Genomic DNA, 57,671 nt, shown 5'->3' with positions numbered 1-57,671 from the left:
GAACGTCAGGATATCCTTATTAATGGTTTCGGCTTCCGTTGTCGGCATCCCATGTGGAAAACCTGGATACGTGATCAGTTTACCGTTTTTCAACAATTTAGCGGCTTTTAGTGCAGTGATCTCATAAGGCACGATCTGGTCGTCTTCACCATGCAGCACCAATACGGGCACATCAACGGTTTGCAGATCTTCGGTAAAATCAGTTGCAGAAAACGCCTTAATGCATTCATAATGAGCTAGAATGCTTCCCATCATACCCTGGCGCCACCAGTTGTCTCGAATGCCCTGCTTTTCAACAGCACCTGCACGATTATATCCGTAAAATGCCTCCGAGAAATCCTTGAAATACTGCGGTCTCTGTGTAGCAGTCATCTCGCGGATTTCATCAAAAACTTCCATCGGCACACCATCCGGATTTGTTTCTGATTGCACCATAAGCGGGGTTACGGCACTTACCAGCACGGCTTTGGCAACCCTGCCAGCGCCATGTTTATTCACATAGCGTATCACTTCACCCCCACCCGTTGAGTGACCGACATGTATAGCGTCTCTAAGGTCCAGATGTGCAACAAGTTCGGCTACATCCGCAGCGTAAGTATTCATTTCATGGCCTTCAAAAGTTTGGGAAGAACGTCCGTGTCCGCGACGATCGTGCGCAATGACGCGGAAGCCTTTTTGAAGAAAAAACATCATTTGATTATCCCAGTCATCGCTGGAAAGTGGCCATCCGTGGTGAAATACGATAGGTTGTCCAGTGCCCCAGTCCTTGTAAAATAGCGTAGCCCCGTCCCTTAGCTGCAATGTGCTCATGATTATATTTATTGAGAGTGAAAATTGATGCGACAATTACGTAACAATCGGATCACTTTTCAAGCAACGCGCGTGAATGTTGTGTTAATTTGGTTCATTAAACTACTTTCAGCTTCCTTCTCGTATTGATCTTCGTTTTGATCCACTCAGGATAATGCGTTGCATCCTCGGCTGCATATACGTGAAGTTGTTGGGACGGATCTGGTTTCAGCAGCGCCGCCTGGGATGTGCCGAGGATCCTTGCGGCCGTTTGCACACCCGAATAACTTGCTCCCGCAACCCCGTTGGCCAGAATGCTCGCGCCGCACAAATACAGATTTTCAATTTCACTTTGCGCTTTAAATGCAAATGCTCCTATCTGCCAGAAACTTTTTTCGGTGCCATACACACAGCCGTCCGTGGAACCAATGTAATGCTTGTTGGTAAGCGGCGTGCCCATTTCTTTCTGGACAATGGTTTGGCTGATCCCCGGCAGCACCTTTTCGAGGCTTTTGATCATTTTCATGCTCAGCCGTTCTTTAAAATCCAGGTATGCCTGGGAATGTATTCCGGTTTCCCCATCAAACTGACTGAAAGCGTGCTTGTTTATAAGCGTAATCACTTCCAGCGTATGGTGAATGCCGTCAAAACTCGTCGGATCTTTTAATGTACTGGAACTGATAAAAAGGGCTGGAAAGGCGTTTTCTGAGGCAATATCTGCATCTTCATCCTGACCATACGATTCTTCCGCCGCTTCATCTGGCACCAGCCAGACATTTCCTGAGTCCAAACCCGCTTTGCGGAGATCCATATCAACCGTCAAAAACAGGATCAGCGAGGTGCAGGAATATTTGGTATTTTTTAATTGATTCAAAAGCTGCTTGCTGAGGTTTTGCTCACCTATCAGACTTTTATAAGTCGTTCCCGGATCCGCATTGGAAATAACCCTTTTTGCATAAATAAGCGCACCTTTTTCTAGTTCGACACCCACCGCACGCTTCACTTTCTCACCTCGTATCAAAATGCGCTTCACCTTCTGCCCCGTCCTGCATTGACCGCCGTGTTTTTTAATCACATTGGCCATCGCCTTCACGATCGCCGCACCGCCGCCCATCGGATAAAAGCCGCCTTTTGCATAGTGTGCCATCACAGCAGCGTGGTAGGGAAAGCTGGCTTGGGCAGGCGGAAGGCCGTGGTTACCCCACTGGATATTCAATATTTTTTTCAAAAGCGGGTCCTTGATATGCCAGTCAATAACCCGTTTTACGCTGAATAGGCCATATTTTCCAAGATGTCGCGTGCGCCAGGGAATGGTCAGGTGATCACGGAAACCATTCATTTCTGAGATCAGGTCCAGCTGGCTGCTGACATTTTTAACCGCGGTAAGATACTTTTTAATCCCCTTTTTTTCTGCGGGAAATTGTATGGAAAGCGCTTCGCAAAGTGCGTCGAAATGGGCTGGAATATCAACGCGTTTTTCACCGATCCAGCAATGTTCATAGGCAGCCGGGTTCATTTCAAAAAAGGTGAGTTCATTGGCAATTCCCAAACCTTCGTACAACATTCGGGTAGACTGCCCTTCGCCCAGCTGACCTATATAATGCACCCCGGGAGAAAAACGCTGGCTGCCGATCCGGAAGCTGTGGCACCAGCCGCCGAACACGTTATGCTGTTCCAAAATGAGCACCGTTTGCCCCTCACGCAGCAGGCAAATCGCCGCCGAAAGCGCACCCATACCCGAGCCGATAATGACATTATCGAATTCATACATTAAATCCTGCGGTTCAGACGACACAATATGGGCTGGCTATTTAAGAAACTGGGAGTGATTGGAATGAATATAAAAATATTGTTCCTTGGCAAATGCAGAAAAATGAATGTTATTAAATTCTCAATTAATCTATCCTCCCCGCCTGCTTTGCGCCTAACCAGCCGCTATTGCAACACTTCTGACGGAGTCCTGCCGAATTCTTTTTTAAATACAAATGAAAAATGAGACAGGTCTTCAAAGCCAACTTCCAGATAGACTTCACTGGGTCTGTGTTTTTGCTGGCTGATTTGAAAATAGGCTTCGTCGAGCCGTTTCTTTTTAAGCCAATTTCCGGGGTTTGTGCCGAAAACCTTTTGAAAATCCCTTTTAAATGAGGACAAGCTTCTGCCAGTAAGAAAGGCGAAACGTTCCAGGCTAATATTAAAGCGGAAGTTGCGGTTCATATATGCTTCGAGGTCAATCTTGGCAGGAATTGCGAAGTTGAAAAACACATTAGCCATCGCAGGATCAGACTTTAAAATGATCATCAGCAGCTCTTCGCGTTTTATATCCGCAAAAGTTTCGTCAATCTCCAAATCTCCGGAGTAGTAAGGTTCCAGCGACTGGATATAGTTTTTAATCAGTTTGTTATCTTGTATAAAAAGAAAAGAATCATTGTTGCTGTCAGCCTGGGCTTGAACCGGATGCCGCTCCAAAAACTTCCTTAGGAATGGCTCATCCAATGTGATAATGATCTTTTCAAATTCGTCCTTATCCTTATATTTTGTATAGCGCACCAAATGGTTTTTCCTGGCGATGCAGTAATCCCCGGGAACCATCTGATAATGCTTGTGACCGTCAAAAGCCTTTATTGAACCTTTCAGTAAATACAGAAAGAAATGTTCTGATATAAATTGCTCCGGCGAAATTTCCGGCCCCAAATGACAGGATTGCAGGTTATTAACTTTCACTTGTCACATTTGATTTTATGAATCCAAATTTACTCATTTATACAAACTGTCAACACTTTCCAGAATAGCGGATTGTCTGCTTTTCGGATCCCAACCTAATATTTCCACTGCTTTCCTGTTCGACATTTGAATATAAAATGCTTCATCCGTCTGCTGCATATCAGCAATATCCGCGGCCAGTTCAGGCCGTTCGGTTTTGATCAGTTGCGCCACATCGTAGACGCTCATTACGCCCTCAGATGTAGCCAGAAAGCGCTGTCCGTTTGCTTTGGGATGCAGCATTGCTTTTATATGGATGTCGGCAACATCACGTACATCAACAACGCCGAATGTAAATGCCGGGCTTTCGGTTGTAGTGCCGCCGATGATCCCCTTCACGATCGTGTCCAGCGAAGCCGACGAAATATCTCCCAAAACCGGCCCGAAAATCCCAACCGGATTGATAACAGTAAGCTCCATGCTACCACCTTCTGTTTTTATAAAATCCCACGCCGCTTTTTCTGCAATGGTTTTAGATTTAATGTATGCCATGATCGGCGCATGCTCATCCGTCCAGTCTGTTTCGGTGAATACGTGATCCTTTGCATTATTACTGTAACCAATGGCAGCAAACGACGAGGTAAGCACAACGCGCTTAACACCTGCATTGCTCGCTGATTTCAAAACACGCAGCGCACCGTCACGAGCAGGAATAATGAGCTCGTTCTCATCTTTGGGCGCCTGGGCTGGAAATGGCGATGCAATGTGCAGCACATATTCGCAGTCCCTTACCGCTTCCTCCCAGCCTTCATCTGACGTCAGCTCAGCCTGATGGAAGGAAAGATCAGTAAAATCGTCAATTCCGCCATCTTTCAATGCATCAATTATTTTGTCTTTTTTAGACAAAGAACGGAGCGTGGTTTTCACCTGATAGCCTTGTTGTAACAGTTGCAAGATCGTATGGATGGCTACGAATCCGGTTCCGCCTGTAACTAATATGATACGTTTCATTTCGATTGGTTTTAAAAGTGAAATTTGATTTGGGTTGTTGCCTGGCGTGGCCACGCCATACATTTTCGGATTTTCAAGTCCTCATGTTGTCTTTGTTTTTCCAATACAAATTTCAGCAATCGCAGATCAGGCTGCTTTGTTGTGAAGTTCAATTTTTCTTTGTTGTTGGGGTCATCCGAAAACTTCCCGCCGGATTTATATAAATTGTCTTTTTTAACCAAATTACGCCAAGCACGGCACCCACTACGACCGCAGTAGCAGCCGTAGTAATCAGCAAAAATCCGATGCCCTACTTAATTAAATTATATCGATGAAATTGATAATTTATCCCTTTCAATGGCTGACCAGTCTATTTTTAGTTGTCGCTTTTCAGGCACATTCTCAGAATTTACAGGCGTATACACCTACATCAAGTGAGGTGTTGACGATTCACTCCAAGCTTTTAAACGAAGACCGAAAGGTGTATGTGCATTGCCCTAAAGCAGACTCCGCGGATAGAAACAACCATTTTCCAGTCATATACGTAATGGACGGCGACAATCATTTTGAATTGCTTGTTCAGTATGTCGATTATCTGAGTAGGCCCGACGTTTCGGCAATGCCGAAGACAATTGTCATTGGCATCCCAAATACAAAACGAACCAGAGACCTTACCCCAACCAACAGCTTACTTAACTTTGAGGAAAAACCAGACAGTAGTTCGTATACAAGCAGCGGCGGGAACGAAAAATTTTTACAATTCATCGAGAATGAATTGATCCCAATGATTGACAAAAATTATAAAACAACACCCTACAAAATATTTGCAGGGCATTCCTTTGGAGGCCTTTCAGCACTTAATTGTCTGCTGACTCATCCGGATCTGTTTGATGCGTATATTGCCGTAAGCCCATCTCTTTGGTGGGACAGGAAGTACATGTTAAGAATGACTGATGAAAAATTAAAAAGTGGTTCAGCCCTAGACAAAATATTTTTTTACAGTGACGGAAACGAAGGGGGGCCTAATTCGTTTTTCCATAAACATCTGTTGAAGCTGGATGCAACAATTGCTAAGAAAAAGCTAAAAGGATTCAAGTATCTCTACAAACATTACCCCACTGAAACCCACATGACCGAACCCGTTGTGGCTTATTACGATGCCCTGCGTTTCATTTTTGAAGACTGGGAAAAGCGTCGCTAGGGATCATTACTTTAAAAATCTTACAGCTAAATCCATTGCGAGTTTTATTGCAACAAAAAAGACTTAGCAGAATTTGCTAAGTCTTTGATTTTCATGTGGTCACGTAGGGATTCGAACCGCCCAGCGGCCCGGCCCAAACCTCCTAATCCGTAGTAGCGTCCTAAAAGCAACAAAAAAGCGCCAATCTCGCGAAAGGCGCCTTGGGTTGTGGTCACGTAGGGTCTGTGAATCACCTTATTATATATCTTAAAATCAGCCCTTTACATTTTTACAAAATCTAAATGATGCACATTTGATACACGCAATAAATTAGAAATTCTGAATATATAAAGCAATCGACTGATTATTAGAGCATTAGAATGATACTTTTTTTTGAATTTTTGCACAAATTTGCTTCACATATTAAAATTATCCAGTTATTGTATCTATCTAATATGCTTTTCCACGACCTTAGGCAATTAGATAGTAAGCTAAACTTGATATGCCCGAAAAGGAACTCGAAGAGCGTGAAAAAAAAATTGTAAAGACTTTCTTCGGAGTCGGTCTAATAATATTTGTTTTGACATTAGTGAACTTCGCAATTCATGGAAGATTGTCGTTTTTTGGTGACATTGATCATGACTATTTGAGCGCATTTGGCAGCTTTTTAGGAAGTACTGTTGGGCTTTTGGTGAGTACTGCGGCTACATATCTTGTCTGGATGACATTGAAGGCTCAGCGTGAAGATATTGCAGGGGTAAAAGCAATGGCACAGAAGCAGATAGATCTAAGCCTTAAACCAGATCTCTATATTTTAGATGAAGAAGTAGTTGGTCATGTTTCTTTGGCTTCTAATGGAAGGTACTATCCATGGACAATCCTGTCAGTACCATCAAATAGCGACAAAGATCTTCCACAAGTGAGCCTGGTTAATATCGGGATAGGTGCAGCTAAAAAAATTACTTACAAATGGGATTTCGATCTCACTCGAATAGCAGCATACATAAATACGGCTGACGGAGGCATTGCTATCAACTTACGAGCACGTAACGCCCTTCAAATAACTCTTAGTGAAACAGTAGGAGGAGTGTTTATTTCCACGCCTTATCTATCAGAAAATCAGCTTGATATTATTGTTCCTTATCGGATAGGAGATTCTTATAAAAGAATCCCAATCCCCTACCCTTATTTGCTGTCTTTCTATCTAACCGTCTATTTGATGCTCGAAAGTGCTGAGAAAAAAACACTCTCGGAAGATCATCTTTTAGAAAACTTCCCCCAGTGCATTCTTAGTATTTCATATATGGATGCATTAAATAATACACATAAAAAACAATTTACTTTGGTGCTCAAAGAAGCAATTGGATCTATGGTGAAAACTTCCGGCGCAAATCCTGCTTTTTCAGGAAAAATTGGGTTTGTCGAACAACTTGATTCTCCGGAGATTTAGCATTACTTCCCAAAAGCTAATGCTGAAAACTTCTTCAAAACAAATCTGTCTACTTTCTTACATTCGCCTCCCTTTGCCGATAAGGCCATAGAAGAAGCCTTTCCGATTCAGAATATGGCGCTAGGCGCCTATAAAGCTCTCTGTGCCTATCACTAAACCATGGTGGCGTGAACTGGACATAGCCAAGCAAAGCGAAAAATACCATTCTAAACTGTTCGTTGTTAAGCCGCTGAACTATCTCATCAAACCCGACACCTTTGCTAACAAGGGTATCAAATTTTATTGAAAAGCTGACCTCAACCCACTTTTCGAAAACACCATAAAAGTCCTCGGTATGTTCAACGCACAAGTTGTGCATTTCGACAGCTCTTTCTCCAATTGATTTAGTTGCCTGATTTCTGAGCATCCAAAGATCTTCTGCCATGAAATCAGACATATTAACGTCCATAGCGTCTACTATACTAATTAGCTGGTCGAGAGTCATTTTGCTGCCTCGCTTTTCCAGCCTGGCATAATAGGAAGGATCGAGGTTTAATTTATTGGCAATATCTATTTGCCTAAATCCCCGTATCTCTCGGATAGTTTTAATTCGTTGGGTAATGTCCATAGGCCAAAGTTAGCCGACCGATTCATCTAAAAAAAGGACTTATATGTAAAATATAATGGACTTATTGTTTGGTAAAATGAACTATATAGTCCATTTTTGTCGAAACTAATTCTCAAAAGTATGGACACTACTAAGAATTCATTCTCAGCTCTACAAAGAGCAATAGCCCGTTACGAATCAAACGAGGCGTTACAATTTCGACCCACAAAAGTCTTTTACGACAATGTCGGGATTAATCGGATAAGGTTTTGGCAACTAGCTAAGGGGCAAAAAGAGATGCTTGTTTCGGAGGCAAGGCGGCTTTCAACTTATTTCAGAGTTCCGCTTGAAGAATTTCTAAAAAAAGAAAGCCCGGAAACTACTAGTAATAGTCCCGGGCAAAATGCAATGGCTTAATCCTTTCAAAATTAAACTACTACAATCAATGGCAAAGCTAAGAATTTCGAACCTCTCTTATAACATCACCCAGGCAGGAAAACATATACAGAATGGTGGACGGTCTACTCGGTCTACATTCGTTGTTTCGTTTGGGCTAAGGCAAGTGGAAAAGATGCCAATTGACAAGCTTGGCTACGTTTACATGTGGCTTAGGTTTGGCCGCAATAGACTTGCTTTCAGTACAGGTGTCAAAGCATCCCCACGTAATTTCGATCAGAAATCTGCGATTATCAATGGAAATCCAGAAGGGACTATGTCTTTAACTGCATTGAAGCATAAAGCTGAGGCATACGCATCTCAGCTGCAACTTGCTTCTCTCCCTGTCGACTTACAATTGATTAAGGCATCAACGCTAGGTAGTTATATTGAGAACATACCGGGCCTGCTGGAATGCATGAAACAGTTCAATGAAAAGGTAATATTGGAACTATTTCACTCGGGAGATCTGGAAAAAGGCTCTTACGACAAATTGCAGGTATGGCAACGGCATTGTATAAGGTGGATATCAAACAAGTTTGGGACTAATCCGCGTATAGAGGATATCGTTCCCGCTGATGCCATTCAATTTCTATTATGGCTTAAAAATAAATATTCACTTTCTCACAATGTAGCTTGCAGAATTGTTACACACCTTAGAAGAATCCTGAACTATGCAGTTGAAAATGAATGGATTACAAGAAATCCATTCATGAATTATAGAAAAAAACTTGAAAGAAAAAAGAGGGATTTTCTTTCAGAGGACGAAATTGGCTTGCTGCAAAGCGCAACATTTGCTAGTGACGCTTTACACTTGTCCTGTGACTTATTTCTATTTCAAATCTATACTGGCCTGGGTTACAGGGAATTGTTAGACCTTAAACCGAACCACATCTCAACTGTTGATGGAAAATTTTGTATTCTAATTCCGCGTCAGAAAACTAACGTTCTCCAAGTATGTCCGTTGGTCCCGGCAGCACTTGCACTGCTGGCTAAGTACAAGGGTTACTCAGTTTGCAGGGAATATGGCGTCTGTTTTCCTGTCAGAACAAATCAAAAATACAATCAACACTTAAAGCAAGTTGCCTTAGTTCTGGGTATTAGAAAGAGATTGACAACTCACATTGCAAGACATACAGCCGCCACCCATTACTTGAAAGCAGGTGTCCCGGCATTGTCTGTTTCGGCAATGTTGGCACATTCCAATGTCCAAATGACATTGGATCATTACGCGCACATACAGCCCGAAATGGTTGTAAGAGATTTTTCAAGGTTTTTAGGTGATGGTAGTCTAGAAGCTATGACAAAACCGCTTAAAGCCGTATAAACCAGCTATTCAAATAATCGACAATCTGTAAATTTTAACATTTTACTGTAATCACAAAAACCAATATAACCATGGCTAGAATTAAAGACGTTACGAAAGAATGCTTTAAAGCTCTTTACAGCTTCATTGAGACTGAATTTTTTGATAATAGGGAAATGATGGAAGAATTATCACGTAGGGCTTTTAATGCAGAACGAAACGTGATGCTAGAACTAATCAAGCGAGAAGCGGTCGAAAAAGTGCTTACAGAGCGAGTGATTTTATACTCGACTGACGATGTATCAGATGAACTTACAGGTAGTGCTTAACTGATAAACCAAGCGGATTGTACGCAATAAAATAATTAGAAAATTCCCCGGCCTTAAAACGGGGAATTTTCTTAACCAATAGTTTCAAACCTAATTTTAAATGTACGTGGCAAAACGTAACAACAGCGTAAAGATATGAATACCAACAATTTGAACCAAAAGATAAAACAGCCGGAAGAAGGAAAAAGCAATAAAGTAAATGCGATAAGAAAAACTCTGAGATCGCTATATGAATTTCGGTATAACATAGTTACTAAGGAAACGGAATGTCGTGATCTTAAAGGAGATAAGTTCCACACAGTAGATGACAGATTAAAAGCCGATATCCGATTAGATTTACAAGACATAGCAGGCGAGACGGGATTTAAAGGAATACTTGATGATTTACTGAACTCATCGAGATTTGCTATTGACTTTAATCCATTTGAAGATTATTTCGAAAATCTTGATACCTGGCAACCTGGTGATCGAGACTACATTGACGAGCTGTGTAGCTATATTATTGTCAAGGATAAATCAAAGCAACATTGGTTTAACAGAATGCTTCGGAAGCACCTTATTCGTACCGTCGCGTGTGCTCTCAGGAGGATCGAATTTAACAAGCAATGCTTTGTCTTGCTAGGTGGTCAGAATGCCGGTAAAAGTTACTTCATTCGTTTTTTATGTCCACCAGTTTTAGAGAAACAGGGTTACTACAAAGAAAATCCGCCTTTGGATCATAAGGACAGCAATTTAGCTTTAAGCCAAAATTTCATCATAAATATCGATGAGTTACGTGATTTAAATAAAGCTGACGCTAACAAAATCAAGTCACTTTTTTCGCAAGCAGATGCTAAGGTTCGCCCTCATTATGGAACAAAGGATGTTGTCCAGATACGTAGAGCAAGTTTTTTTGGGACAACAAATGACAAAGAATTTCTTTCAGATCCAACAGGGAATGTCCGTTGGATAATCACAGAGATCGACACTATCAATCATGACAACGGTGGTTCGCTTGGATATAAACAGAATGTTGACATTGACAACGTATGGTCACAGGTTTACGCATTGGTCAAAGCAGGAGAAAAAGGCGAGTTAACGAAAGATGAAATGGATCAGGTAGAGCGCCATAACAAAGATTTCCAAAAATCCACCCCGGAGACTGATTTAATCCAAAAGTACTTCGAGCCGTCAGATCCGACAGATAGAGGCGCGCTGGTTGTGACTCCGACCGATATTGAATCCGCTCTCAGCGATATTGTGAGTGGTAAAGTCCGGTTAACTAATGTTAGCATTGGCCGAGCTCTTACCAGTCTTGGTTACAAAAAATACTCTACCAGGCTAAACTCGAATTATCCTGTTTCAAAATATTTCATTCGCCTTAAAAATGATGATCATTTCAAATATTTCGATGTTTCCCATAACAACTTTGATACAACAGAGCTTAAGAGAGCTGTCTTTCAATAGTTTATGTGTAGTAAAGATTAATATTACTCTCATTACTACAAGGTTACTACATACTTAATACAAGTAGGAAATTGGCTGATTGTAGGCAGGTCGTAGTAAGTATTTTGCCGCTAAAAGAAAAGGAATTAAAGCGTTGTAAATGAGGATATTATAATGGTTTGTAGTAATGTATTAAGGTAATCGAGCTAAAAGAATAATTATTCATTTTCAATACCACTGATCGAGGATCACAAATATGAAAAGCCCAAACAAATTTAATGATGAGCAACTAGCGAAAGCACGAAATACACCCATTGCGGACTACTTGAAATCGAGGAATTTTGAACCAGTCGGTCTAGTTGGTGGCGAACTGTTATATCTATCCCCGCTCCGAAATGAAAGTACACCGTCATTCTCTGTAAATGTGAATAAAAATAGTTATACCGATTTTGGAGGAACTGACGATATGAGAGGTGATTCCATCCGGCTAGTTCGCCAAATTGATAAATGCAGCTTCATTGATGCAGTCAAAATATTAACTGGAAGTGATTTTCCAACCTCCAATCCCTTTTCTTTTAGCGGCAAATACAATTCAGACGACCATCAGCGCAAAATAAATATCACCTCTGCTCACGGTCTTCGACATAAGGCCTTGATTAAATATGTTACAAGCCGCGGAATTCTGATAGAGCATGCTTTTCGGTATCTGAGCGAGGTTCATTATGAAATTGAGGGCAAACATTATTTCGCTGTTGGGTTCAAAAATGACAACTCTGGCTTCGATCTAAGGAACGGACTAGGCTTTAAGGGGAAAACGGAAAATGGCATAACCACAATTGACCGGGGGACAAGAGACATTAGCATATTCGAGGGTTTCTTTGATTTTCTGTCTGCACTTCGGTACTTTCAAAAGGTGCAGCCCTCACTCACAACGATCATTCTGAATACGACAAACAACCTAAAACAAGTGTCACCATATATTGGTGAGCACAGTGTCGTGAACTGTTTCCTGGATAATGACAATGCAGGACTTAGGGCTGTTGAAAAACTAAACGAGCAAGGTTTTTCAGTGCGAAACCAATCTGCATTGTTATACCCAAATCACAAAGATTTTAACGAGTTTCTTATTGATACATTCAATAAAAAGCAATAAACGCGTTTTTTGAGCGATTCAATGCAGATTATTGAGCTTTTTTGACCGATAATTCAACCGAAAATAGAGCGATATGGCACCGATAATCAAACCGATAATGGCGCGATTATTATCCGGTTTTTAACGAAATACAGTCACAATGAAGGCAGATAAAACAGATCATAAAACTGACCTTCGGAAAGTAGTCCAATTTATGGGCTACTCTTTTTTGTGCGTGCTTGACCCGGCTTCTACCTGCCCCCGATGATCACACTAATTCCCTGATTGCAAATACTAAAATCCAGTTGAGCATTATCGACATTGTGTAGAAATAGAATGCAAAAAAATATGACACAACATTTTGATAATCAATAGATTATGCCGATATTTACCTTGGTAATTTCAGCTATAATCTATCATTTTCATGGCATACAGCACATTAAAAACGAATTCAATACCATTTACTCCTGCGTTATTTCAAAGACAGGAGGCAGCATACGACCCAAAGGCAACGGATAGAAAGTCATGGCTAAAAAATCAAATTATCAATGTGGAGTTTGGTATATACCAATACAAGGCCACTCTTGATGGACTAGCCTTTGAAGCTGCCCGCCTTGACGGTAAGAGCGATACGGCTGAATGGATGCAAACGGTTGGCATCCTCATTGTAGGCTTAGATATAAAGGGATCAGGTGAAGGTGATGGCGAAAAGATAGCCAAATATTCCAAAGCTGCCGGTGCCGCCATGATTGCAGCAGGCATTGTCATCAATATTTTTGAGAAACGTAAGGATGATAAAAGGTTGAAGCAGATGCGTGATGAAGCCGTTAAGCTAAGTGCCGATTTGCAGCTTTTGGAGGGGTATCGACAACGATACGAGAATGAGGCAATTAAAATGACAATACTGCCAATATTATTGTTTAGTACTGCGGCGTATATATTTTCCGAAAATTACTAATTCAATAAATACACCCACCTTATCTATTGAGATCCATTTCTCGCATAAGTGAAAAGTCAAATTCAAAATAAAGCTCAAAACATAAAAGGGAATAAATCATGATAGTAAATAAGTTAAGGCTATTATATTGTGCTTGCGGAATACAAACCCCTAACTATCACTATTTTCAATTGCCAGTACTACAACCACTTGTTCGGTTCGTCTCCCAAAATTTCAAATAATTTATCATCAATGATGTACTCACTAAATAAATCCCGTAATCTGCTCGTTTTATTCAGACTTTGTATTAGCACCCTCTTAAATCGCTCATCGGCAATGTTCCCATATCTTCTCTCGAAATCTATCTTATTTTGTCTAGGCTTGTGAAATCTCAAGATATAGATGAGAATTAAAACCTGTCCCTCATCCGATACTCCCTTACTTATTAGTTCATTTAATAAGTCTGAATCGAAAACCTTCCGGCCGAAGTAAAAGGATTTGTTAACAACGAAGATTCGACTAACCAGTTCATTAAAGCTAATACCCATTTTCTTAACTTCCTGCAAATTTTGCTCTATACTCGTAAAATTATCACTATCAAATAGGCTGTTAACTATGTAGGTAAAAATAGACACGTACAATGATTGCATAAATACGCTTGGTGACGATTCATAAGCCTGCTTCACACCAAATAATTTAATGTATCTGCCAGCATTTACTATCCAGCTATTTTCTTCTCTGCCACCTAGCAAAAAAATATAATATTTAAAAAGTCGCTCATCCTTTATCATCAGATCTTGAATCGCGACAAGATCTTCCGCTTGGCCAAAATACTTCTTTCTTACTTCCAAGTCCAAGATGTCACTTAATAACTCTATTTTCAATGTAAAAAATAGTATTCTTTCCGACTCGCTAGCCAGAGCCGCAGATATTTTCCTTAAAGAGCCATCTAATATATCCTTATTAATTCCAGCTGTCACCATCTTGTGAAGTTTTTCAAATTCTGGATAAGTTCTATCTTGTGGTATTAAGCCGCGGGCATCAGGATTTGCTTCTGCTATTAAATATGAAATTGTCCTCACAAATATATTATCCTTTAAGGTAGTACTTATATTTTGTAAAGACGGTAGCACGGCGAGCAAGAAATTCAACGATTGATCGCCGTTACCCAATTGTAAAGCGGCTATGTCGTCAACTATCTCATTATCTGCTTGATCTTTGTCAATTAGATTAAGAAGCAATTCTAGAACGATATGCCAAAATGGATTCCCGATATATCGAGTAATCAATTCATCACGTTCTTGTTTTTTATGTTTCTTCTCTATGTTGGTGTAGATGTAATATGCCGTATAATATTCAAGGAAGGTTTTGTGAGTAAAATTGTTGTCAAAATAAATAGATCGTTTAGACGCATAAGTCATAAATTTTTCCGCCGAAACTTCCACAGTATATTCATCAACAAGCCTGAGCTTATTCTGTAAAGAGTTTCCGACTATGTTTTTCGCCCTGTCATAAGTAATCCTGATCTTCGTATCGGTACTTAGTTCGCAGTATTGCCAAAAGGCCAAATCAGCAAACACTGTCTCCTTTCGCTTTAAAATCTCCAAATCTAAATCAATTGTTAACTCTTTGCTTGAATCCCATTTATCTACCAATGTACTAGTACAACTCTTATAAATTTCCAATTTTGACTCTGGCAATTTGAGGTTATTCCTATATAATATTACAATAAGCGAAAGCAAAAGGGGATTACTCAGTAACTCACTATCCAAACCATCCTTCTTGCTTATAAAATCTGAAATTTCTTCATTCCTTGTGATCTCATTATCTTCCTCAACCATGTACCACTTTTCTAGATATGACCTAATTTGGTAGTCGTCAAATTTATCGATAAACACTTCAGAGAATAATTCGTTATCAAACGCAGCCTCTTCGTATCCTTCGATTCTTGACGAGGTAATCGACCTTGTTTCTGGATAATTACGGACAAAGTTTTCAATATCATTTCTAACGCTATTTTTATCAGTCGCATCGAATATCTCATCTAGCCCGTCGAACAAAAACAAGGTCTTCTTATTACGAACAATCTTTTCAATAACACTCTCTAACATACTGCTAACCGCATATTCAGTGTCTAGCACATTTATAAGGTAGCTTAAAATATTTCCCCCATTCTCTTTCTTAAAAGCCAGATACTTGCGCAATTCAATTCGGAATGGCAGGGCATCAAAAATAGATTTAGAATTAAATTCAAGAATATCTTTACTGATAATTGCACAAATTATGTATTTAATTAGGAATGATTTACCACTACCAGGGCTACCCAGCACAACTAAATTTCTATCAACAGAAAATATATCTTCACAACTTAATCTATCATCATTTTCAAGAAGGCTCTCTCGAACTTCTTCACTTATGTTTTTAGTATGATTTTCTGATATTCTAAAATTTGGTTTTACAAATATTTGTTTGAGCTTTTTCCTTCTACCTTTTTTTATTTCCATGTCGACGCCCAAGCCTATGAGAGTAACTTGTGAAAGATTATTTTCGGCATTTTGCAAGTATCTTTCTATGAAGTCATCCTCGTTAAACTTTTCTGTAAAGCGATCTTCCAAAATTTTTCTGATTTCAACCAATTCACCTTTTGATATTGTGGTAATCTCAACCAATGTTTTAATTTCATTTGATATTCCGAGACAGGTCAGATATATCTCCTTGTTGGAAAGTATTAATTGAAAATCCTCCTCCCGAAGCAGATTACTTTTAAGAGTTAGAATGAATTCCGAAACAAAGCCAAGCGGTAGTGTTTGAACATCAAAATGCTCATTGATGACATCTGGATTAGCATTGGCATCAAGAAATAGTAAGTTAACTAATTCCGAAAAAACTTCCTCCTTTTTAAAAAAATGCGCAATACTACCACCTAGTACCTTGGGGTATTTTTTTTGTATTTCTTTGGAAGTTCGCTTAACTACTTTATAAAATTTATCTTTTCGATCAATTTCTATCAATTTGTCCGCAACTATATCAAATCCCTTATCACCTATTTTGATTGCAAGCCATGATCCGAATGCTATGAAGGACGTAGTTATTAATGGCATAATTCCTGATTATTAAAATGATATTGTACCTGCTTTTGATTCAACATAACAGTTGAATATCCACTCCATGCATAAAGTCAGTATTGTACTCAGTTTTCTCCAGTCTTTTCATTTAAGTTCGGAGTACTGCTATTTCTAAGGGAAGCCTTCAAAATATAACTTAGCTGATTCGAATGGAGATATTAGCCGGAGGCTCGTCAATGATTACAACTAAAAGAACTAAAGAATAGAATATACTTTTGTTGTGTAAGCAAGATTTAAACACGACAAAAGCCGCAAAACATGTAGTTATGCGGCTTTTTTTACTTTCCTGTGGTCACGTAGGGATTCGAACCCCAAACCTCCTGATCCGTAGTCAGGTGCTCTATCCAATTGAGCTACGCAACCAATTCCTTAATTGGAGTGCAAAGATAGAAAATGGAGGCGCTTGGAGCAATAGTAGATTGCAAAAAATGCTGAAAAAAAATTTGCAGAATTTTATTTACCCTGAAAATCAGGCTTTTTCTTTTGCAAAAATGAAGAAATTCCTTCCTGGGCGTCGTGGGTTTTGAATAATCTTTCCTGGTTTTCGAGCTCGTGTTGTTGCATTTGAGCCAGATTGGAATGAAAAGATTCGTTCATGACGAGCTTCATGGCGCCGATGGCTTGCGTGGGTGCATCACGGTAGTAAGCAGCGGTCCTCTCGATTTCTGCGTCCAGCTCGTCTGCGGGCACGCATCTGCTGATGAGGCCGATGCTGGCGGCTTCCGGGGCGTAGACTTTTCTGCCGGTGGATGCAATGTCGAAAGCGCGGGCGGCGCCGACCAAGCGAGGCAGGAAGAAGGTAGCGCCGGCGTCGGGCATGAGGCCGATTTGAACAAATAATAAGCTTAAATAAGTGTCTTCACGCGCAATGACGACGTCACAGGCCAGCGCGAGTGAGCACCCCGCTCCTACTGCCAGACCGTTGAGCCTGCAAATCACGGGCTTTGGAATATTCCGGATGGCCTGGATCATAGGGTTATAATATTCCCGCAAAATCTCACCGGCACCCTGCCCTGAGCCTGCGGTTTCTTTCAAATCTGCGCCGGAACAAAATGCCTTGTCGCCCTCGCCGGTGATGATGACGGCGCGAACGGATTCGTCGCTTTCGGCTGCTTTAACGGCAATGGTAATTTCGTTGATCAATGCAGGGCTTAGTGCATGGTAAACCTGCGGCCGGTTCAGCGTGATCCTGACGATGCCACGTGCGTTTTCGAAAATAATGTGCTGGTACATGGCTGTGAAGTGTTTTTTCTCAAAAGAAAAAATAGACGGTGAGGCTACTCACAAAAACACCGCAAATAACGCCGACCAGAATTTGTGCGGGTGTGTGTGCATTCAAATGCAGCCTCGCACTGAGCAGCCAGCCGGCGATCAGGACTGTAAATATCAGTGGAATAAGCAGTTGCGCTTCGTCGTGGCGGATGAGCAGGCCGGTAAGCATGCCTAGGGAACCACCTATGCCGGTTGCGTGGGCGCTGATTTTCCAAAACAGACTAACAACAGTAACAATAAGCAACGAAATCGTGGCCGCACCAAGAATGATCGCAATTTGTGGGGCGAGTTCGGCGATGGGTTGCAATTTCCAGCCAAAAAGATAAGTGGCAATGCCATAGATAATGATACAGGCCAGATAAGGCAGCCTGCGCTCTGCAAGGTCATCGACGTGCATAGTGCTGATAATGCCCATTTTTTGGAAATAATAAACGACCAATGCAGGCGCAATGAATGTGTTCAGAAACAAAAGCAACAACAAGCTGCCCAATGCCGGCAGCTCAAAAGCACTCACGCCGACCAGATCAGGGGTAATGATAAATAAGAGGGCGAACAAATAAGTAGTGAGGATCAGCGGGTGAAATACTACAGATAATATGAGTGCGATTCGATTATTCAAGGCAGAGTGTCTTTAATCCGGATGTAACTGACAAAATTACGCTGAAAACCAGTCTGCACAAGAGTCAGTTCCCGCAGAAAAGTAAGTTAGGCGCGCGGAATAGGTTTTCGTAGGGTAATTTGTAATTTTGCGCCTCATTCGGAAAGCCGGATTCACAAGCATTCAGTAAATATAAGATTGAACCAAAAAGAAAATGGGACCGCTGCAGATTAAAAACATTTTACAGACTTCTCCTGAAAACCAGTCCGTTACAGTAAAAGGATGGGTCAGGACAAAACGTGAGAGCAAAAACGCGATTTTCATTGCGTTGAATGACGGTTCCACCATTCATAATATTCAGGCTGTGGCTGAGCCCGGCCAGTTTTCTGCTGAACTGCTGAGCACGGTTACCACCGGTTCTTGCCTTAAAATCACTGGTCAACTTGTTGAATCACAAGGCTCTGGTCAGGCTGTCGAGGTGAAGATCGACGACATTCTGGTTTACGGAACGGCTGATCCGGAGTCTTTTCCTTTGCAGCCTAAAAAGCATTCACTCGAATTTTTACGCGAAATAGCGCATTTGCGCCCCCGTACCAACACTTTCAGCGCGATCCTGCGCATTCGCCATGCATTGGCTTTTGCGGTGCATCAATATTTCAATGATGGTGGATTTTTCTATCTGCACACGCCCGTTATTACGGCTTCAGATGCGGAAGGAGCGGGTGAAATGTTCCGGGTTACGACATTGGATCTCAATAAGTTGCCAAGAACAGAAGAAGGCGCAATCAATTTTAAAGAGGATTTCTTTGGAAGAGAGGCTAACCTGACGGTTTCGGGCCAGCTTGAAGGCGAGCTGGGAGCGATGGCGCTTTCCAAAATTTATACATTCGGGCCAACATTCCGTGCCGAAAACTCTAATACGACGCGGCATTTGGCGGAATTCTGGATGATTGAGCCTGAAATGGCATTTTTCGAGCTGGAAGATAATATGAACCTGGCAGAGGATTTTGTCAAAAAAGTGATCACTTATGCATTGATCCACTGCAAAGACGATCTGAATTTCTTGCAAAACAGGCTTGCAGAAGAAGATAAGAACAAGCCGCAAAACGAGCGCTCGATCCCGCTCCTTGAAAAACTGAGTTTCGTGGTGGATAATCCTTTCGAGCGCCTTACTTACACGGAGGCCATTGAAATTTTATTAAAATCAAAACCACATAAAGAAAAGAAATTCCAATATCCAGTCGGCTGGGGAATCGACCTTTCCAGCGAGCATGAGCGTTATTTGGTGGAAAAACATTTCAAAAAACCGGTTATTCTTACCAACTATCCGAAGGAGATCAAATCGTTTTATATGAAACTGGACGAGGATGGTAAAACGGTTCGTGCGATGGACGTTTTGTTCCCCGGCATCGGCGAAATCATCGGCGGAAGTCAGCGTGAAGAGGATTATGACAAGCTGCTGGGTCGCGTGAAAGAAGTAGGCATTGATCCCGAAAACCTGTGGTGGTATCTCGAAACACGTAAATTCGGAACCGCACCGCATTCCGGTTTCGGACTTGGATTCGAACGTTTGGTGCTGTTTGTGACAGGTATGAGCAACATTCGGGACGTGATTCCATTCCCACGTTATCCAAAAAGCGCAGAATTTTAATAGAAACTAAAAGATTGGCATACGAGCTATCATACTTCAATGCATATATCATTACCGGCAAATAATTGATATCCACCGAAAAAATAGCAGTGTAGTAACCTTTTTTGAAAGCTACGTCTAAATGGGCAATAGAAATATTTGTTCATTTAAACGTAGCTTTTTTCATGCAGTTACCCGACAGATTTAAGAAATGTGCCTGGAATATTGTGTCCGGGCTTTTTCTCGCCCTCCCCTCTTTTTCTCAAATCCCTGAACCTCCCAAAACTGTCCAAAGCCCTAATAATTCACACTTGGGGATATTCGGTGATTTTGAAGTGTCCCTTTTTACAGGAAAACCAGAAATAACGGTTTCGCTTCAAACCTTGGAAAGCGGTCCCGTTTCACTTCCGCTTGCACTGATCTACGATGCCTCAGGAGTCCGTCCGGATATACACCCAGGCTGGACAGGCATGAACTGGGGCTTATCCACCCATTATGCCGTGATACGTACAGTCAAAGATGCGCCTGACGAAGGTCTTCCGAGCTCTCCTTCCGAGCCTGGCTACTTACACGCGCCGGTAAGAAATGCGTTGAATTTTGGCGCAGCGGATTGGGCCGCAACAGCAAAACTTGAAAACCTGGGATTTAATGCACCCTCATTTGACATGGAACCCGATGAGTTCAGTTTTAACGCGCCCGGGCTCAGCGGAAAATTTGTGATGGGTCATGACGGCCAGTGGAAAGTTTTTTGTGACCAGGCAGTAAAAGTTGAGTTGATTAGTTCCATTTTGACCGACATTCCTTTCAAACCGCCTTACTGGACAGGTAATTTGTGGAATCAGATCAATAATGGCAAATACAATCCCACAATGCAGGGCTTTTACATTACAGATGAAAGTGGGGCAAAGTATGAATTTGGCGGCTCAACGGCCAATATGGAGTTCAGCATTGATTTCTTTAATCAGGGAAAAGCAAACTGGATTTGCAATTCCTGGCACCTTAAATCCATAACCCGACACACAGGCCAATCTATCAATTTCAGTTACGAGCGAGGCAGTTTTGTTGCGCAAATGTACTTTTCTATTTTCAATAAAGCTGCCAGTGTAAATGGTGGCGGTTTTTTTGGCTGTGGTAACTGGTCTTCACTTATAAATGAATACGGTGCCTATAATGGCAAGCTTATCTCTCCTATTTATCTCAAAGAAATTGTTTCTGACAACTTCAAAGTCAAATTTATTTCCAGCGAAAGTACCGAGCTGCGCTACACAGATGACGTTTTTACAACTTATGTCAATAAGCTCGTGAATGCTGGCGGCAGCAAGCTCGATTTTCTCACTTTTTTGCACAATTGCTATTATCCTGTTTATAATCAAAGTCTTTGTAACAATCCGGCAGAGTCCCTGACGCAGCTTTTGGCCAAGTTGAAATGGCGGAAGCTGGACAAAATTCAGATCGCAAACGGCGGTGGAAGCATTGTGAAGGAATTTGAATTGACCTATAATAATGTAGCGACTGAGCGGTTAATGCTTCAAAAAGTTCAGGAAAAATCAGGCTACAATGCAAGCAAGCTCCCCGCTTATGAATTTTTCTACTTTTCTGCGCAAGGGCTTTCCCTACCCGGTTATTGCAAATCGCACACAGATCATTGGGGATTCTATAATGGTAAAGCGATCGACGTCGCCAATGATTTCAATGCAGTTGCTAGCTATGGAAATACGCATCGCACGCCAGCTGTAAACAAGAATATTTACAGGTTGGGCTCGCTTACCCAGATCAAATTCCCGACAAGTGGCATTACGAAGTTCTGGTTCGAACCGCACACCTATGCAAAAGAAGTGAAACTGAAACGCTGGGAAGGTGTGGATGCTTTTGCAACAAATCAAGTGGCTGGTGGTCTGCGTATTAAAGAGATTCACAGCTATGATCCCGCCTCCGCAAATCCTCCTGTGAAAAAGAAGTATTACTATCTGTCAGGTTTCGATCCGGCGAATGCTGATACCACATCGTTGCTTTCCAGTGGAGTGCTAGGCGGGAAAACTCAGTACTATTGGCCAAATTACATGCCCAAACCGGATGCGCCCAATGCAACTGTATCCGAGCAAATTTTTTCAACACAATCTGTACTACCAGCCACAGAAAACAGCCTAGGTGCCCATATTGGCTATACGAACGTCATCGAATGGGCTTCTACGGACGGCTGGAACGTGCATACTTACAGCAATTTCGAGAACGGATATGCGGATTCCGCTCCAACCGGTTTTATCCAACCAGGATCAACACCTTACCAACCTTACAACAGCAACGCATTCAAAAGAGGCAAGCTGCTTGCACTTGAAACTTACACTAAGAATGGCACTCCTGTTGCGAAAACGACCTATCAATATGAGGCTGTGGGCAACATTGCAGACTATTCTGCGAGATCAGTAAAAACCGCACTGACGACGCTATGCAATACCCGGACCTATTGCTACGAGGGAACGGCCTATTTTATCAATATGCAGAAATTTCTGCCTGTTCAGCATGTAAGCGTTACCTACGATCAGGACAGCCCTTTACAGAATGTTGTGTCTGCAACACGGTCCTATCAATACTGGCCGAACGGGCAGTTGCATATCCAGGGCCAGCCAGACAGTAAGGGAAAAGAAATTAAAACAGCGTTTACCTACCCTTCCAACCAGAACGATGCAATCAGCATTGCAATGACTGCGAAAAACCTCATTGGAGCACCAACTTCCGTGTTTAAATACACCGGCCCTGAATTGGCACCCGTGGGATTAACCCTTAGAAATGTCAAATTTGACTTGTTCAATGGATTTTATTTACCCAAAAAAGTAGAAAGCGGTATTGGGACGGCAAAACCAATGTCGATGACAACCGACCTGGAATTTCTTACCTATGACAGCAGGGGCAACTTGCAGACATACAAGGAGCGCAATGGATCGATAACCAAACTTGAATATTATGGCCCGGCTGAATTAGGAAAGGTGGATTTACTAAAAACACGAACTGTTGCAGAAGGCTCCGCATTAGCGCAATCGACAGCATATAATCATAAACCTCTTATTGGAATCGAAAGCAGCACTGACGCAAATGCAAAGTCGCTTTTTTATGAATACGATGATTTTAACCGGCTAAAAAGCGTCCGCACCGGCAACGCGGGCGGCACTGTGCGAAAGTCTTACTGCTACAACTATTCAGGACAGGTCGTTGAATGTGCGGCGCTGGCCCCCAAAGGCAGCATTGCGGCAAGTGGCCTCGTACTTTTGGCCGAGCAAGCCTTGCCAGTGACCCTGGTAGAGTTCCTTGCTTCTAAACAAGAAAAGAAAACCATCCTAAAATGGTCCACTACGAGTGAAACCAATAGTGAACGATTTGACATCCAACGCAGCCAGAATGGAAAAAACTGGTTCACAATCGGATGGCAGCAAGCAATGGGAACGAGCGACTCTTTGAAAACCTATCTCTTCACAGATGCCAGTCCGCTGCAAGGCGAGAATCTATACAGGTTGAAAATGGTGGACAATGACAGCACTTTTTCTTACAGCCGCCTCCAAAGCGTCGTTTTTGACACGGCTATTAACATCGCGCTTTATCCGAACCCTATCACCGTTGGTGAAAATTTAAATGTGCTGACTGACGACCTGGGTAAGATTGCAAACATCCGCATTTTCGACACTTCCGGCACATTAATGCATGAATCGGCACCGGCCAGGGCCATCAACATTTCCAAACTCCCGTCCGGCCTTTACATGGTCCAGATCACCTGCACAGATGGAAGCATTTCCACCCATCGCGTCATGAAACAGTGACCATTCAAAAACAACACTATAAATTCTTAAAACAAGCACATGAATCATTATTTAAAATACATGCTCCTGGCATTTCTCTTGTCAGGACCAGTAAAAGCACAGCAAACAAATAGTCGTAATTATGTCATTTCTCGCATCTACAAGCAATCCGGAGCTGATATAAACGATGTAAGCAAGGTGGCTACAGAAGTGCAATACTTGGATGGTCTTGGTCGCCCGCTTCAAAATATTCTCGTAGGACAGAGCCCGTTAGGTAAAGATTTGGTTTACACCAATGAGTTTGATGCGGCAGGCAGGCAGCCCAGGCAATATCTACCCTATGTTTCTGTTGGAAATGGTGCTTACCAAAGCAATGCCCCAGCAGATGCTGCGGCCTGGTACAATGCCAATTCTGCCGGGTTACAAGCTGCCGATCTGGCCAGACCTTACCAGGAAACACTTTACGAAACCTCACCTGCGAGCCGCATCACCAACCAGCGTGCGCCGGGCAATAAAAGCGTCAGCTCGGTGGTCAGGCTCAAAACCAACGCCACCAACCAGATCAATCGCTATGATTATGACCCTGTTGCCAATACAATCGTACAAGTGGGCCAGTATGCAGCCGGGGCATTGACCTACATCAACAACACGGATGAACAGGGTAATGTAACCAATGAATTCACTGACCTGCTCGGGCAGACGATCTGTCGGCAAGTTATAGCAGCGGCCGGAAACACATTGTCCACCTACTATGTTTACGATGATCTGAAATTGCTAAGGGCAGTACTACAGCCTGGTTTCCAGGATGTAGCATCATTAACCGATTATGCATTTACGTATGACTACGATGAACGCGGAAGAATGGTCGTCAGGAAAGTCCCTGGTTCGGGCATGACCGAATTCGCTTATGACCAGTATGACAGGCTGGTTATGTCAAGGGACGCCAATCAGAAAATCCGCAATGTTTGGGCATTTATTAAATATGATGCGCAGAACAGACCAATCCTCATCGGTGAAATTGCCTCAGCGCTAGCCAGAACCGACTGGTCGGTTGTAGTTGATGCAAACACACAGCATCACGAAGATCGCAACAACGGTATAAATGCAGGTTATACGCTTGATAAAACGGCGCCTAAAAATGCGACGGAAGCCAATTTGCGAAACATTACCTTTTATGATGATTACGCCTTTTCAAAAGCCGCCAACCTATCTTATAACGCTGCTTATTACCCATCTGCCAATCTAAGTGTAAAATCGCAAGTCACCGGAAGCCGGACTAGGATGCTGCCGGGCAGCGGAGCGGCAGGAGGCTGGCTTACAACCGTTACCTATTATGATGCGGAATATCGCCCGATCCAGGCCACGCGTGAACTTTCCGATTTGGGAGCGGGAGGCATCGAAAGGGTTTCGTCTCAATACAAGTATGATCTCGCTCCTATAATTTCCGAGCAGAAAACAGAGCAACTATTGGCAGGCAATGTTACCCACTCGCATCTGGCCACTTACTCCTACGACCATTCAGACCGGCTTCTGAGCGTTAAAGAGAAGATTATCAGCGGCGCAAATACCAAAGAAGCTTACACGCTGGCACAGCGCTACAATACATTGGGCCAGCTGCAAAGTAAATGGCTGCATTCCGAAGATGGCACGAAATTCAGGCTTCGGACAAATTATACCCATAATATCCGCGGCTGGCTGACAGAAGGAAAAACAGCCTACAAAAAGGACGTAAATGGACCGGACCTTCCCTACTACGGCTTCAACCTCGCCTATAATAATGGTGCAAATTACACCAATGGCAACATCAGTCAGATGCAATGGCTGGGCAAAGACGAAGCCAATTTCAGCAAAGGGCTCACATTCAGCTATGACGGTGCCAACAGGTTTTTAGGATCCAGCGGACTTAACGCTTATCCGGATACAGAAAAGAGCATTACCTATGACAAAAACGGCAACATTAAGACGCTTGTAAGGGCAGGAGCCGCCGTCGATAACCTGACTTACACTTACCTCGGCAATCGGCTTTCGTCAGTCACAGACGGCTCCGGCAACAACCTGGGCGTCAAAAACGGCGTCAGTAATTATGCCTATGATGACAATGGCAACATCACCGGCGACGGCAACCGCGGCGCGACGCTTACCTACAATTATCTGAACCTGCCCAAAACCATCAAAATCGCAGCTAACACATTCACATACGATTACGATGCAAACGGAAGCAAACACAAATACGCGGGGGACACATTGATCCTGAAATACGCCGGAAACTTTGAATACAGGCAAGTAGCAGCCGTAAATAAGCTCTACAGAGTAGCCCTATCAGAAGGCCAATCCGTATTCCGGGACAACAAGCTGGCATTTGAATATAGTTTGAAGGATCATTTGGGTAATGTTCGGGTTGTGTTTGACGAAGAAGGACAAGTTTTGCAAAAAACGGATTATTATGCGTTTGGGTTGAGTATTGACAGAAATAACCCGGTTCAGACACCTGCTGTGAGGAATGGAGTGAATCGTTATCTTTACAATAATAAGGAGTTGCAGGTGGGTAGCGGGTATCTGGATTACGGCGCGAGGATGTATATGCCAGAGATTGGGCGTTGGGGAGTTGTGGATCCGATGAGCGAAATTTATGAGGGTGGGTCTCCATATAATTATGTTTTCGACAACCCGATAAATTGGACTGATCCAGATGGCCGCTGCCCTACTTGTCCGCAAGGCGACGAAGCAAAAAAGACCTATGCGGAAGGTGCTATCGTAACAAATCAATATGGCTCTTGGACTTGGACGGGTAGCGACTGGCAAACCAACTCTGCTACATCGGTTCCCTCTGGTTCGCAGGCTATGGCGCCGGTGTCAGGTTTTACAGGTTGGGCCGACCAGATTTGGAACGGCAACCGTACTTATGGCGATGGCAGGCAAGTAAGCAGTGATGGCATCCTACTCAATAGGATGACTCCGAGAATGGGAACCCCGCCCGATGGCGGTTTTGGAAAGGTTGTATCTATTAAGAGCTTCAAGGATGCAATCTCCAAAGTCATCCACTGGGGAAAACAAGGTAAGCACATCTTGGGACACAACAATCTTAAACCAGGCGCAAGTATTTTACAGGAGAATGCGCAAGATTTATTAGACGCCTTTCACGAAGGAAGAGTTGTTACTTCCCAAGTAGTCAATGAGACCAAGACGAGAGTTGACTTTGGTAAAGTAATTGGAAGCTTTGTAAAAGATGGAGTTTCATTGCCTACTACAAAGGGAATGATCATCAATAGTAAAACGGGTGTTCATATTGTGCCAGCGGCACCTAATTAAAAAAAAGATGACAAAAAACATTGATTTTCGAAGAGAAGTATTGATTTCGATACAACGGGCTCTTTTAGGGGAGATCTATCCATCTATTCGTGGCATTGCGGTTGGTTATGAAGGTGATGTAAAATTTAAAATAATATATTATTTAGATCGTGAGCCGTCGGAAGAAGACTATGAGAATATTAGTGACGTTGCAGGACAAGTTTTGGCAGACATTAACTTCTCTAAAGTTGAAGAATTATGCATTTATACAAAGGAGCCTTTCTCAAAGCTGGACTGCATGGAAGCTTGGGTATACATAAGGAGGGAACTTTAATGGATAATTTTGATAAAGGAGTCTGGAACAGACTCTACTACGAAGGGCAGCATATTGCTGCTGAATTGCAGCCCAGGCTACCAGGTTGCAGGCGGCGGTGGGCTGCAATATACAAAGCAGGGCCTACCCACCCCTTATCCCCCTGGGGAGAAGCTACATACAAATATTCAGTATTGGCTTTTGAGCTAAGCGAGGATTTGGTAGATGAATATTTTTCTGAAGAAGACAAGCAAAATCAAGTGCAGATTTTTGCTGGTTCGGAAGCTGATTTAATAGGTATTTTACGTGAGCAGGCAATAGACCCTTCTTTGTTCACGTACCCTTGGAAGTGTGATTACCCACTGTAATAGCAAAACGCCCCTGATCATCCGGGGGCGTTTGTTGTAATTATGCCTATGACGACAATGGCAACATCACCAGCGACGGCAATCGTGGCGCGACGCTTATCTACAATTATCTGAACCTGCCCAAAACCATCAAAATCGCAGCTAAAACATTCACATACGATTACGATGCAAACGGAAGCAAACACAAATACGCAGGGGACACATTGATCCTGAAATACGCCGGAAACTTCGAATACAGGCAAATAGCAGCCTTAAATAAGCTCTACAGAGTAGCCCTATCAGAAGGCCAATCCGTATTCCGGGACAACAAGCTGGCATTTGAATATAGTTTGAAGGATCATTTGGGTAATGTTCGGGTTGTGTTTGACGAAGAAGGACAGGTTCTACAGAAGACGGATTATTATGCGTTTGGGTTAGAGATCGACAGAAATAGTCCGATTCAAACACCTGCCGCACGTAATGCCGTTAACCGGTACAACTTCCTGGGTAAGGAAACACAGGCAGCAACAGGGTATATTGATTTGCAGGCTCGTTTCTATGATCCTTTAATTGGACGGTTCATGCAGGTGGATCCTGTAAGTGAATTGCAGGAAAGTCAATCTGTTTATCAATACGGCTGGAATAATCCTATCTTGCGGAGCGACCCTAATGGTACTTACCCAGACGGGCCTGGTGATGACCCTTTCCTGATCGCAAGACTGGCAGCTACCGCGTTCTTTGATACCAAACATGCGATCATTAATACCGGGGCAAGGTGGTTTAGATCCGATATCCGGGCAGGCTATAAAGTGGATGGCAACGGAAATCAGACCTTTGAAACCCAGATCAGCAGGCAAGCCGTTGACAACTCCCTATCAGGACAGGTAAGAGAAGCAGTAAATGCGGTCGGTGATGTGGCTTTGTTAGCTACTGCGGGTTCAAGCCCGGCCAATCCTGGGAATTTGCTTTCCAAGACCAGTGTAGAATCTCAGGTTGTAAAAGCGGGAAAAGAAGTTGCATCGGAGATTACAGCGTATAAGAGACCTAGCGGTTCAGTAACCAATGCTCAACGAGCATCAGTACAAGGTAAACCATGCGTAGATTGCGGAACTACTGGAACTAAAATGGTAGCAGATCACAAACGTCCTCTTGTTAAAGAACACTATGAGACGGGTACAATTGACAAGAAAAATATGCGAAGTGTAGATGCTGTACAACCACAATGCCCTACATGTTCAGCAAAACAGGGTGCTGAAATGTCAAGGTATTCACGAGAACAAAAGAAGAAAAATGGATTGGACTAAGATAATAAACCAGCAAAAAGGTATCTGTGAGAAGTATGAGTCTGCTTTTTTAGAATCCCCTTTACATCTTAAAGTGGGTATCTCCCAAAATGTAAAAGATGGAATTCTTCCCATAAATGGATTGAGAATAAACCCTGAGGGTAACACAACAGGGTGGTATATTTGGGCAGGAGAAGAATTATCTCAGGATGATGATTTTTTTGTTCCGCTCCATATCGAACATATTGAAAACTGGGTGCCCAATATATCGAAATACTTAGGACTGGGGCCAGGATGGCGCTTTATGGTAGCTAATGACTTTGAAGATGTTTGGTTTGATGAAAGTATTTTAGAACCTAAACAGACTGATAACTAATAACAAAACAGGCTCCGGAACCGGAGCCTGTTTTGTTATACAGCATATTGCCTTTTTGGGTTGAGTATTGACAGGAATAACCCGGTTCAGACACCAGCGGTGAGAAATGGAGTGAATCGTTATCTTTACAACAATAAGGAGTTGCAAGTGGGTAGCGGGTATCTGGATTACGGCGCGAGGATGTATATGCCAGAGATTGGGCGTTGGGGATTTGTGGATCCTTTGGCGGAGAAGCGGGAATGGCTTTCACCATACAACTACGTGCAGAATAATCCTATTCTGAGGGTTGATCCGAATGGGGCGTTTGATTTTGTGCAAAAACAGGATGGTAGTATTTATTGGGGCAAAAACGCAAACTCCCAGGCTACAACCAAGCAAGGCGAAACTTATTTGGGAAAATCATTGAGCTTTGTATTCAACAGCTATATCAATAGTACGTTTGATGGACCTGGTGGTAGCGCTCCGGTAGGTGATAAATTAACGTCAACTGTAACATTAGCTGGAAGCGAAAATGCATACGGAGAATTAACAGGTCTTACCGCTACAAAGTCTGTAAAAGTTGGAGAAACACCGTTGGGTACGGCAAACGACTATTTTCCAGGCTTAGGTAATGATCAAAATAAAATTGGATTTCGTGGTACTAATCTAAATTTCGAACAGCATGCAAGTGTTTCTCCGATCGAAGCATTTGGCTTGGGTGTAATGGGCTATGATATTGTAAACGTTGCCCAAAAACTTCAATTAAATTTATCAGGAAATAATCTTTCTGTTACCGCTGCTACCGATGTTTTTCCTTCTGCCACGTTATCTGTTAATGGCAAGCAGTTGTTTCAATATAATCAGCCTTCATTTAAGGGGACTCATGGCTATGAGAGAAGAACGGTTTCTGGCGATAACGGCACAGGAGGAAGTATTGTTACTGAATCTATTCCTCTGAAACCTACCCCATCATTCCATACCAGATATAAAAAATAGCCATGGCAAAGCCTTCAATACTTAATATTTTGTCTTTTTGGTTAGTCAAGTATGTGGCATTCTATATACTCCTGATGTTCAAGAATGACAATTATGCACTGCTGAGAGTGGATGAGATTCAAAATGGGGACGACCTGTTTTATTACCTGTGGCTATTTTTATTCTTGCCTGTGGTATGCATGTTGATTTTTTCTGTTCCGCTATATCTTTCCCTTAGGGTAAAAAAATGGGCTTACTTGGCACTTATAATAACTGCGATTTTGATAGCCGAATACTTTTTATATACGTGGTTGGCATCTCAAACCAATTTGATAAATGGGGTGTATAATGGAATTTTTAGCCTTTTGTTTTTGCTTCTCTTTTTCTTTAGGCGTGCGGGCAATCTACATCAGGAAATTACATAACCCATAGCAAAGCCCCAGATGATCTGGGGTTCTGCTGTTTTATAGCGCAGCAATATTTTTAAGCTTAGCCGCCTTTATCAGGTTGTCTATTATAAAGAAGATTTTGTTTTATCTGAGAGTTTTTCAATGCCATGCGGGCGTTGGAGGTTTTTTATCTGGATACAAAAAAGAGCATTACCTACAACAAAAATGACAACATTACGAACCTTATAAGGGCTGGCGCCGCTGTCGATAAGCTGACTTACACTTACCTCGGCAATCGGCTTTCGTCAGTCACCGACGGCTCTGGTAACAACCTGATTGTCAAGAATGGCGGCAAGCAATTACAGCAAGCAATCCAACAGCGAAAAAAATACCCACTTCCCCGCGTGACCTTTTCAAAATTTACCGTATCAATAAAGTAAATACTGTAAATCTTAAATTTCACGCACTTGAAAACGGACTTCAATTCTTTTCGAAACAGCATCATTTTGACCTGGTCAATGATGCTGTTTTTTGTTTCAAACGGCGCTTCCCAGGAAGCATTCAAAATCAAATGGTCGATGGATTACACCCAGGGCGGCGTTTCCAATCATGCCAACTTCGTGCCTGTTGACGCCGTGCTGGCGGGTGGCGGGAACACCAATGCGCTCAATGGCGGTTACGGGCTTGGCGGCGCGATGGTCGCGGCTTATGTAGTGCGGCCCTGGCCTAATTCCTTTTCGGCTGGCCGCTATATGGAGTTTGCATTCACTGCCAAATCATTTAAATACAATATTAACAGCATTTCCCTGAGGTTAAGGCGCTCGCCCGACGGGCCAAAACAATTCAAGATCCGAACGAGCATGGATGGCTTCTCCTCCGACCTTACGGCTTCTACATTGGTTAATCCGAGCCAATTCTACACATTTACGGTCCCTGCGGGGTTTAATAACCTTTCGGAGAACACATTTACCTTCCGGGTTTACAGTTACGGTCCAACGAGCATTTACGGCACATTATGGTTCGATGAGATCATTGTGAACGGAGATGTGCTGGCAATTGTCCTGCCGGTTTATCTCACATTTTTCAGAGCAACTGCGAAGGAAGGTAAAGCGCTACTTTCCTGGGAAACGACCTGGGAAAAGAACAGCAAGGAATTCCGCATCGAGCGCAGCAACGACTTTAACACATTCACAGAAATCGCACGGCTGGCTGCAAGTGGCGAGACGCAGGGCAGGACGCGTTACGAATTTTTGGATGAAATGCCTGCCGCCGGAACCAACCATTACAGGCTTTGCATGACGGACACGGATGGCAACATTGTATATTCGGCTCAGGCGGATGTTAATGTTCAATCAGAAACCGCCTCCTTTTATGTTGCTCCTAACCCAGCCTCTGCCTTGAAGATCTGCGTTTTTGGGCAAAACATAGATCCCGAATCATTAGCACTCACTAGTTTCGCTGGTTTACGTATAGTCACCAAACATGAAATTAATATGCTGGGATCCGTTGATTTAATTCCGGCTCAGGCACTTTCGCCGGGTTTGTATTTATTATGCTATCAAAAAAATGGCATTAAAGAACATGCGAAAGTATTAGTTCCGTAAAATATTGTGCGCTTAATTTGTGTTGCTTAAGTATAAAAATTGCCTGCGATTCATCGTTAGGAAAGCGACGTTCTGATGAAAATAAATGGCTTGAAGCCTATGTTGAAAAAAGTGCAGCCGAAAGTGTGGTGGGCGGCATTAGCTGTCCTGGTTATCCTCGTCATTTCGTGGGGATTGGTGCGGAAAAAGAAGTCGGGGCCGGAAGAAATTTTGGTCGATGGCAAGATGGTCTCCAAACTGGACCCTGTTCCTGTAAAAAATCCGGATGCAGCCACAGCGGCAAAAATTGCCAAAATTGAAGATATTTTCAGGCGTAAAAAAAGGGCTGGTTTCAATGGTAATGTGCTCATTGTTCAGAAAGGGCAAGTGCTTTACCAGGATTCCTTTGGTTTTGCCCATTTAAAAAAGAAGGATACATTGACCAGCGATTCGAGGTTTCAGCTTGCCTCGCTTTCGAAGCCTTTTACGGCCATTGCCGTCCTTAAACTTGTGCAGGAAGGACGTGTTAGCCTGGATGATTCGGTGCAGCGGTTTTTTCCTGATTTCCCTTATCACGGCGTGAAGTTGGATATGCTTCTAAGCCACCGCAGCGGACTTCCCAATTACATTTATTCTTTTGATGATAGCGTGCGCCATGGCAAAAAGTATCCTGATAATCTGGATATTATGGACTGGTATGCCAAAGTCGTCCCTACTCCTACGCCTTACAACCGCCCGGGAAGGTCATTTAATTATTGCAACACAAACTATTGCGTGCTGGCCGCCATTGTTGAAAAAGTATCGGGTGAAAATTTCGGCACTTATCTGTATGACCAGATTTTTGCGCCCCTCGGCATGATGAACACATTCCTGGTAACCGACACGTCCAGTGCGGCTGTGCAATTCAGGACGGATGGACACCAGTTCGGGCGCAAACTGGAAAAGGATTATTACGACGATGTGGTCGGAGATAAAGGGCTGTATTCGACAACGGGTGACATTTATAGATTTTATAATGGGCTGACCCAAGGTTTGTTATTGGATAAAAAACTCCTTGAAGAAGCATTCAAACCTCGCAGTTTCGAGCGCGCCGGCATCCGGAATTATGGTTATGGCTTCCGTATGCATACGAAAGAGGACAACACACCGCGCTTCATTTACCATGGCGGCTGGTGGAAAGGTTATAACACCATGCTGTGGGTTTGCCCGGAAGACGAGGCGGTGATCATTGTGCTTGGCAACTCCTACAACCGCTCCACTTACGACCTCAAAGAATTGCTCGAAGTGATCCATGGACCGGGCAAAGTGGAGGAGATTGAGAAAGACATCTAGCATTGTTTGAATTCGGCCGCGAATTCAGGATATTTGCCGAAACAAACGAATTCCCGCATCTATGCCCGATTCTGCATACTTTTTACCTGCTTGTCTGCTGTTGGGATTGCCATTTACGGGTTTTCTTTTGCTCTGGCTCGCTGGAAAAAGTTTTAATAAAGCAGCAGGTTTCGCGGGAGCCTTCATAACTGCTGCCGGACTGATAATCAGTTTGTTATACGCAGATCCGCAATCATTACACATCGTCAGTTTTCACTGGCTCACAATTGGCAGCACTTCCATTGACATTCCACTTCGTTTTGATGCACTAACCTGCATCATGCTCGTGATCGTGCACTTTGTCGCGTTGCTTGTGCAGCTATATTCCACGGCCTACCTCCATGGCGACAATAACCTACATCGCTATTTCGCATTCATTCAGCTCTTTCTGTTTTCCATGATCGGCATTGTGCTTTCGGGCAGTTTGCTGGTAATGTATATTTTCTGGGAATTGGTGGGGCTTTCTTCTTATCTGCTCATCGGTTTTTGGTATTTCAAACCCAGGGCTGTTTGGGCTGCGCAAAAGGCGTTTGTGCTTAACCGGATCGGTGACGCAGCATTCCTGACGGGCATTTTAATGCTGTTTTACTATATTGGTTCTACCGACTTTGAGGTGCTCTCCCTCAAAATTGACTCGCTAAACCCTGGAATCCTGACCGCCATCGGCCTTTGCCTTTTCGGCGGCTGCATGGGAAAATCGGCGCAATTTCCGCTTTCGGGTTGGCTACCGGATGCAATGGAAGGTCCTACGCCTGTTTCCGCTCTTATCCACGCGGCCACAATGGTTGCTGCGGGGATTTTTTTATTGGCAAGAATCTCCTTTCTGCTCACATTCGATGCAAAGCTGGTTATCACGATCATTGGCACCATAACCATGCTTATCGGGGCTGTTAAGGCCACTCAGGTTTGGGATATCAAGCGCGTTTTGGCTTATTCCACGATGTCACAACTAGGATTAATGGTCATTGCAGTGGGTTTCGGGAGCTGGCAAACTGCCCTGTTCCATCTGGCCACGCATGCATTTTTCAAGGCTGGATTATTCCTTTCAGCCGGTTCGGTCATTCACGCCGTAACACCGGCCGACCTTGGTTCTGATTTTGATTTGCAGGATATGCGCACAATGGGCGGCTTGCGCAAAGCATTACCGGTTACATTCATTTGTTTTTCGGTATGTGCCGCAGCATTGGCCGGTTTGCCGTTTTTTTCAGGTTTTTTATCCAAAGACGCGATCATTACCGAAGGTTTTTTGTGGGCAGGAGAATTGGGCGCACTGTTTTATATTTTCCCCATTGTTGTCATCCTTTCAGCCGGCCTGACAGCCTATTATATGACAAGGCAGATCTGGCTGGTATTTTTTGGTCAGAACAGATTTGATGCCACACGCATTTACCCGCATGAATCGCCAGCCATTATGTGGCTTCCGATGGCGGTTTTGGCAGTTCTGTCCGTTTTCATCTGGTTCTCCTGGAATCCTTTTGACGCAGCTGGCTGGTTTTTATCATTCATAGGACAACACGCAGAAGCGCATTTAGTCTGGGTGCCGGTTGTGGCCAGTTTGACAACTTTAGTTTCCATTTTCTTGGCTTACAGAGAAATTAAATCAGAAAACCCATTCAGTATCAATACGCTAAATGCTGTTAATGCTCCGAATGCGCTGCAAAAACTGGTTTGGCTAAGGGACTATTCCAACACCCAATATTTCATTATTCCCTTTGCATTCATTACCAAACATTTGAAAATATTCGAAAAGCGGGTCATCGACTCGTTTGTTGACCGGCTCGCCAAAGTAAGCGTTGTCCTGGGTCACCTCATCGGCTGGTTCGATCGGTTTTTTGTGGATGGCGGGGTGAATCTGCTGGTCTTTTCGATTAAATCCGGCGGGCAGGCAGTCCGTAATTTACAAAATGGCAAGATCCAGTCTTATTTCATTGTGACTGCCATGGGCGTGTTTTTATTGATATTGTGGTTGGTAATCCTGTAAAACAACGCACCGGCCATGATTTTTAACTTAATGCTGAATGATTGATCATATACTGACATTACTAATTGCCATTCCATTGCTGGGCGCAGCCGCTGTGGCTGTATGGCCGGCCAAAAAACCTGAAAACTTCCGGATCATCGCATTGATTGCGCTGGCTTTGGAAGTCATCATTTCGGTGCTGTTATATATTTCTTTTGACAATCAAAACCCGGGACACCAGCTCAGCGAAGTTACCGACTGGATCACCTTGCCGATCGGCGCATTGGGTGTGGTTTCGATCGATTATGCGCTTGCCGTGGACGGCATCAGCTTTCCGCTTGTGCTGCTGGCCGTGATCGTGCTTTTTGTAGGGGTGATCAGTTCGTGGAATGTTATTCAGAAATCCAGGGCATATTTCGCATTGTATTTATTGCTTACAGGCAGCGTAATCGGCTGTTTTCTGGCGCAGGACTTCTTCCTTTTTTACCTGTTTTTCGAATTCATGCTGCTGCCGATGTATTTTCTCATTGGCTTATGGGGCGGTCCGAGGCGTGAATATGCTGCATTGAAATTCTTTATTTACACATTCTTCGGATCATTACTCATTCTGATTGTAATGATCGCGCTGTACTTGTCGGTGATCGATCCGTTGGAAACGGCCAGAGTCGTGGGCATTTTAGGCCTGGAAGATCCCATTCATCCCGACCTTATTTTACAGGTGCAGCAATGGCTTATCGACGGCAAAATCGCGCCTGAGCAGCTCGTCCACACTTTCCGGTTCGCCTATCTCGCCGATCCCAACAACTACATTCCCGGCTCACTGCTCAGCACCGCTTCCGAATATCTGATCGGCAACATTCCATTGCGTCTGCTCGCATTCTGGTTCCTGTTCATTGGATTTGCGGTGAAATTGCCTGTCGTTCCCGTCCACACCTGGCTGCCCGATGCCCACGTGGAAGCACCAACGCCTATTTCGGTCGTGCTGGCTGGGATTCTTTTGAAAATCGGCGGTTACGGTTTTATCCGGATCGTGGATGGATTCTTCCCGTTCGAGGCGCAGTATAGTGCCGTTCCGTTGGCCATATTAGGCATGATTTCCATCATTTACGGTGGATTCAATGCGTTAGGACAAACCGATTTGAAGAAAATGATCGCCTATTCCTCGGTCTCTCACATGGGATTTGTATTACTCGGCATTGCCGCATTCACGGCCGAGGGCATTAATGGCGCCATTTACCAGATGGTCAGTCACGGCGTTCTTTCCGCAATGCTCTTTATCCTTACCGGCGTGGTTTACGACCGCACCCACGACCGCCGCATCGACCATTACCGCGGCCTCATCGCCGTCATGCCGCAGTACACCATTATCACCGGCATCGCGTTTTTTGCATCATTGGGACTTCCCGGATTCTCAGGTTTCGTAGGAGAACTTTTCACATTAATGGGCGCCTTCCAGTCCGATGCATTGCCAGTCTGGATTCCTGCACTATCGACATTAGGCATTGTACTAGCAGCAGCATATTTCCTCTGGACCTACCAACGCATGTTCTTCGGCGCATTCTGGTACAAAAACGGCAGCCTCCACGTCCTCTCCGACCTAACAAAAAGGGAAACAGCGATGCTGCTTCCCCTGGTTGTGTTGACTATTTTGTTGGGTTTACTTCCCGGAATCTTGTTCGATATGACCGGGCCTACTGTGGAGGCTTGGCTGGATGGGTTGCGTTAAGCAAATCCTTAAAACCATAATATTTTGGGATTCAAATCCCTAAAAACTATAATAATTAAGGATTCAAATCCCTAAAAACCATAATAATTAAGGATTTGCGTGTTATTTCCCGAAAATCTGATCCAAGCTGAACCTCCCCTTCTTGGCCAGAGCCTGCAATGTTTGTTGTTGCTCGGGGGTGAGGACTTCTATGATTTCTTGTCTTTTTTCTTCGGCTAGTCGTTTGTGATCGCGGCGTTTCGCTTCGTCGTTTCTGGACAGTTTGCGGTCCATGCGGGCGTAGCGGCGGTCGATTTTCTTTAATTGTTTTTGCTGGCGTTTGCTGAGATTGAGCTCTTCGGCGAAGCGGTCGAGGTTCTTTTCGAGGCGACGGTTGTTGAGTTTGCTGTTGGTAACGGGCTCTTCGCTGCGGTAAGCTTCATCATTATCGTTGCCATTTCCGGTGTTGGAAGTGGCACAGCCGGTGAAAAACAGCGTTACGGCCACAAGGCCCAGCATTAATAATTTTTTCATGGGGTGAATGAATGGGTTGAAAATATTGATGCTTATAACGCAAGGCCGGAGCATTGATATATAATCCTGCACAAGACTTATATGTATTTTCAAATAAATGTAGTTTTGCCCGAAAGTATAAATAGTATTTTTTGCAATCTTTACAGTAAGTACCAGTATATTTTATTCCAAACTATGCCCTTTTTACCAAATTTTATTTCTCCTTACCCTTCTTTATCAAATGAAAGATAGTCCTGCGCCGCAGAGGTTGTTATCCCTGGATACATTGCGTGGTTTTGACATGTTTTGGATCTCAGGAGGCGAAGAAATCTTCGCAGTGCTCGCAAAAGTAACCGGCTGGTCCTGGGCGATTTTTATGGCGCATCAATTCACCCACCCCGACTGGAACGGTTTCCGCGCCTACGACCTGATCTTTCCTACATTTCTGTTCATGGCAGGTGTTTCCGCCCCATTTTCCCTGGGCAGCCGACTGGAAAAAGGCGTCCCGCCTTCGGAACTGATCAAAAAAGTTGTTCAGCGCGGACTGACACTGGTTTTACTGGGCGTCATTTACAACAATGGTTTATTTCAAACCGAATGGGAAAACATGCGGTACCCAAGCGTCCTGGCGCGGATCGGGCTTGCGGGAATGTTTGCTCAGATCATTTATTTATACACCGAAAAAAGGACGCGCTGGATCTGGTTCGCAGCTATTTTGATTGGTTACTATCTGTTTATGAAATTTTATCCGGTTCCGGGCTGCGGCGCGGGCTTGCTCACTATTGAATGCAATCCGGCCAGCTACATTGATAAAATGATCATTCCGGGACGGTTACACTTGACGATACACGATCCTGAGGGCCTGGTTTCTACCATTCCGGCCATTGCAACGGGGTTAATGGGAATTTTTGCGGGTGAGCTTTTGCGGACAAGTGAAGAAATTATTTCAAAAAACACGAAAGTCGTTTACCTGGTTTTTGCGGGCATTATCAGCCTGCTCGTATGCGTCGTTTGGGATTACTTTTTCCCGATTAACAAGAATCTGTGGACGAGTTCGTTCGTGCTTTGCGCCGGCGGGTTCAGTACATTGCTGCTGGCCTTGTTTTACTGGATCGTGGACGTGCTGAATTACCGTAAATGGACATTGTTTTTTGTCGTAATCGGGATGAATTCGATCGTGATTTACATGGTAGGAAGCTTTATCAACTTCAATTACACAGCCCAGGCACTTTTTGGCGGCATACTCAGTTACTTCCCCCACACCATCGAAGCCGTAGGAGAAGTCATCGCCTATATCATGGTTCAATGGGCATTTATGTATCTTTTGTTCCGGAATAAGCTATTTTTGAAGGTATAAGAATTAATTTTGAATGAGTGAATGACTGAATGAGCGAATAAAATCACATTCAGTCATTCACTCATTCACTCATTCAACATTAAAAAATGTCCATCCAAGTCACCAACCTAACCAAACTCTACGGGACGCAGCGTGCGATTGATGGGATCTCTTTTAGTTTGAAGAAAGGAGAGATCGTTGGGTTCCTGGGACCTAACGGGGCGGGGAAATCGACGACGATGAAGATATTGACGGGCTACCTGAAAGCTTCGGAAGGATCGGCGAAAGTGTCTGATTATGACGTGTCTGAGGAGCCGATGCCAGCGCGCAGGACAATAGGATATTTGCCAGAGCACAACCCGCTTTACCTTGATATGTATGTAAGCGAGTTCCTGCTATTTTCAGGAAAATTGTATGGCATGAAATCCGCGGAATTACGGACGCGGGTGGACGAGGTTATTGCCTTGTGCGGCCTCGAAGCAGAGAAGCGCAAGAAGATCGGGCAGCTTTCCAAAGGTTACCGGCAACGTGTGGGACTTGCGCAGTCATTTTTGCATAATCCATCCGTGCTGATCCTCGACGAACCAACTACGGGCCTGGATCCCAATCAGATACAGGAAATCCGCGAAGTGATCCGTAATGCCGGGAAGGACAAAACGGTGCTTTTTTCAACCCACATTATGCAGGAAGTTGAAGCATTATGTGATCGCGTGATCATTATTAATAAAGGAAAAGTGGTGAGCGACAGCACATTAGATGAGCTTCGAAAAACGGGCGATTCGCTCGAAGAAATTTTCAGGAGCCTGACGCACTAATGTTTGCTTTGACGTGAAATCGAAAGTCAGAATCCGCACGCATTAAATATTAGAATTGCATTAAAACAACTTTTTTTCGGATTTATTCCGACCGCAATTTGTTATTACTGTAACCTTTGATAAATTCATTTGAGCAGTGCAAAATTCAGGTAACCTAACATTCCCTCTTTAAAATCAGTAGTTCGGAGTATGAAAAATTGGTTGTTAAGCCGGTTTCGTTTAGTTGTAAGTGTGGTCGTTCTGGTCATTTTAACCTCAATGGTTTCCGTTGCCTGGAAGCGCATACGCGTTTTTACAGAACCCGTTACCGCATTGCCGGAAACTGTGAAGCAACCTGCGAAAAAAGCCAGGAAAAGGCTTGACCCGGTGCTCGTTCTGCCTGAAAACGAGTGGGTTGACAGCACATTAAACTCTTTGACGATTGAACAGAAAATCGGCCAGCTTTTCATGGTGGCCACATTCTCGAATCGCGACGAATCACATTATAAATACATTGACAGGCTGATCAGCGACTTCCATATCGGTGGACTGATCTTCTTCCAGGGCGGCCCGGTAGGACAAGCGCAGCTCACAAACCGCTATCAATCGCATTCCAACATTCCGTTATTTATCGGCATCGACGGTGAATGGGGCCTGGGTATGCGCCTCGACAGCACGATTTCTTTTCCAAAACAAATGGTGCTTGGCTCGATCCAGGACGACGAACTCGTTTACAGAATGGGGAGCGACATTGCCCGTCAATGCAGCCGTTTGGGCATACAGATCAATTTTGCGCCTGTTTCGGACATTAACAGCAATCCAGGCAACCCTGTGATCGGCATTCGTTCCTTTGGCGAGGACCGCGATAATGTGACGCGCAAGGCGATTGCTTATATGAAAGGTTTGCAGCACAACAAGATCATTGCCACCGCCAAGCATTTCCCCGGCCACGGCGATACGGATGCGGATTCGCATTTTACATTGCCCGTTCTCACGCATTCCATAGACCAGCTTACCGAAACGGATCTTTATCCTTACCGCGCGATGATCGCGGACAGTCTGATGGGCGTTTTGAATGGTCATTTGTTCATTCCCGCATTGGACAGCACCCCAAATCTGGCCAGCTCGCTGTCTGAAAAAGTAGTTACCGGTCTTTTGCGCAAGGATCTGGGCTTCCGCGGGTTGGTTTTTACGGACGCCATGAACATGCGCGGTGTTTTGAAAACCGGGAAGGCCGCGGAAGTGAATCTAAAAGCATTGATCGCCGGAAACGACATTCTCCTTTATCCAGAAAGCATTGCCGAAACCGTTGCCAAGATTAAAGACGCCATTGATTCCAAAAGGATCAGCGAAAAGATCATTGACGATAAGGTAAAACGCATTTTGCAGGCTAAATACTGGTCAGGATTGAGCCAGTACAAGCCCATTGACACCAATAATCTTTACGCCGACCTGAACACCGAAAAGAGCAAAGAACTCTATCGCGAACTGTGCGAGGCGTCGGTAACAGTTGTTAAAAATAACAATGATCTGCTGCCGATCGGATCGGTAATGGATGATAAAATGGCTTCTGTAAGCATCGGGGATGGAAGCAGCGTGGCGTTCCAGAAAATGCTTTCAACTTACAAACCGATGCGTTCCTACACATTCTACGAAGGACCGACTTCACAGGCGCAGATCGCTGAAATGATTGGTTATTTGTCCAATTATAACACAGTAATCGTAGATGTGCACGGCATAACGTCCAATCCCAAAAGCAATTACGGCGTTACGACGGGGATGGTGGATTTTGTAAATCAATTGAAATTACAAAACAAAAAAGTGATCCTATGCTTGTTCGGGACGCCTTACAGCATTCAGTTTTTCCCTGAAACCGATGCGTTGATCTGCGCAAGCCAGGATGGGAAGGATCAGCAGGAAATTGTGCCGCAAATCATTTTCGGCGCCTTAAAATCACAGGGCCGCCTTCCTGTTTCTGTACTTTCATACAAAGCCGGAAGCGGCGTGACCACGACTACCATCAACCGGATCGCCTTCGGAACGCCTGAAAGCGTGGGTATGGACGGCAGTTCACTGAAACGGATCGATGAGCTGGCAACAGCGGCTGTAAATGATCACGTTTTTCCGGGTTGTGAGGTTTTGGTGTCAAGAAAAGGAAAGATCATTTATGACAAACAATTCGGCGCCCTAAGTTACCGCACACCAGACCGTGTGACTTCGGAGACCATTTACGACCTTGCCTCACTGACCAAAGTTTCGGCTACATTGCAGGCTGTTATGCTGCTTTACGACCGCAAACAAATTGATCTGGACCAAAAAGCATCCACTTATTTGCCTGAATTGATGGGCACTAACAAGCAGAATTTCACGGTCAGGGATTTGCTTTTGCACAGATCGGGCCTGGTTTCGTTTTATCCGCCGCTTTGGGACAGGACTAAAACCAGTGCAGGCGGCCTGCTTCCCGAATATTATAGTTCCAAAGCGGATACATCCTATTATCTGCAAGTTGCCCCAAAGCTTTTTGCCAAAGGCGCAATGCGTGATTCGGTTTGGAAATGGGTGGTGGAATCGCCGATGAACAATCGCAAAGACAGGTCGGGAAGTTATGGTTATCTGTACAGCGATCTTGGCTTCCTTACATTGCAGAAGATCGTTGAAAAAGTGACCGGTCAGCCGCTCGACATTTTTGTTTCGGCCAACATTTACGAACCGTTGGGCCTGGCTTATCTGGGTTTCAATCCGCTGCGCCGTTTTTCTGAAAAACAAATTGCGCCTACCGAGCAGGATTACCGTTTTCGTAACCAGCTTTTACAGGGAACTGTGCACGACCAGATGTCGGCCATTGTGGGCGGCGTTGCGGGACATGCGGGACTTTTCGGCACGGCGCGTGACCTTGCTATTTTGTTCCAGATGAACCTTTGGAAGGGAAATTATGCGGGACGCAGATATTTCGAGAATGCGACCGTTCCACTTTTTTCGAGGGTTTATGACGAATCCCACCACCGCGGCCTGGGCTGGGACAAAGCACCGAATGATGGAAACAGTTCTTACGTATCTCCACAGGCGTCTGTGAATTCATTCGGTCATACGGGCTTTACGGGAACTATGGTCTGGATCGATCCGGAAGAAGATCTGGTATTTATTTTTCTCTCCAACCGCGTCAATCCAGACCCTGAAAACACGGCTATTACTACGCAGCGCACGCGTCGGAAAATCCAGGATGTAGTCTATAGTTCACTTATTGAAAGGAAAAGCGAGCTTCCTTAATCGAGTCGAAAGTGTATTTGAAAAATATCTCTAACTTTACCAGACAAACAGGTTAGCGGAAAGATATTAAGACAGATACATGAACAGAACATTTATTAAAAAGAGTATTTTTACAATTCTGGCTGCGGTTTTATGCGTAGCAAATTCATTTGGCCAGACAATCAAAACGGATGCTGTAGACCCAGTTGAGGTCTGTGCCGGCGGGACCGTTTCGGTCAAGTTTACTGCAAAAGACATTCTTTTAGCTCCTACAAATTACACCGCTCAATTATCTGACGCTTCCGGCTCGTTTGCCGCGCCCATAGATCTGGGCTCGTCCGCTACTTCCCCGATTTCGGTAACCATTCCAAACGGAACCGCTAGTGGTGACGGATATAAAATACGCGTCATAGGTTTCGTATTACTGGTGCCAGCCATAGCAACTTCTGAAAGCGCTTCAATCAAAATAAATGCGATTCCGGCAAAGCCAACCGTAACATCACCCGTGGCTTACGAAGTGGGCGACAAATCCGTAGCATTAATCGCAACCGGCACAGGCCTGAAATGGTACGACACCGTAACCAGCGCCGCCGGATCAGCAACCATCCCAGTCCCCGATACCAAAGCCGAAGGAACCCAAAACTATTTCGTAAGCCAAACCGTAAGCGGCTGCGAAAGTGACCGGGCCCAAATCGTTGTTAATGTTACAAAAACGGCATGTACACCGCCTGCTAAGCCAGTTGTGACCGATAGAAATTTCACTATCGGAGATCCGGAAGAAGCGCTCACCGCCACTGGAACTGGCCTGAAATGGTATGCCGCGGCAACAGGCGGTTCACCTTTGGCTTCTGCCCCAAAACCTTCTACCGCCACAGCCGGAAAAACCAGTTATTTCGTAAGTCAAACTGTCAACGAATGCGAAAGTGAGCGTGCCGAAATTGTAGTTACGGTAAGTGCTTGTACGCCACCAGCGAAGCCAGGAGTTGCTAATAAATCATACACAATAGGCGATCCTGAGGAGGTTTTGACTGCAACAGGAACCGCTTTAAAATGGTATACAGCCGCATCAGGCGGTTCACCATTGGCTTCCGCACCGAAACCATCTACCAAAACTGCCGGAACAACAAGTTATTTCGTAAGTCAAACTGTTGGCGGCTGCGAAAGTGAAAGAGCCGAGATTGTTGTGACAGTAAGTGCTTGTACGCCACCTACAAAGCCAGGAGTTGCTAACAAAACATACACAATAGGCGATCCGGAGGAAGTTTTGACTGCAACAGGAACGGCTTTGAAATGGTATACAGCTGCATCAGGCGGTTCACCATTGGCTTCCGCACCGAAACCATCTACTAAAACTGCCGGAACAACGAGTTATTTCGTAAGTCAAACTGTTGGCGGCTGCGAAAGTGAGAGAGCCGAGATTGTTGTGACAGTAAGTGCTTGCACACCACCAGCGAAGCCAGCAGTTGCTAACAAAACATACACGATTGGCGATCCGGAGGAAGTTTTGACTGCAACAGGAACCGCTTTAAAATGGTATACAGCCGCATCTGGCGGTTCACCACTGGCTTCCGCTCCAAAACCATCTACCAAAACAGCCGGAAAAACAAGCTACTTTGTAAGTCAGACTGTTGGCGGCTGCGAAAGTGAACGCGCCGAGATTGTCGTAACCGTAAGTGCTTGTACACCACCTCCAAAGCCAGTAGTTTTAGATAAAACTTACACAGTTGGAGACCCCGAAGAAGTACTCACTGCAACAGGAACGAACTTAAAGTGGTACGCACTTGCTAACGGTGGATCCCCATTAGCTTCGGCCCCTAAGCCCTCGACCGCTACTGTTGGAACAAGCATTTATTTTGTTACTCAGACAGTTGGTGGATGCGAAAGCGAAAGAGCCAGTATCACAGTTATCGTAAAAGCATGTTCTCCTCCTGCTAAGCCGACAGTCTCTGCTATTGACCCGGTTTGTATGAACGCAACAGTTCCATCATCCCTATTATCAAGCGCTGTTGCTCAGAAAACTGGTTTAAAATGGTACGAAAGTGCGACGGGTGGCGTTGGTTCAACGACCGTTCCTTCACCGACCACTTCAACTGCCGGAACCAAGACATATTATGTTACACAAACTGTTAAAACTTGTGAAAGTGAAAGGGCAGCTGTAAGTTTTGAAGTTAGGGCTCTCCCTAGCAAACCAACTGTCGAAACCGTTGAATACTGCAAAGACGTAACGACCGCAGTAGCATTGACGGCCACAGGCACTGGCGTAATAAAATGGTATGCTGCTGAAACAGGCGGAAATCCATTGGCAGCGGCTCCAAAACCATCGACTACCACGGTGGGAACAGTTTCTTACTTTGTAAGCCAGACCGTTGCAAGTGCAGGCCTTTCGTGCGAAAGTCCCCGTGCAGAACTGAAAGTTGTTACCAATGCGCTGCCAGCTGCTTTGCCAACCGTTTCAGTAGCGGTATGCCAGGAGCGGTCAGACAAAACCTATACGCTTGAACCGCAACCATCCAACGGAAATACAGTGAATTGGTATACTGCCCTGACGGGTGGAACTGCTTCTAAAACGGCTCCTTCTGTAAACCTTAAAAATGCCGGTGAAACGACATTTTATGCCACTCAGGTTTCAGCAAAAGGTTGTGAAAGTCCATCACCAAGAATTGCCCAGAAAATCCGCGTAAAACCACTTCCAGGCCTACCAACAATTGCCAACCAAACCGTTGAAATCTGCCAGTTTGTTGTCGCGCAGCCGCTAACTGCTACGCCTGTAAAGGATGGAATTTTGAAATGGTACGGAACCAATGCAACAGGCGGCGACGCCAGCGATGCGGCTCCGATCCCTTCCACGGCTGAAGGCGGTACGACCTCTTATTTTGTTGGCCAATCCCTGGAAGGCTGCATCAGCGACCGTGCGAAAATTGATGTGAAAATCAATACAACACCAAAACCACAAACTACCACGCAACTGGCTTACTGCCAGAATGAAGTGGCTCCAAGACTGGATGCAACGGGCTCCATCCTGAAATGGTATCGCAATTTAAATGATACTGATTTTCAAGGCGTTCCGTTTACGCCGTTTACAGAAAAAGTACAGGATTATTCTTTCTATGTAACACAAACCGGCACAAACGGCTGCGAAAGCCCGAAAGAAGAGATCAAGATTCATATCAAAGCATTGCCATCGGCAACGATCTCGGGCAACACTACAATTGATCTGGGACAGACCGCCACGATCAGGGTCAAATTTACAGGCGACGGCCCATGGATGTATGCACTTTCAGACGGCAAAACCGACACAACTGATCAGATTAACCACGAGATTATGGTTAAGCCGGTCACGACTACGACTTATTTGCTAACCGAAGTTGCCAACGCTTGTGGTAAAGGTTTGCCGATCGGAAGCGCATTGGTAACGGTAAAAGTCCCTACCATTAATTCAGGGAATCCGTCGGTGGCAGAAGCTTGTGCAGGAAAAACGTTCAGTGTTCCATTCCAGCAGTCAGGCGATTTCCCTTCCGAAAACACATTTAAAGTACAGATCGCGACGGAGAATACAGATGCCAAATTTATCAGCATTCCATCCGTTGCCTCGTCCAATATCATTACTGCCACATTCCCGGATACGACGCTGGCAGGAAGCTATTACGTTCGCGTGGTGAGCTCCGGCAAGAACCCCGACTTTACCGTTAAAGGCAGCGTAAGCGCGATCACCATTACGGCAAGTCCGCTTCCGGTTGCTACAATTACCGGCACCCAAACGATCCTGATGGGCGATAAAGCGGATATGAAAATTGAAACCACAGGAAAAGCACCGTGGACGTTTACATTAAGCAATGGCACAAAAGACTCGCTGATCACTGCATCCGTTACTCCCTATACATTCAAACTAGCGCCAAAAGCTACGACCATTTACACTATTTCGAAGGTGACCAATGGCTGTGGAACCGGCAAAGGGGCTGGCAGCGCAAGAGTTCAGGTTGACCCGATCCTGGGCGTTGAGCCGCCTGCGTCTGCTGATTGGGTGAAGGTTTATCCAACGCTTGTGACAACACAATGCACCGTGGAAATTGACGGCATTATTGCGCCAAGAGAAGCCCGCGCTGAGGTTATTGACCTTACCGGCCGCTCCCGCGCAGTGAAAAACATCAACCAGAAAGTAACAGACGTAGACTTCTCCTCCTACCCTTCCGGACTTTACCTGCTGAGGATTACGAACGGAAACAAGAGCACCGTCTGGCGCGTTATGAAGCCATAATTAGGACACAAGAAGCTACAAACGGGACATTTATTGCTTGGCAATGAATGTCCCGTTTTCATTCATAAACGAAACCATACATTGAACATTCAGGCAGACATTCTTGACAATTACTTCATGACTGAAGCCATGCGGCAAGCTGAAAAAGCGTACGAAGAAGGTGAAATTCCCGTCGGCGCGGTCGTTGTGATTGGCGAGCGGATTATTGGGAAGGGTTATAACCAAACCGAAAAATTACATGACGTAACTGCTCACGCAGAGATGATTGCGATCACCGCCGCGTCAGATAATCTGGGATCTAAATATCTTCAGGATTGCACATTGTACGTAACACTCGAACCTTGTGTCATGTGCGCCGGCGCGCTCTATTGGACGCAAATGAACCGCGTGGTGTTTGGTGCTGCCGATGAAAAGCGTGGATTTTCGAGGCTCGGCAAGGCAATTTTGCACCCCAAAACGACGCTCACAACCGGAATTTTGGCAACCGAATCGCAGGAACTGCTACTCAAATTTTTTAAGAGATTAAGAACATAAAGCCTTTTTCTGCTGTTAGCCTAGTGATACAGCATATTTTTTAAACATTAAACTACACTGAAAATGGCGTTTACACTAGATCCCTTACCTTACGCAAACAATGCATTGGAACCACATTTCGACGCATTGACCATGGAGATACATCACGACCGTCACCATCAGGCATATGTTACCAATTTGAATGCAGCGGTAGCTGGCACTGAGCTGGAAGGCAAAAGCATAGAAGAAATCGTTGCAAACATCAGCAAAGCACCGGCACCGGTTCGTAACAATGGCGGTGGTCACTGGAACCACGCATTTTTCTGGAAATCCCTTTCTCCAAACGGAGGCGGCGAACCAACAGGCGAACTGGGCAAAGCGATCACTGCGAAGTTCGGATCATTCCAGGCTTTCAAAGACGAATTCAAAAAAGCAGCCACAGGCCGTTTTGGTTCAGGCTGGGCATGGTTGATTAAATCCGGCGACGGCGTAGCTATCACTTCTACCCCAAACCAGGACAACCCATTGATGGACATTGCGGAAGCAAAAGGAACGCCGATCATCGGTTTGGACGTGTGGGAACACGCATATTACCTGAAATATCAAAACAAGCGCCCGGATTACATCGACGCATATTGGAACGTAGTAGACTGGAAAGCTGCTGACGCTCTTTACGTTGGCGCGTAATCAGGGTTGAAAATATAGATTTAGGTTTGAAGGTTGAAAAAAAAGTGCACCATTCGCCTTGCAACCTTCAAACCTTTTCCTAATTTTGTGTCCTCGAAAGGGGTTTTCCCCTCAGAACGGAGGTTGTAGCTCAGTCGGTTAGAGCGCTAGATTGTGGTTCTAGAGGTCGCGGGTTCGAGACCCGTCTCCCTCCCTTGAAATAAGTTCAAAGTCAAACAAAATGCCTGTAAATCAGTGATTTGCGGGCATTTTTGTTTTTCAGATTACATCAAAAAATGCAAAAATTCCCATGTTTTCCAGCGTCATTCGTGTAGTTCAACGCTTGACGAAAAAAGACGCTGGAAAATGCCCGTAAGTTTCTGATTGACAACCTGTTTACGCCGTAAACATCTTGTTTGGAAAGGCCGGTAACGCGATATTTAACCACTTAAATGTTAGCGTCATGTTAGAGAAAACTTTCGGCCTGTTTTTCTATTTGAAACACGCCAAGTACCAAAAGGAGGGTTTACGTTATGTTTACCTCAGAATTACGGTGGACGGCAAGTCTGTTGAAATGTCCACAAAACAGCTTTGGAGCCCTACCCGATGGAATGCAGATGCGGGTAGAGCCACCGGCCAAAAAGAAGACACCCGCACGCTCAATGCCTATCTGGACATGCTGAGCTCAAAAGTATTTCAAGCGAAGAAGATTCTGATCGAGGATGACAAGGAATTAACAGCCGAAGCATTGAAGAATGTTCTGCTTGGTAAGAGCAATGAGACTCGCACGATCCTTGAAGTCTTTCAGCACCATAATGAGCAAATGGAAGCACTGGTCGGCCAAGAATTCGCTCCACTCACCTTGAAGCGCTATAAGACCGCCAAGGAGCATACCGCTTCCTTCATTAAGTGGAAGTACAAGAAAGACGACTTCGAGATCAAGGACCTCAATTTTGAATTTATTACCGAATTCAATTTCTGGCTCCGCAGCGCGAGAGGATGCAATCATAACTCGGCAATCAAATACCTGAGTAACCTCAAAAAGGTTGTGCTGATCTGCGTCAATAACAAATGGTTGAAGAAGGATCCATTTCAAGGTTTCAAGCTGACGAAGAAGGAAGTGGTGAAAAATCCGCTATCCAGGGACGAACTCAAACGACTTACTGAGAAAGTGTTTGAAGTCGAAAGAATCAGCCAGGTGCGTGACATTTTTCTATTCTGCTGCTACACCGGACTCGCCTATGTGGACGTGAAGCAATTGAAGACGACGGACATTGTTGTCGGAATGGATGGCGAGCCGTGGATTGATACGACACGCCAGAAAACGGATGCGCCTACACGCATTCCGTTATTGGATACGGCCCTGGAAATTATTGATAAGTATAAGGATCATCCTCAGTGCTGCGCAGCTGGCGTTGTGCTGCCGGTGCTAAGCAATCAGAAGATGAATGCTTATTTGAAGGAGATTGCGACTCTGTGCGGGATTTCGAAAACGCTGACATTTCATATTGCGCGGCATACGTTCGCTACTACGGTGACGCTTAGTAATAAGGTGCCGATTGAGACGGTTTCTAAAATGCTCGGGCATCGGTCTTTGAAGCAGACTATGATTTATGCGAAGATCTTGGATGTGAAGATTAGTGAGGATATGAAGGGGTTGAGGGAGCGGTTGAAGGAAAACAAGTGATACTTAAAAACAGTCCTTAGTGAACTGCAATAACTGCAAAAAAAAGCACTTGGCCCCCCAGGTGCTTTTTTTTGATTTTCTCCGATAGTTAAAAAAGTCATCTTGTGTTACTGGGTCAGAACTATCATCCGATGGTTAATTTTACCGTTTAATAAGTATATCGAGTATATCGGATGACGGGATCACTTGAAAGGCCATTATGTAAACCTAATATCTCAATGGACTTCAAAGATCAAATCAAGCAATTCAGCGATCGCGTATCAAAGCTAAAAGAAAATATTTATACAGAAGAGGCGACAAAAAACGCATTCATCATGCCATTTCTTCAAGTTCTTGGCTATGATGTGTTCAATCCGTTAGAAGTTGTTCCAGAATTTATTTGTGATATTGGTATCAAAAAGGGTGAAAAAATAGACTACGCGATCTTTCGAGATGGCAATCCTATTATTTTAGTCGAATGCAAGCATTGGAAACAAAAGCTTGACGTACATGACGGACAGTTACTTCGCTACTTTCACGTTTCCAAAGCCAAATTTTCTATTCTGACAAATGGCTTGATATTCAGGTTCTATACTGACCTTGTCCAGCCTAACAAAATGGATGAAAAGCCATTTCTTGAATTCAACATCGAAGAAATTAAGGATGGTCAAATCGAAAAGCTTAAAGAATTTCATAAAGCTTATTTTGATGTAGAAAATATATACCAATCGGCCAGCGATCTAAAATACATCAATGAAATCCGCCATTTAGTTAGCCAGGAATTTTCGGAGCCGAATGATGAGTTCGTTAAATATTTTGCAAAACAGGTTTATCCCTCCGTTGTGACATCGAAAGTTTTAGAATCCTTCCGATCTCTTGTAAAGCGAACTATAACTAACATTATAAACGACACGATTAACGATCGCTTGAAATCGGCAATATCCAGCAATGACACACCAATTCAGGAAGAACCTACGCCTGGTACATCTATCGCTAGCCCAGCCCAGCACGACAAAGAAGTTGTCACAACACAGGAAGAGCTCGAAGGATTTTACATTGTAAGATCACTTTTAAGACAAAAAGTACAATCAAATCGCATCACGCATCGTGATGCTTTGTCATACTTTGCCATTTTTCTGGATGACAATAATCGAAAGCCATTGTGCCGTCTTTATCTCAATAGCCCAAGCAAGAAATATATCGGGTTGTTTGATGCTGAGAAAAAGGAGACGAAGATCGAAATCAAGTCACTAGATGAGATTTACAACTTTGGGAAGGAACTTGATGACACTATTGAAATCTACGTCAAGTAGCGCTAGTATGCTAAAACTAACCTAGCCTGAAGAATATTCGGGCTTTGCTTTTCCCTAAATACCTAAAATTCCATTTGACGAATTTGAATCTGGCTTATCTCCGCCTAGTAAGATATCATTTGAACTAAGTCACCTATTTTAATTAAGGCCGACTACAAATTCACACTATTTATTTATATTGATAGTGGTAATTAAATCTAGTTGTGCCGCCTACTATCGACTTCTATGAATAAGGATAAATACCTACAAATCTTCAACTATCTTTTAGAATTTTCGAAGCTTCGGTCGAAGTCAATCAGAAATATCGAGCAGTCTAAAGATGCATATCCAGAGGTGCTTTGGATAGGCGATTTACCGAATTATGAGAACGTTGATAACATCTTATCCGATTCATATAATGTCGAAGCTGACTACTTCCTCAAAGTTGGTAAACCAAGAAATGAGCCAGATTTACCCCAATTTGCCAAACTGCCAGACGCTCTTTCCGAATGGATTGACCCTCAAAGCCTCACTAAGGATCATGTAATTCCGCTACTTCACGTATCGATTGAAAAAGACGGGCTAACCTTTTGGTTAAAAGAACATCAACACATTCAAGGAATTTTTGACTCCTATGTTGAAGAGCAGTGGATTTTAGACAAAGAAGATTATAGAGAACGCTTAACATCCTATAATCAGCAAAAAGCTGATTTTGATAAGAAAGACTCTATTTACAGACGCTTGTTTTCTATCTTCAATAAGTCTCAACAATTTTTTGAAGAGTATGAGCTAGTCTTAGGAGTTGGGCTTTTGAATTTTCAGGAATCTGATAGCACACCGTCTATTTGTAGGCATTCATTTGTATCCAAGACTGAGATCAGTTTCGAATCGAGTAAACAAGATTCCTTTGTCAAAGTGGCTCTGGCAGTCGATTCGGCTATCAAAGTTGAAACGGATGCGATTATGGACTTGGCCGATCAATTCGACTCCTCTGACATCGTTGAGGCGGAGAAGTCAGTCTTAACATATCTAGATAAAACTGGCATTGGAGACAATTTATGGGATGAGAAGATACATGAAGCGCTTCAAACCTTTGCTGATAGAATCAGACAGGATGGAAGTTATAAAAGCAACAATCGGAAGTCGACCATAACAGATACAAAGCCTACTATATACTATGCTCCAGCACTTTTACTTAGAAGGCGAAACACACAAAGCTTAACATCAATATATGAATCAATAATTAGTAATTTGAATTCTGCCAGCGAATCTCTTAGCATCGAGACGTTGAACGGATTGATCGATTTGGCTCACGACGAGAATATAAATACTGGCGGTTTTGATAGTGACAAGCTTTTAAAATGGCAGGAGGATGAGCAAATATATTTTCCTAAAAAATACAACCTCGAACAACTTGATATTGTTCATAAATCCCGTAAACGAAGCAAGGTGCTGGTTCAAGGTCCTCCAGGAACAGGTAAATCGCATACAATTGCAAACTTAATTTGTCACTTGTTGGCTAATGGCAATAAAATACTTGTAACAGCTCAAAAGAAACGTGCGTTGGAGGTATTAAAAGGCCAACTTCCGGAGGAGTTTCAAAGCTTAGCAGTCAATCTATTAAGTGGAGACGCAAGCTCTATCATGGATCTTGAGGCAAGTGTAAGTGCAGTGAACGAGAAAGTGTCTTCGATAACTGATCTTGACGAGTTTAAGAAAGCGATTAGACAGAAGGTATCTGAACTGGATGCTATAAATAAAAAGCACAAAGCACTAGAACATCAACTAATCAGGGTCAAGGAAAAAGACACATATCGTCAATGGATTAATGATGATTATTCGGGCACGCTATTCGAAATTGCGCAGAAGATCGAAGCTGATAGTCCCCTACATAATTGGTATCAAGACGATTACGTTGGCCCACACGATGTATTAGCCAGTGAGATCTTTCGGCTGCAAGAACTTTATTCACTTAGTTCCAGTGGAGAGTTTATTCATCTTGATCTCAGTATACCTACGGAAAATCTATTGCTACGACCAACATTGTTGGAGTCATATATAAGCATTCAAAATGAATTCGACGAATTAGGTCATACCACAAATTCTAGAATTTCACTTACGACGACATCATTCGACGAATTAGAATCGCTCCTGGAAAACTGTATTGCAGTAAAGAAAAAAATAGATGACGTTGATCTACCATTCAAGCAAAACATACATCGAGATCTTCCACGTCGCAAATCGTTTTGGGAGGAAAAGCTTAGCAGATCCAAGCTGTTACTTGAAGATCTTGACAATGACGGATTCCGGAATCTTGATCGTCGATTCGAAATTAAATATCCGACCGGCAAGAGTTGGATTCAGTTACGTGCAGATTGTCTAGCCTTGCTTCAATACATTCAAAGCGGTGGCTTACTTTCTGGCATGCTTTTCACCATAAGAAAGGCGCTACTTCCTAAGGAAATTAAAGAAAAACTTTACATTATCAATGAGATAACTGTCAATGGTAGTCCCTGCGATACTGAAAGCGAAATGCGCGCAGTTCTATCAGATATTGAGGTCAAAGAAAAATTAGAACTTCTACAAGAGCTATGGGATGAAGGAGTAATACCAGCTCGACGATATGTAGACAAGATATCTCATTTCCAATTTCTTATCGGTGAGTACGAGCATTTGATGAGTAACGTAGACGAGGTTCGTGTTATTAGTGACAAGATTTTCGAGCTATCATCTCTTAACGTATCCTCGCTAGAGAGTGTTGTCCTAACAAATATTTTGAAAGATGTAAAGCATTGTCACTTGGCAAGTCAGACAAGAAAAAACCTATCTGACATTCAAATTCATGTTAAGGGGCTACACCAAGTATATTCTCACCCGATAATTGGCGAAATATCAGATGCGCTGTTAGGTCTGAACCTGGACAGCTATAAAAAACTTCTTTCGCGACTTCAAGATCTTCATGACAAACAGGGTATTTTCCAGGAATACAAGAGGCTAGTTGAAGATTTGGTATTTAAAATTCCAAAGTTGACAAATGACATTCTCGCAAATACCTTCGATTGGTCAAATATTACTAATCTAAAAGAGGCTATATCATTTAAACAGGCCGTAACAGAAGTAGGTGTTCTTCTTGACGAGCATAGCGAGTCAAATCTCCAAAGAGAAATCTTAGAATTAGAGAAAGAGCAAGAGAAACTAATGTCCACAGTAGCTGCCGAAAAGGCTTGGCAACACGTTTTAGAAAGACTTAATGAAAATGTAGAAATAAAAAAACATTTGCAGGCATGGGTGATGGCGGTTAAAAAGATTGGCAAAACTGGGAAAGGAAAAACGGCTCTTCGATTTCGGCGAGAAGCGCAAGTTCAGATGGAAAAGTGCCAAGATTCTGTACCGTGCTGGATTATGCCACTATTTAAAATTGCTGAGACAGTGAAGCCACAGGCCGGTATGTACGACTATGTCATCATCGACGAAGCAAGTCAACTTGGCCCAGATGCGATCTTCTTACTTTATATTGCAAAAAAGGTAATCATTGTCGGAGATGACAAACAAACCTCTCCGGAGTATGTAGGTGTAGACGCTGACACAATGACTCCACATATTCGCAGGCATTTACAGGGTATCCCGTTTGATAAATATTATGGGACAGAATTTAGCTTCTTCGACCACGCCAAAATTTTCTGCGAAGGACTAACAATACTTCGTGAGCACTTTAGGTGCATGCCAGAAATAATTGAGTTTTGTAACAAAAACTTCTACGCACCAGAAAATAAAAGCCTTTATCCTTTAAAGCAGTATTCTGAAAACCGTTTGGAACCTTTAATGACAATATTCAGCCCAACTGGTGAGGTGAATGGAAGTTCGTCAAATATTTCAAACAAAGTAGAAGCTGTTGAAATAGCGAGTAAAATTTCAGAATTGATAAAGGATGTAGCGTACAAGGGGAAGAGCATTGGTGTAATTGCTCTACAAGGAAATAAGCAAGCATCTCTAATTGAGTCAGAAATTATTCAAAAGATCGGAGAAGTAGAGTTTAAAAAGAGGGAGATTGCTTGCGGCAATTCGGCAAGCTTTCAAGGCGACGAGCGTGACATCATGTTCTTAAGTCTAGTCACAGCTAGAAACCATCCGCGCGCTGCGCTCACCAAACCCGAGGATGAGAGAAGGTTCAATGTGGCTGTTAGCCGAGCAAAGGAACAGATCTGGTTGGCTCATTCCGTACAACTAGGCGATTTGACTAATTCAAATGATTTAAGGTTTAAACTTCTAGATCATTTTCAAAACTACCGGCCGCAACCAGTGCCGATGCGAGGGTTAATTGATAGGAAGTTTGGGAATCAACCTGAGCCCTTCGATAGTTGGTTCGAAGTCGATGTATACAATGACATTGTAGCAAGAGGCTATGCAGCAATACCTCAATATGATGTGGTTAAAGGCAGATATCGCCTCGACCTTGTTGTTATTTTAGGAAATGGTAAGAAGATTGCCGTTGAATGTGACGGAGACAAATACCATGGAGCAGAACATTATCAGAATGATATAGTCAGGCAAAAAGTACTTGAACGAAGCGGATGGCAATTCTTCCGAGTTCGTGGAGGAGTATATTATACTGATCGAATAAAGGCAATGGAGCCCTTGTGGGAGTTACTAACACGTAACGGCTCGGTGCCGGAAATAAAAACAAACCGCATCTTCATTCCAGAGGACACATCTAAATCAATTGACCTGAACAATGCAACTCAGCTCGATGGAAGTATAAAGGATTCAAATTACGTACAGAATGAGTTATTTAACATATCGACTCCCTCGCCTTTTGCTGACACCTCTGCAAGTAATGGGCGATTGGCAATTGATATGCACCCAGACACTCTCCATAGGAAAGAAATACTGATTTTTTCTGATCGGCAAAATGTTTATAAGCTAAAAAACCAAAGTTTTCATACTCAGCTTGAGATACTTGATCTCATTGAATTGGAAGAGAATGAAAATCCAATTTACATAACAGGTACAGATAATTACAGCGGACACCTAATGGTAGGTTTCAACAATGGCAAACTCGCAAAAATTAGCTTCTCGGCGTATAGAACCGAACAAAACAGAAAGAAGCTAAAAAATGCATATTCATCAGATGCCTCATTACTACTTATACGCCATGTTGAGGACGATATTGACCTGATAGTGTCGAGTTCTAAAAACAAGATCGTTCTATTTAATACTAGCAAGATCAACGCAGTGGAAAGCAAACTGTCAAAGGGTGTGTGGGTTATGAAGTTAAAAGAAGGAAGTCACTTAACTGGAATGAAAACAATCGACCAAGTAAAGTTTGAGGATCCAGAATATTATCGAAAAGAGACTCAGTTGAGTTTAGTGGTGGGTTATTATTTGAGGTTGGGAGATGAGTTTTAAAGTATTGATTGGTGTACGGCGGTTTGAAAAATCCGAAATAAAGAATATTGAGTCAGCACAAAGTCAATATTCTTCTGAAAATAAAAAAGCTCACATTAGACTAGCGACAATAAACTGAGATGATCACTACTTTGATTTTCATTACAGGGCAACGTCGATCAACAGCAACTTAGGGATTGCTGAAGCCTTTTTAAGTAACTACGGGCCAGCATTCCAGAATGTGAATTTCCCGAGATCAATAAAACGGTTTTAAGTTCTCGAAAAGATTGTACAGGGCATTTTAGTGAAACCAGTATTTGTCAGGAGATGCAGTGTAGCTTTCTCGACTCCTTCATTAAAATGTTTTACATTTCATGCCTGTAACCCTTATGATATCAGCAGCGTGATTTGCCATTACTCCGCCTAAGAGAAAGTGAAATTTCTTAGATAATTGGTTGAAGATTCACGATATATAGTATATTGTCGATCTCGAAAAGTTGTTCAATACATTACCCAGTCTCGATCCGATCTTTCTGGCTCTTGTACTCACGTGAAAATTCTATCTAATAAACTATTATCAACTCGGAACCGGGTTAGTCATAATTGCAAGGCGATATGTTTTAACATTCACTCACATTGTACGCTTCCCTAAAAACAGAGTGGTGATGAATTAGACAAATTTTCTAATTTTAATCTGCTATGAAACGGAACACATTCACAGAAACTCAGATCGTCAAAATCCTAAAAGAATTGGATTCTGGCAA

At 43.6% G+C, this 57,671-nt stretch carries 39 protein-coding genes and 2 tRNA genes (1 of these 41 running past the window's edge); 31 read left to right on the top strand and 10 right to left on the bottom strand.

From position 1 onward, the window contains the following. From L0660_RS00205 to L0660_RS00190, 4 genes are all read right to left on the bottom strand, one after another. On the bottom strand, positions 1–810 hold the 5' portion of the coding sequence (locus L0660_RS00205) for an alpha/beta fold hydrolase (protein ID WP_235156754.1). 12 nt of this gene lie to the left of the window's left edge; only the first 810 of its 822 coding nucleotides appear in the window; it begins with the start codon at positions 808–810; its stop codon lies beyond the left edge, outside the window. A 97-nt stretch (positions 811–907) separates the two neighbouring features. After that, complete coding sequence (locus L0660_RS00200; protein ID WP_235156753.1) at positions 908–2,560, bottom strand: NAD(P)/FAD-dependent oxidoreductase; 1,653 nt, start codon at positions 2,558–2,560, stop codon at positions 908–910. 164 nt (positions 2,561–2,724) lie between these two features. Then, entirely contained in the window at positions 2,725–3,510 is a 786-nt protein-coding gene (locus L0660_RS00195) for an AraC family transcriptional regulator (RefSeq protein ID WP_235156752.1), read from the bottom strand. A gap of 33 nt (positions 3,511–3,543) precedes the next feature. Further along, positions 3,544–4,500, bottom strand: coding sequence for an aldehyde reductase (locus L0660_RS00190; RefSeq protein ID WP_235156751.1), 957 nt, complete (start codon positions 4,498–4,500; stop codon positions 3,544–3,546). 310 nt (positions 4,501–4,810) lie between these two features. Between L0660_RS00190 and L0660_RS00185 the strand changes: the two genes are divergently transcribed. Further along, a complete protein-coding gene (locus L0660_RS00185) occupies positions 4,811–5,680 on the top strand; it encodes an alpha/beta hydrolase (RefSeq protein ID WP_235156750.1) in 870 nt (289 codons plus the stop codon). Between the two features lie 481 nt (positions 5,681–6,161). Continuing rightward, entirely contained in the window at positions 6,162–7,109 is a 948-nt protein-coding gene (locus L0660_RS00180; protein ID WP_235156749.1) for a hypothetical protein, read from the top strand. A 49-nt stretch (positions 7,110–7,158) separates the two neighbouring features. Here L0660_RS00180 and L0660_RS00175 read toward each other — a convergent pair whose 3' ends face one another. Further along, a complete protein-coding gene (locus tag L0660_RS00175; protein WP_235156748.1) occupies positions 7,159–7,716 on the bottom strand; it encodes a helix-turn-helix domain-containing protein in 558 nt (185 codons plus the stop codon). Positions 7,717–7,836: 120 nt separating this feature from the next. Between L0660_RS00175 and L0660_RS00170 the strand changes: the two genes are divergently transcribed. From L0660_RS00170 to L0660_RS00145, 6 genes are all read left to right on the top strand, one after another. Then, on the top strand, positions 7,837–8,112 hold the full coding sequence (locus L0660_RS00170; RefSeq protein ID WP_235156747.1) for a DUF3313 domain-containing protein: 276 nt from the start codon (positions 7,837–7,839) through the stop codon (positions 8,110–8,112). A 28-nt stretch (positions 8,113–8,140) separates the two neighbouring features. After that, a complete protein-coding gene (locus tag L0660_RS00165) occupies positions 8,141–9,457 on the top strand; it encodes a site-specific integrase (RefSeq protein WP_235156746.1) in 1,317 nt (438 codons plus the stop codon). A gap of 71 nt (positions 9,458–9,528) precedes the next feature. Beyond that, entirely contained in the window at positions 9,529–9,765 is a 237-nt protein-coding gene (locus L0660_RS00160) for a hypothetical protein (RefSeq protein WP_235156745.1), read from the top strand. Between the two features lie 135 nt (positions 9,766–9,900). Beyond that, the gene (locus tag L0660_RS00155; protein ID WP_235156744.1) at positions 9,901–11,211 is read left to right on the top strand and encodes a virulence-associated E family protein; all 1,311 of its coding nucleotides are present in this window, start codon (positions 9,901–9,903) and stop codon (positions 11,209–11,211) included. A 235-nt stretch (positions 11,212–11,446) separates the two neighbouring features. Next, positions 11,447–12,343 carry a toprim domain-containing protein gene (locus L0660_RS00150; RefSeq protein WP_235156743.1) on the top strand — a complete coding sequence of 299 codons (897 nt, stop codon included), beginning with the start codon at positions 11,447–11,449 and terminating at the stop codon, positions 12,341–12,343. Positions 12,344–12,746: 403 nt separating this feature from the next. Continuing rightward, positions 12,747–13,280, top strand: coding sequence for a hypothetical protein (locus L0660_RS00145; RefSeq protein ID WP_235156742.1), 534 nt, complete (start codon positions 12,747–12,749; stop codon positions 13,278–13,280). Between the two features lie 179 nt (positions 13,281–13,459). Here the strand turns inward: L0660_RS00145 and L0660_RS00140 are convergent, their stop codons facing one another. The 4 genes from L0660_RS00140 to L0660_RS00125 all read right to left on the bottom strand — a co-directional run bounded on the left by L0660_RS00140 (position 13,460) and on the right by L0660_RS00125 (position 18,275). Further along, entirely contained in the window at positions 13,460–16,360 is a 2,901-nt protein-coding gene (locus L0660_RS00140) for an NACHT domain-containing NTPase (protein ID WP_235156741.1), read from the bottom strand. Between the two features lie 313 nt (positions 16,361–16,673). Continuing rightward, a tRNA-Arg gene (locus L0660_RS00135) sits at positions 16,674–16,747 on the bottom strand. A gap of 90 nt (positions 16,748–16,837) precedes the next feature. After that, positions 16,838–17,617 carry an enoyl-CoA hydratase/isomerase family protein gene (locus tag L0660_RS00130; protein WP_235156740.1) on the bottom strand — a complete coding sequence of 260 codons (780 nt, stop codon included), beginning with the start codon at positions 17,615–17,617 and terminating at the stop codon, positions 16,838–16,840. Between the two features lie 19 nt (positions 17,618–17,636). Beyond that, the gene (locus tag L0660_RS00125; RefSeq protein ID WP_235156739.1) at positions 17,637–18,275 is read right to left on the bottom strand and encodes a hypothetical protein; all 639 of its coding nucleotides are present in this window, start codon (positions 18,273–18,275) and stop codon (positions 17,637–17,639) included. A gap of 193 nt (positions 18,276–18,468) precedes the next feature. On the opposite strand from L0660_RS00125, the gene asnS reads away from it, so the two are divergent. The 13 genes from asnS to L0660_RS00060 all read left to right on the top strand — a co-directional run bounded on the left by asnS (position 18,469) and on the right by L0660_RS00060 (position 37,262). Beyond that, positions 18,469–19,905 (top strand): asparagine--tRNA ligase, encoded by a 1,437-nt coding sequence (gene asnS, locus L0660_RS00120; RefSeq protein ID WP_235156738.1) that lies wholly within the window; start codon positions 18,469–18,471, stop codon positions 19,903–19,905. A 164-nt stretch (positions 19,906–20,069) separates the two neighbouring features. Continuing rightward, positions 20,070–23,693 carry a T9SS type A sorting domain-containing protein gene (locus L0660_RS00115; protein WP_235156737.1) on the top strand — a complete coding sequence of 1,208 codons (3,624 nt, stop codon included), beginning with the start codon at positions 20,070–20,072 and terminating at the stop codon, positions 23,691–23,693. A 39-nt stretch (positions 23,694–23,732) separates the two neighbouring features. After that, the gene (locus L0660_RS00110) at positions 23,733–26,981 is read left to right on the top strand and encodes a DUF6443 domain-containing protein (protein WP_235156736.1); all 3,249 of its coding nucleotides are present in this window, start codon (positions 23,733–23,735) and stop codon (positions 26,979–26,981) included. 7 nt (positions 26,982–26,988) lie between these two features. Further along, positions 26,989–27,294: a hypothetical protein gene (locus L0660_RS00105; protein ID WP_235156735.1), complete on the top strand. Its 306-nt coding sequence runs from the start codon at positions 26,989–26,991 to the stop codon at positions 27,292–27,294. After that, positions 27,294–27,641, top strand: a complete 348-nt coding sequence (locus L0660_RS00100) for a hypothetical protein (RefSeq protein WP_235156734.1) — start codon at positions 27,294–27,296, stop codon at positions 27,639–27,641. Before L0660_RS00105 ends, L0660_RS00100 begins: the two co-directional genes overlap by 1 nt. 203 nt (positions 27,642–27,844) lie before the next feature. Continuing rightward, positions 27,845–28,924 (top strand): RHS repeat domain-containing protein, encoded by a 1,080-nt coding sequence (locus L0660_RS00095; protein ID WP_235156733.1) that lies wholly within the window; start codon positions 27,845–27,847, stop codon positions 28,922–28,924. Next, on the top strand, positions 28,911–29,279 hold the full coding sequence (locus tag L0660_RS00090) for a hypothetical protein (protein WP_235156732.1): 369 nt from the start codon (positions 28,911–28,913) through the stop codon (positions 29,277–29,279). The genes L0660_RS00095 and L0660_RS00090 overlap by 14 nt, the downstream gene beginning before the upstream one ends. Positions 29,280–29,378: 99 nt before the next feature. Next, complete coding sequence (locus L0660_RS00085; RefSeq protein WP_310589618.1) at positions 29,379–30,254, top strand: RHS repeat-associated core domain-containing protein; 876 nt, start codon at positions 29,379–29,381, stop codon at positions 30,252–30,254. A 535-nt stretch (positions 30,255–30,789) separates the two neighbouring features. After that, positions 30,790–31,062: a hypothetical protein gene (locus L0660_RS00080; protein ID WP_235156731.1), complete on the top strand. Its 273-nt coding sequence runs from the start codon at positions 30,790–30,792 to the stop codon at positions 31,060–31,062. Positions 31,063–31,089: 27 nt separating this feature from the next. After that, positions 31,090–32,226: a T9SS type A sorting domain-containing protein gene (locus L0660_RS00075; protein ID WP_235156730.1), complete on the top strand. Its 1,137-nt coding sequence runs from the start codon at positions 31,090–31,092 to the stop codon at positions 32,224–32,226. A gap of 75 nt (positions 32,227–32,301) precedes the next feature. Continuing rightward, positions 32,302–33,537 carry a serine hydrolase gene (locus L0660_RS00070; RefSeq protein WP_235156729.1) on the top strand — a complete coding sequence of 412 codons (1,236 nt, stop codon included), beginning with the start codon at positions 32,302–32,304 and terminating at the stop codon, positions 33,535–33,537. A gap of 61 nt (positions 33,538–33,598) precedes the next feature. Continuing rightward, positions 33,599–35,557, top strand: a complete 1,959-nt coding sequence (nuoL, locus tag L0660_RS00065; RefSeq protein ID WP_235156728.1) for an NADH-quinone oxidoreductase subunit L — start codon at positions 33,599–33,601, stop codon at positions 35,555–35,557. 37 nt (positions 35,558–35,594) lie between these two features. Next, entirely contained in the window at positions 35,595–37,262 is a 1,668-nt protein-coding gene (locus tag L0660_RS00060) for a NuoM family protein (RefSeq protein WP_235156727.1), read from the top strand. Positions 37,263–37,364: 102 nt separating this feature from the next. Here L0660_RS00060 and L0660_RS00055 read toward each other — a convergent pair whose 3' ends face one another. Next, entirely contained in the window at positions 37,365–37,775 is a 411-nt protein-coding gene (locus L0660_RS00055; protein WP_235156726.1) for a hypothetical protein, read from the bottom strand. 220 nt (positions 37,776–37,995) lie between these two features. On the opposite strand from L0660_RS00055, the gene L0660_RS00050 reads away from it, so the two are divergent. The 10 genes from L0660_RS00050 to L0660_RS00005 all read left to right on the top strand — a co-directional run bounded on the left by L0660_RS00050 (position 37,996) and on the right by L0660_RS00005 (position 56,928). Beyond that, positions 37,996–39,111 (top strand): acyltransferase family protein, encoded by a 1,116-nt coding sequence (locus L0660_RS00050; protein ID WP_235156725.1) that lies wholly within the window; start codon positions 37,996–37,998, stop codon positions 39,109–39,111. Between the two features lie 86 nt (positions 39,112–39,197). After that, positions 39,198–39,905 carry an ATP-binding cassette domain-containing protein gene (locus tag L0660_RS00045; RefSeq protein WP_235156724.1) on the top strand — a complete coding sequence of 236 codons (708 nt, stop codon included), beginning with the start codon at positions 39,198–39,200 and terminating at the stop codon, positions 39,903–39,905. A gap of 189 nt (positions 39,906–40,094) precedes the next feature. After that, entirely contained in the window at positions 40,095–43,151 is a 3,057-nt protein-coding gene (locus L0660_RS00040; protein WP_235156723.1) for a glycoside hydrolase family 3 N-terminal domain-containing protein, read from the top strand. Between the two features lie 79 nt (positions 43,152–43,230). Continuing rightward, on the top strand, positions 43,231–47,385 hold the full coding sequence (locus L0660_RS00035) for a T9SS type A sorting domain-containing protein (RefSeq protein WP_235156722.1): 4,155 nt from the start codon (positions 43,231–43,233) through the stop codon (positions 47,383–47,385). Between the two features lie 117 nt (positions 47,386–47,502). Then, entirely contained in the window at positions 47,503–47,919 is a 417-nt protein-coding gene (locus tag L0660_RS00030) for a nucleoside deaminase (protein ID WP_211237755.1), read from the top strand. A 63-nt stretch (positions 47,920–47,982) separates the two neighbouring features. Further along, entirely contained in the window at positions 47,983–48,585 is a 603-nt protein-coding gene (locus tag L0660_RS00025) for a superoxide dismutase (protein ID WP_026629244.1), read from the top strand. 118 nt (positions 48,586–48,703) lie between these two features. Further along, positions 48,704–48,779, top strand: a tRNA-His gene (locus L0660_RS00020). 248 nt (positions 48,780–49,027) lie between these two features. Then, positions 49,028–50,251, top strand: a complete 1,224-nt coding sequence (locus L0660_RS00015) for a site-specific integrase (protein WP_235156721.1) — start codon at positions 49,028–49,030, stop codon at positions 50,249–50,251. A gap of 218 nt (positions 50,252–50,469) precedes the next feature. Next, positions 50,470–51,543, top strand: a complete 1,074-nt coding sequence (locus tag L0660_RS00010) for a type I restriction endonuclease (protein ID WP_235156720.1) — start codon at positions 50,470–50,472, stop codon at positions 51,541–51,543. A gap of 225 nt (positions 51,544–51,768) precedes the next feature. Then, positions 51,769–56,928 (top strand): AAA domain-containing protein, encoded by a 5,160-nt coding sequence (locus L0660_RS00005; protein WP_235156719.1) that lies wholly within the window; start codon positions 51,769–51,771, stop codon positions 56,926–56,928. Positions 56,929–57,671 lie beyond the last annotated feature (743 nt).

The sequence above is a fragment of the Dyadobacter sp. CY351 genome, assembly GCF_021502625.1.
GTDB lineage: Bacteria > Bacteroidota > Bacteroidia > Cytophagales > Spirosomataceae > Dyadobacter > Dyadobacter chenhuakuii.
This window is presented reverse-complemented; position numbering and strand designations above follow the sequence as displayed.

Coding starts and splice junctions, on each gene's coding strand:
- L0660_RS00170 (WP_235156747.1), top strand. CDS start 7,837: ATGGACACTACTAAGAATTCATTCTCAGCTCTACAAAGAGCAATAGCC.
- L0660_RS00090 (WP_235156732.1), top strand. CDS start 28,911: ATGGATTGGACTAAGATAATAAACCAGCAAAAAGGTATCTGTGAGAAG.
- L0660_RS00015 (WP_235156721.1), top strand. CDS start 49,028: ATGTTAGAGAAAACTTTCGGCCTGTTTTTCTATTTGAAACACGCCAAG.
- L0660_RS00165 (WP_235156746.1), top strand. CDS start 8,141: ATGGCAAAGCTAAGAATTTCGAACCTCTCTTATAACATCACCCAGGCA.
- L0660_RS00010 (WP_235156720.1), top strand. CDS start 50,470: ATGGACTTCAAAGATCAAATCAAGCAATTCAGCGATCGCGTATCAAAG.
- L0660_RS00155 (WP_235156744.1), top strand. CDS start 9,901: ATGAATACCAACAATTTGAACCAAAAGATAAAACAGCCGGAAGAAGGA.
- L0660_RS00160 (WP_235156745.1), top strand. CDS start 9,529: ATGGCTAGAATTAAAGACGTTACGAAAGAATGCTTTAAAGCTCTTTAC.
- L0660_RS00105 (WP_235156735.1), top strand. CDS start 26,989: ATGACAAAAAACATTGATTTTCGAAGAGAAGTATTGATTTCGATACAA.
- L0660_RS00040 (WP_235156723.1), top strand. CDS start 40,095: ATGAAAAATTGGTTGTTAAGCCGGTTTCGTTTAGTTGTAAGTGTGGTC.
- L0660_RS00030 (WP_211237755.1), top strand. CDS start 47,503: ATGACTGAAGCCATGCGGCAAGCTGAAAAAGCGTACGAAGAAGGTGAA.
- L0660_RS00190 (WP_235156751.1), bottom strand. CDS start 4,500: ATGAAACGTATCATATTAGTTACAGGCGGAACCGGATTCGTAGCCATC.
- L0660_RS00050 (WP_235156725.1), top strand. CDS start 37,996: ATGAAAGATAGTCCTGCGCCGCAGAGGTTGTTATCCCTGGATACATTG.
- L0660_RS00180 (WP_235156749.1), top strand. CDS start 6,162: ATGCCCGAAAAGGAACTCGAAGAGCGTGAAAAAAAAATTGTAAAGACT.
- L0660_RS00045 (WP_235156724.1), top strand. CDS start 39,198: ATGTCCATCCAAGTCACCAACCTAACCAAACTCTACGGGACGCAGCGT.
- L0660_RS00110 (WP_235156736.1), top strand. CDS start 23,733: ATGAATCATTATTTAAAATACATGCTCCTGGCATTTCTCTTGTCAGGA.
- L0660_RS00145 (WP_235156742.1), top strand. CDS start 12,747: ATGGCATACAGCACATTAAAAACGAATTCAATACCATTTACTCCTGCG.
- L0660_RS00025 (WP_026629244.1), top strand. CDS start 47,983: ATGGCGTTTACACTAGATCCCTTACCTTACGCAAACAATGCATTGGAA.
- L0660_RS00080 (WP_235156731.1), top strand. CDS start 30,790: ATGCGGGCGTTGGAGGTTTTTTATCTGGATACAAAAAAGAGCATTACC.
- L0660_RS00140 (WP_235156741.1), bottom strand. CDS start 16,360: ATGCCATTAATAACTACGTCCTTCATAGCATTCGGATCATGGCTTGCA.
- L0660_RS00005 (WP_235156719.1), top strand. CDS start 51,769: ATGAATAAGGATAAATACCTACAAATCTTCAACTATCTTTTAGAATTT.
- asnS (WP_235156738.1), top strand. CDS start 18,469: ATGGGACCGCTGCAGATTAAAAACATTTTACAGACTTCTCCTGAAAAC.
- L0660_RS00115 (WP_235156737.1), top strand. CDS start 20,070: ATGCAGTTACCCGACAGATTTAAGAAATGTGCCTGGAATATTGTGTCC.
- L0660_RS00060 (WP_235156727.1), top strand. CDS start 35,595: ATGATTGATCATATACTGACATTACTAATTGCCATTCCATTGCTGGGC.
- L0660_RS00150 (WP_235156743.1), top strand. CDS start 11,447: ATGAAAAGCCCAAACAAATTTAATGATGAGCAACTAGCGAAAGCACGA.
- L0660_RS00185 (WP_235156750.1), top strand. CDS start 4,811: ATGAAATTGATAATTTATCCCTTTCAATGGCTGACCAGTCTATTTTTA.
- nuoL (WP_235156728.1), top strand. CDS start 33,599: ATGCCCGATTCTGCATACTTTTTACCTGCTTGTCTGCTGTTGGGATTG.
- L0660_RS00100 (WP_235156734.1), top strand. CDS start 27,294: ATGGATAATTTTGATAAAGGAGTCTGGAACAGACTCTACTACGAAGGG.
- L0660_RS00070 (WP_235156729.1), top strand. CDS start 32,302: ATGAAAATAAATGGCTTGAAGCCTATGTTGAAAAAAGTGCAGCCGAAA.
- L0660_RS00200 (WP_235156753.1), bottom strand. CDS start 2,560: ATGTATGAATTCGATAATGTCATTATCGGCTCGGGTATGGGTGCGCTT.
- L0660_RS00035 (WP_235156722.1), top strand. CDS start 43,231: ATGAACAGAACATTTATTAAAAAGAGTATTTTTACAATTCTGGCTGCG.
- L0660_RS00130 (WP_235156740.1), bottom strand. CDS start 17,617: ATGTACCAGCACATTATTTTCGAAAACGCACGTGGCATCGTCAGGATC.
- L0660_RS00055 (WP_235156726.1), bottom strand. CDS start 37,775: ATGAAAAAATTATTAATGCTGGGCCTTGTGGCCGTAACGCTGTTTTTC.
- L0660_RS00175 (WP_235156748.1), bottom strand. CDS start 7,716: ATGGACATTACCCAACGAATTAAAACTATCCGAGAGATACGGGGATTT.